The sequence below is a fragment of the Leclercia sp. LTM14 genome, from assembly GCF_023736175.1.
GTDB lineage: Bacteria > Pseudomonadota > Gammaproteobacteria > Enterobacterales > Enterobacteriaceae > Enterobacter > Enterobacter barmai.
Map to the genome: position 1 here is coordinate 57,672 of NZ_JAIKTT010000012.1, position 57,671 is coordinate 115,342.

Sequence of the window (57,671 nt, forward strand, 5' to 3'; positions counted from 1 at the left end):
CGTCCGATGCGCATCGGACAAAGTTAGTTTCTTGTCGGTTACTAATTTGGAAAGAAGGCCAGCTTGTCTGGCCTTTTTTCGTCTGGAGAAAAAAAGCCCCGTCCGAAGACGGGGAAATCTTGCATGTTGATGACTTATTACTGCAGTGGATTGAGGGTTAGCAGTACGTAATCACAAGGCACTTTTGATCGCTCCTGAGAGCTTACTAGCCCCGCCGACGCGGGGCGTTAAGACTTACCAGCCGTAGCTCACGCCTGCGCCAACGACGAAGTTGTGTTGGGTGTCGTTAGAGACAGACGTTTTAACAACGACATTTTCGCCAGCACGTGCAGACATACCCACAGCCAGTGCGCTTTCGCCGTCAGTGTTACCCACGCCTGCGCCAACAGAGAAGGTTTGACCCTGAATAACCTGCGGGATATTCGCCATTGCTGCGACGCCAGCAATACCTGCGGATGCGCGTTTGCGGTTGTCATCAACCTGTTTGTTCAGATCGGCGAATTTGCTGTTAGTGGACTGCTCCAGGCCTTCGATACGCTCTTCGTGGTTAGCAATAGCAGCGGAGTTCAGAGAAGCGCGGTCATTTGCGACTTTAGCAGCAGCTTTGTTCGCAGCGATGTTCTGATCAGCAGAATCAATGCGAGCGCTGTTCGCAGCGATGGCCTGGTCATCGGAATCAATGCGAGCGCTATTGTTGCGCACATTCAGCGTGTTCTGGCCGATTGCATCTTCATCTTTAGCCACGCGAGCATCAGTAGCGCGCTGGGTTAATGCAGTCTGAGCAACAGCATCCTGGGTTTTAGTGATTTTCTGAGCGTTAGCCTTAATGTTCAGCTCATTCTGACCGATTGCTGATTGGTTCTGGGCAATGGCAGAAGTGTTAGTGCTGATATCAGCAGTATTGTGGTCGGTAACGTTGGTCAGATGGCTAACGGCGTTCTGGTTTGCCATTGCAATAGAGTTAACGCCGCTCAACACACGACCCTGATCGGTAGTGGTTGCGTTCAGGCTATCAATAGAGGATTTGTTCGCCTCGATACTATCGGTATTGCCTTTCACCTGTTTGCCAACAGCCTGGATGTTCTGGCTATTGATGTTGATGAAATCTTTCTGGTCTTTCAGCGCCTGAGTATTGTTTGTAACGGCTGGTTTAAGCTGCGCAATAGCTGCTTCGTTATCAGCCGCTTTAGTGCCAATTGTGCTGGTGCGCTGGTTAAGCGTACCGATATCGGCAGTATTGTGATCGGTAACGTTGGTCAGATGACTAACCGCATTCTGGTTGTTAGTAGCGATAGTGTTCAAACCGCTAATTACGCGACCTTGATCGGTAGTCACGCCATTCAGCGTGTCGATGCTGTTTTTGTTGATGGTAATCTGATCTTGCTGGTCATTAATCAGCGCAAGGTTGGTATCAACGGTTGCAGCGGATGCCATGGCGGAAACGCCAAACATTGCGCAAATAGTTACTGCCAGAATACTTTTCTTCATGGTCTTTCCTGTTTCTTGTCGGTTTTGTCGGTTACTACTGTTTTGTCGGTTACTACTAATTTGTCGGTTACTTATTGAAGCCGTTCGCCGCCATCCACATCTCAACAGCCTGAGCAACAATCTCTTGCTGCTTCTGGCCGCATTCAGCGGCTGCAATCTTTAATTTCTTCTTTAATGCCTGGGGCAATTTCGCGGTAAACACGACCCATTCACTGTTCGCATTTGCCGATACTCCCGCCCGAACGCCACGTGTTGCGGCCATTTGTCATGCTCCGTTTTGCAGGGGGCTGACTGGGTGTTCCAGAAGCGGAACGGAGACTACTCGTAATTTTGTAGGGCGGCAATATCCTTTTTAATGATTTTTTACTTTTGAAAATAGCCTTTCAACTAACTTAATAATTTCTCAAAACATTTTATTTTATTTGTATGACTTAATCTTAAGGCCTTGTCATTGCTGGCTGTAGAGAATCTTCGAATGAAATGATTAAAAAGAGCTTGCGTGATTTTCGGCAGGGGACTGGCAATAACATATCTGTTATAGAAACATTTCTTTATTTAACATCTATTGTTAAAGTTCCATTTTGGGAACTTTATGTTTATCTTTTATGATTAATTAAAATGTGACGATTACAAATATATACAATTAAGATATGAAAGGTTGTGCCACGTTGGCACAGCGGTTTGCCAGGATGGCAAGCCAGGAGCAGGGCCCGTGCGGAGAACAGAAATCAGAAGAGTGGTGAGAGCAGGCAGAGAGCGATAAAGAGAGTTACAGCGAAGGAGTCATGCGCGCGGTAGTGCGGCTGGTTAACGTTTAATAGAAGACGACTTTATCTTCCAGGTAGAGCGCAGCCTTAACCGACTGATCGAGACGAAAAGCGATCACATCATCGAGACCCGTCTCTTTTTGATAGTCCTCGAAGGTCAGATAATACGGAACGGCCTGTCTGCCTTCCCCTTTCTGACGATATTCGTCCGCTTCTTTCGACATGCGATCTTTCATAACAGTATGATACTGGAGAAGTTTTTCAATTTTCTCAGCAAGATGGCCAGGAATTTGGGTGCGACCAGACTCATAGTAACGCCAGGTGCGCTGAGAGACTTCGGCAATGTGGGTCGCCGCCTCCTCAACCTCAAGGAAAAGTATGCGCCTGCACGCAATGAGAGCGAGTCTATTCATTTATTAATCCACTTCTGATAATAAGTCGCAGCTATGTGCCGGCAATATTGCGGCATCTGAATATAAAGTCAGATGATAAATGAGGGCTCTCATCAGTAGCAAATATTACAAGTAACTTTATAGCGTGGCCGCAACCTGCGTACTTGCTGGGCTATCCACAAGATAAGCCTGCGTCGCCCTTAGTCTTGCTGCGCGTTTTTCAGTCGCGCGCGGCTTTCCCTGCGCGCCTCATTGCGCTTTAAACGGCGCTCTTTTTCTTTTTCTCGTTCGAGCTCTTTTCGTTGGGCTTTAAGGCGTTCCTGCTCGCGAAGCGGGAGATTTTTAAACGCCTCTTCCTCCTCTCCTTTGGCTCTTTCGAGATCCAGCAGAGCCTGGAAAACCGAATCAAAAATGGTGATGGACTTCGGAACCCGTTTATTCCACCGCTCGGGCGTAGTGCGGCTGACGCCAGCTATGCGGCACAGTTCGCTGACGTTGGTACCGGCTGCTTTCGCGCGCTCGCTAAGCTGCTTAACACGGCGGTTAAACTCATCTTCTAATGTGGATTCTTCCATCACATCAACACCTTTTTAGCCATTTCGCGGGATTCACGTTGGCTATTATGAACAAGCATCCTCTTTGACAGATACCTTTTCTTCAGTTTTTGGCACTTTGCTGCTGGAGTAGATAAACCACAGCGCAAGTCCCAGACAGACCACGGCCCCCAGGCGGCTCATCGAAAAAGGGATAGCCGCATTGCCCAGCCAGCCAAAATTGTCGATCAGCATGCTCATGGTCAGCTGGCCGAAGATCACCGCCACCGTGGCGACGGCGGTCCCGATCCGCTGCACGGCCAGCACCATAATCACGATATAGGGCACGCCGAGCAGGGCGCCAAGCAACTGCCATTTCGGCACGTCCATCAGCGTGACGGCATGCGGGGTTTCAAAGAAGACGATCAGCAGGGCGGTGATAAGCGCGCCGACGGAAAAGGTCAGGAATGCGCTTTTGAACACGCCCACTTTGCTGCCCAGCTGTCCGTTGATGGCGGCCTGAACGCTCAGCGTGGCACCGCCGATCACCGCCAGAATAATCATGATAAATGTCATAGTGTTACCCCTGTGCAACCAGAACCAGCGCAGCAATAATAAATATCAGCGCGATGATGCGTCTGGTGTCAATTTTTCGGTGTGGCGTGCCCAGCAGGCCATAGTGGTCGATGATCAGGCTTTTAAACACCTGGCCTGCCAGGATGCCAATCATGGTCATGGCGATCCCGATCGCAGGCGTCGCCACGGTGAGAATAACCACGTAGATTGGCCCGAGGACGCCACCCAGCAGCTGCCATGCAGGCTGTGCGAAAAACGATGGGCTGTTGCGGGGGCTGAAAAACAGCATCAGCAGAAACGTCAGGGCGGCACCGACGCCGAAAATGCTGAACGTTGCCCACAGATCGCCCACTTCACTTCCCAGTGGCCCCAGTAAGCCCGCCTCGACGGACAGGCCCATCCCGCCAGCAATAACCAGTAAAATCAATAGATGTCGCATAGTGACTCTTCTCTTGTATCCAGGCCGGGAAGCGTACCCCTGAACATCCGTGAGAAAAATGCCATAATGCACTAAACACTTGTGCAGGAAATGCATCAATGCGCGACACCGCCAATATCAGCATCCGCTGGCTGCTTATCTTTAAAGAGGTCTATGAATCCCTGAATTTTTCAGTGGTGGCGCGCCGGGAGGGGATGGCCGCGTCGCAGGTTTCGCGGGTTATCCATCAGCTTGAGGACGCGCTCGGCCAGCAGCTTTTCTACCGCAACACGCGGGCGATCATCCCCACCGAAAACGGCCATCTCTTTATCCGCTATGCCCGCCTGATGCTCGGCAATCTTGAAGACGCGCGGCGGGAGCTGGATGAGCGCAAGCAGGAGCCGTCCGGTTTGCTGCGCATCAACGCCCCGGTATTTTTCGGCCAGCGGCATATTGCCCCCGGGCTGGCGGGCCTGGCGGAGCGTTATCCCCGGCTCAGCATTGAGCTGACGCTGACGGATGACTATATCGATCCCCACCGGGATGCCGCCGACCTGATCTTTCGCATCGGCATGCTGACCGACTCCTCTTTTCACGCCCGGGTGTTCGGGCCGCAGTTTTATCACCTCGCCGCCGCGCCTGCGTACCTGCGCAAATACGGTGCGCCTGAGGCGCCGGATGACATTACCCGTCATAAATGCCTTGTCTATCGCGGTTCGTCCGGTCCAAACCGCTGGCTGCTGCGCGAGCCCGGCGGGGAGTGGGTTCACTATCCCGTGTCGCCGCTGTTGTCATCGAATAACGCGGAAACCCTGCTGACCTCGGCGCTGGGCGGGATGGGGATGGTGCTGTTCCCGGACTGGCTCATCGGCGACCGGTTCAGGAGCGGGGAACTGGTGAAACTGTTGCCGGGCCACGAGGCCGCTATCAACACCGAGCCGCAGAACATCTCGGCGATCTACCCCAATGCGCGGCACCCGCCGTTAAATGTGCGGGCGGTGATTGATTACTACGTGGAATTTTTCGGCACGCCGCTGTACTGGCAATCTGCGGTGAAGAAGTAAAGGCGCGCAGGCGCTTCTAATGAATTCCTATTATTGCTCTAAATCACCCTGCTAATAAGACTGTAACTACGCTAATTATCTTTCAGGGTGATTCACATGTTTGTGTCATGGTGGTTAATCGTTCCGGTCCTTGCAGGCGTCGCCATCCTCTTCCTGATGGTTTCCCGACTCACCAATGAGGTTGATAAGCTTGAAACGGCGCTGGAAGAGAGCCGGGGACAGCTGAAGTCAGCCGGTCAGCACGCCGAGGAGTGCAAGCTGGCGAACCTGCGCATGACGGAAAATTTGATACAGGTGAAAGGGTATACGCAGAACCTGGCGGGCAGCAGCGCCTCTGAACAGGAAAGGCTGCTGTATGAGATGAACTGCGCGCTTAATCTGGCGACGAATCATATTGTTCATCACCCTGATTTTATCGAACCATCCTTTAAAGCAGGGGCGCCCCGAGCGCAGAAGCCTGGCGAAACCTTGCCGTTGATGTTTCGGTGATATCCCAGGCGGGATGCTCTCTCCCGGGGGTAAATATTGGCACGGTCGGCGCCCTCTCCTCTTTGGGGAGAGGGCGGGGGTGAGGGGAACATGCTGCACTGGAGGTTATTCCGTGCCGGATGCGTCAACGCCCGGCGGCGCTGCGCGGTGTGGCCTGATGCCCTCCCGTGGGTAAATATTGGCACGGTCGGCTCCCTCTCCTCTTTGGGGAGAGGGCTGGGGGTGAGGGGAACATGCTGCACTGGAGGTTATTCCGTGCCGGATGCGTCAACGCCCGGCGGCGCTGCGCTTGCCGGGCCTACCAGGTCAAAGGCGGGGTTTCGTAGGCCGGGTAAGGCGAAGCCGCCACCCGGCGATACCGCGGTCGCCACGGCGCGGCCTGATGCCCTCACCCCGGCCCTCTCCCACGGGGAGAGGGAGCAAACACCAAAAACGGCAACCTGTGTTGCCGTTTTGCATTTACCTCCACATTGTACAAATGGTTACTTGCGCTTCGTTTACTGCTTATTCATGGCCGTGATACGTTATACGGTAACAATAAGCCACGGTGACGCACACCTTTTGCGTCCGAAAGTAAAACCTCATGCACTCCTCTGCTCGATATTCATTAGCGTCCTCGCAGGCCAGGCTTGCCGCCCGGGTAGTTTTTGGGCTCGGTACAATCATTTTCCTCATGCTCCTCGCCGCGCTGATGGTGCAATTCTTTGCCCCATCTTCGCGATGGCCTTCGCTGTTGAGCAGCAACGCCGCCGCGCTGACGCTGTTAGCCATCGCGTGGCATCACACCCAGCGAATTTGCCAGTGGCGCGCGGATATTGTCGACCCGCCGAACCCTGAGAACGCGCTGGAAGACACACCCCCGCCGTCGTGGCTTTATCAGCGCCTCGGTGTCCTGCTAACCAGCGACGGGCCTGGACTCGTCATGATGGCCGCCATTGTGATGTTTATCGTGCTGGCAGGGTGGGGCAGCCATTACGTCGCGCTGGATGACGGCAGGCTGCGCTGGATTGCGGTGGGGGTGATTGCCGCTGCGATATTCATCACCCTGGTCGCTGAACGTCATCTGGCAGCCACATCCCGCGAGGCCTGGCCGGAAGCACAGGCTATCGCGCCGGTGCTGCGCCTGGTGATGGCGGTACAGTGCCTCTCGTTACCGGCGTTCGTTTTCCCGACGCTCAACACGGCGCTGCTGATTAATCTGCCCGCGGTTCTGGTGCTGCTGGTGGCCCTGGAGTTTTTGCTGCGCGGCCTGTTCTCGCTGTTTATGCCCCCCAGAGCCGAAGGGGCTGAACGCGTTTATCTGGCTAAAAGCCAGCTGGCCGCACAGCTTGTCTGGCCCCCGCGCCCGCTGCTGTTTTTACAGCACGAGATCCATCAGCGTTTCGGCATCGATCTGCGCCAGCTCTGGGCGCTCAGGGTGCTGAAGCGGGCGTTTATTCCGGTGATGACGATAATGGCGATCTGCGGCTGGCTGCTGACCGGCTTCCAGCAGGTTGCCACGACCCAACGCGGGATCTACGAACGCTTTGGGAAACCGGTGGCCGTGTTACCCGCTGGGTTGCACTACGGCCTGCCGTGGCCTTTTGGCCGGGTGATGCTGACCGAGAACGGTCAGGTGCATGAGCTGGCCGCCGGAGAAGAGCCGGATACCGCCGCCGAGCCGCTGACCAGCGCCGAAGGTAACGCCCCGCAAAGCGCGGACCGGCTCTGGGACGCGATCCACAGCTTTGATAAAGCCCAGATCATCGCCAGTCAGAGTGATGATCAGCAAAGCCTGCAGATTATCAACAGCGACGTGCGGTTTATGTGGCGCATCGGCTTAAGCGATGACGCCGCGCTGGCCGCCACCTACCGCAGCAACGATCTGCCCGCGCTTATCCGCAGCACCGCCAGCCAGGTGCTGGTGCATCAGTTTTCCTCCATGACGCTGGAACAGCTCCTTGGCGAGCAGCGCAACCTGCTGGCCAGCCAGATTAACCGGGCGGTGCAGCAAAAACTCAACGCCCTGCACAGCGGCGTGGAGCTGCTCTCCACCGTGGTCGAAGCCATTCACCCGCCGGCCGGGGCCGCCGATGCGTTTCACGGCGTGCAGGCGGCACAAATTTCCGCTCAGGCGCTGGTGTCACGCGAGCGCGGGCACGCCGCAGACCTGGCGGCCAGCGCGCAAATCGAGGCGACCACCCGCCAGAATCAGGCGCAGATGAACGCCGCCGATGCCGTCAGCACGGCGCAGGCCACGGCGGTGCGCTTTGCGGCGCAAAAGCAGGCCGCCGCGCAATCCGGACAGGTTTTTATCGACGAATTATGGTTTAGCCAGCTGCGCCAGACGCTCGGCCACAGCCCGCTGCTGATTATCGACAGCCGCATTGGTGCGGTCACGCCACCGACCATCGACCTGCGCGACTTTCCCACATTGAACGATGCAGCCCGCCGCGATGCGCCTGCAAAACCGACCCAGGAGCCTTCCCGTTGAGTCATTCACATCATCACGGTTGCAGCCACGGCTGTAGCCACAGCCATCACGCTGATACGCCTGCAACGGGCGGCTGGAAGCGCCTTGCCGGAGCCGGTTTGCTGGTGCTGCTGCTTATTGCGGCGGCCAGTCTGGTCCAGGTCCGCTCCGGAGAGTCGCTGATTATCACCCGCTTTGGCAACCCGGTGCGCGTGCTGCTCAACCCGGGCCTGGCGTGGCGTCTGCCCGCGCCGTTTGAAATGGCCACAGCCGTGGATTTACGCATGCGCACCACCTCGAGCGGCCTGCAGGATGTCGGCACGCGCGACGGGCTGCGCATTATCGTCCAGTCTTACGCTATCTGGCAGGTTGATAACACGCCGGAACACGTGCAGCGCTTCCTGCGGGCAGTACAGAACCAGCCCGACGAGGCGGCGCGGCAGATCCGGGCTTATTTAGGATCGGCCCTGGAGACCACCGCCAGCGGTTTTTCCCTGTCGCAGCTGGTGAATACCGACGGTAAACAGGTGCAGCTCGGCCAGTTTGAATCCCATCTGCAGGAGCAGATCGGCCAGCCGCTGCTGGAAAGCTACGGGATTCGCCTGATGCAGGTAGGTACCGAACGCCTGACGCTCCCGGCGGTTACGCTGAGCGCCACCGTCGACCGGATGCGCGCCGAGCGTGAAACCATCGCCACCGAGCGCACCGCCGAAGGCAAACGTGCCGCGGCAGAGATCCGCTCGGCGGCAGAGCGCGATGCGCGCATTCTGCAGGCCCAGGCCCAGGTTCAGGCCGCCGGGATTGAAGCGCAGTCTCAGGCGCAGGCGGCAGACATTTACGGCAAGGCTTACGCCAGCTCGCCAGAGCTTTACAGCCTGTTACGCCAGCTCGATGCCCTGAGCGGAGTGGTGAACTCCAGTACCCGGCTGGTGTTGCGCACCGATGCCGCGCCGTTCCATCTGTTAGTGGATGGCCCGAAGCTGGATAAAACCCATGAGTGAGATGCCAACGCCTGCCGGGCCCTGGACGCAATCCATCCGGCTCGCCTTTTATGCCCTGCTCGGGTTGACCCTCCTGGCCGCCGCAAGCTGGCTGTTTTCGAATATCCGCCAGGTGCCCGCTGACAGCCGCGCCGTGGTGCTGCATTTTGGCGCTCTGCAGCGTGTCGCCGAACCCGGCTTACTGCTGAGCTGGCCGAAGCCGGTTGATGAGGTGGTGATGGTTCCGGCACCGGATCGCGTGATTGAGCATCGCGTTACCGCCCTGTTGCGCTCTCCTGAGGCGCTGCATGCGGATATGCGCGATGACAACAACAGCGATGCGTTAGCCGGTTCGGGCTATTTGCTGACCGGGGATGCGGGGGTGGTGCAGCTGGATATCAGCGTGTTCTACCGCGTCAACGACCCTGAGCAGTATGTGTTGCAGGGGGAACATGCGATCCCCGCCCTCGACCGGCTGGTGGAGCGCGCGGCGGTGGCGGTCTGCGCCGGGCGCGATCTCGATACCATTCTGGTGGCACGCCCGGAAATGGTCAGCAACGAGAGCAACCTCGCCGGGCAGCGTGAACGTCTGCGTAGCGACGTGCAGCGTAATATCGAGCAAAATCTGCAGCGCCTCACCCAGGCGGGCAGTTCACCCGGCATTACCCTGGAGCGCGTCACCGTGCAGTCAACGCTGCCTGCCACCACGGTCGCCGCGTTTAATGCGGTACTCACCGCCAGCCAGAAGGCGTCTCAGGCGATAGCCACCGCCAGTACCGATGCGTCCGTCATCCGGCAAAAAGCCACGCAGCAGGCCGACCAGACGCGCCAGGCCGCCCAGGCGCAGGCGCGAGAAAAGGTCGCCAAAGCCGAGGCCGACACCGCGATGATCACCCGATTAGCCAACGCGCCGCACGACCCGGACCTGCTGGCGCGCGTGTACCGTGAACGCATGGCGGCGATCCTCGCCCAGGCCGCCTCCGTCATTACCGTTTCACCGCAGGATGATGCAAACCTGATCCTGCAGGCGGCCGGGCAAAAGGAACCCTCTTCAAAATGAGCATTGATTCTCTCACGCCGGGAAGTGCGTTAAGCCATCAGGAACAGCGCAACATCGCCCGTCAGCTGGTTCTGGCCCTGTTTGCCAGCGGCACCTTAATTCTCGGCCTGCTGTGGCGCGGGCTGGCGCCGGAACAGGTTGCCGTCGCGGATGTGCTGCTGGGGGTCGCCTCGTTGATGGTCGGCATTCCGCTGCTGCGCCACGCCTTTTACAGCCTGCGTCATCCCAGCCTGCACGGCATCACCGATCAGCTGGTGGCGCTGGCCCTGTTGGGCTCGTGGGCGACCGGCGATCTGCTCACCGCCGCGGTGCTGCCGCTGATCATGACCGTCGGGCATATTCTTGAAGAGCGCAGCGTGATGGGTTCGCAGGAGGCGATTGAGGCGCTCAGCAAGCTCACCCGCAGCCGCGCCAGGCGCGTGGATGCCGACGGCAATTTGCAGGATATCGACAATCAGGAGCTGGTGGCGGGGGATGTTGTTGAGGTGCGGGCGGGGGACCGTTTGCCCGCCGATGGCCGGGTGCTGGACGGGCAGGCGAGCCTCGACACCGCGCCGATCACCGGGGAATCCGTGCCGCTGGAGGTGAAACCCGGTATGGAGGTCTACGGCGGGGCGATCAGCCTCGACGGGCGGTTGCGCATCGAAGTGACGCGCACCGGCGAAACCTCCACCCTCGGGCGCGTTATTGCCCTGATGCAGAGCGCGGAGCAGGCCAGCCCGCCGATCACTCGCCTGCTGGAACGTCACGCAGCGCGCTACCTGCTGCTGGTGTTGCTGATCGCCGCCAGCACCTGGTTTTTGACCCAGGATAACCAGGCGATGCTCGCCGTGCTGGTTGCCGCCTGCCCGTGCGCGCTGGTGCTCTCGGCGCCTGCGACCTCTGTCGCCGGTCTGACCGTCGCCGCGCGCCACGGTATTTTGATTCGCGGCGCGGCGTTCCTCGAAGAGCTCGCCGAACTCAACGCGGTGATTATCGACAAAACCGGCACGCTCACCCACGGCAAACTGCAGCTTCATGCCCTGCGCCCGCAGGCGGGTGAGTCGCCGGAAGTGCTGGCGGCGCTGGCGGCCAGTCTCGGTGCCACCAGCAGCCACCCGGTCAGCCGGGCGCTGGTCAGCATCGCGCCACAAAGCGCCTGGCCGCCGCTTGAAAACGTGCGCGAGCATCAGGGGCTGGGCGTCTCCGCCACGACAGCGGCGGGGGAGGCCTGTCTCGGCAGGCCTGAATTATTAACCATCCGGGTCGCGGATATCCCGCCGGAACCGCTCCACGACGGGCCAATCGTGGGCCTGACGCTGGCGGGGCGTTTTCTGGGCTGGATTTTGCTTGCCGACAGCCTGCGCGACGAGGCGCCCGACGCGATGGCGCAGCTGCGCGACCTGGGGCTTCAGCAGCAGCTGTTACTCACCGGTGACCGCGAGACGGTGGCGCAGCGCATCGCCAGCAGCGTTGGCATTGAGCAGGTGATTGCAGGGGCGTTGCCCGCTGACAAGCTGCATCAGGTGAGAGTGCAGATCGACAACGGCTTTCGCCCGATGGTGGTCGGGGATGGCATCAACGATTCGCTGGCGATAAAAGCGGGCGTGGTCGGCGTGGCGATGGGGGCGGGCGGGTCGGATATCGCCATGGCATCGGCGGATATCGTGCTGATTGGCGGCGACCTGCGTCGCCTCGGCACCTGCGTGCGCTTAAGCCGCCGCTGTCGCCGCACCCTGCAAATCAACGTGATGATAGGCCTCGGCTGGACGCTGGTTATCGTCGCCGCCGCCTTTGGCTGGTTAGGCGCCTCCGGCGCGGTGATCGCCGCGATTTTGCATAATATGAGTACGCTGCTGGTGCTGGGGAATGCGGGACGTTTGTTACGGTTTGAGGAAAGGATCTAGCTTGGGTGCGGTCTGTTTGCCGGGCGGCGCTTCGCTTGCCCGGCCTGGAAGGGCTGATGCCCTCTCGGGGGTAAAATATTGGCACGGTCGGCTCCCTCTCCTCTTTGGGGAGAGGGCTGGGGTGAGGGGAAACATGCTGCACAGGTGGTTATTCCGTGCCGGATGCGGCAACGCCCGGCGGCGCTGCGCTTGCCGGGCCTACCAGGTCAAAGGCGGGGTTTCGTAGGCCGGGTAAGGCGTAGCCGCCACCCGGCGGTGCTGCTACCGCTCCCTTAACGCCTCTTTCGCACGGTTAAACGGCTTGATCATATAATCCATCACCGATTTCTCGCCGGTCTTGATATCCACCGTGGCGATCATCCCCGGCACAATAGAAAAGTGCCTGCCCGCCTTGTTCACCAGATAATCCTGGCTGGTGCGGATAAACACCCGGTAGTAGAACACTTCCGGTTTGGCTTCATCCTGAATGGTGTCCGGGGAGATGGTCTCCACCACGCCGTCCAGCCCGCCGTAGATGGCGTAGTCGTAGGCGGTGATCTTCACCAGCGCCTTCTGGCCGGGGTGGATAAAGGCGATATCGCGCGGCGACAGGCGGGTTTCGATCAGCAGGTGGTCGTCCACCGGCACTATCTCCATCACCTCGCCGTTCGGCGGGATCACGCCGCCGATGGTGGTCACCTTGATGTTCTTCACGATGCCGCGCACCGGGGAGGTCATCGTCAGGCGGGTCACCGAGTCTTCACGGCCTTTCAGCACCGCCGAGAGCATGTCCACTTCGGCGTTCGATTTGGACAGCGCCTCCCGGGCCTGAACGTAATACTGCGAGCGCAGGTCGGTGAGCTTCAGCTCCAGGTCACTCTTCTGGCGCTGCAGACGCAGGGCCTCGACGTGGCTGGCAGCACCGGTTTTCACTAAACGCTGGGTGATAGCCAGCTCGGCATTCACCAGCTCCAGCGCCTGGCGCAGTTCGCTACGGGAGTCCTCAAGCTGCTCGCGGCGGGAGTTGTAGAGCCGGGTTTCAGCCGCGATCAGATCGGGCCATTTCTTCAGCTCCGGCGGGAAGGTCAGGGGGAGATCGTTCACCTCCGCATGCAGACGGGCGCTGGAGGCCAGCGACGCGCGGTAGCGGGCGGCGCTTTCGCCGACGTTGGATTCAGAGCGGGTCGGGTCGAGGCGCGCCAGCACCTGACCGGCCTGCACCTGATCCCCTTCGTGCACCTTCAGCTCGGCGAGGATCCCGCCGTCGAGGGACTGCAGCACCTGCTCGCGGGAGCTGGGGATCACCTTGCCGGTGCCGGTGGAGACCTCATCCAGAATGCTGAACCACGCCCACACCCCGGCGGCGACAAACAGCAGCAGGCTGAATAACACAATGCTTCTTGCCCCGGTATAGCCGCTCTCGGAGCCGAGGGCGTTATCCAGGTCGTCCATCGCCGCAACGTCACGCTGATTGGTTTTCATTTTTCCACTCCCGGCCATTCGCCTGCTGTTGCTGCTGCATCCGGCTGTTGCTCAGCGCCTGCGCCTTCGGCGCGTCCATCACCAGCATTCCCTCTTTCAGCACCACCACGCGATCCACCAGCTCCAGCATCGGCACGCGGTGGGTGGCGACGATCAGGGTGCGGTTGCCCAGCCACTGGCCCAGACGCTGGATAAATTCCCGTTCGGTGTGTTCATCCAGCGAGGCGGTCGGTTCGTCGAGCAGGACGACGTTGGGATCGCGCAGGAACATACGCGCCAGCAAAATCGACTGGCGCTGGCCGCCGGAGAGCCCGACGCCGTTCTCCATAATCGGGTGATCCAGCCCCTTCGCCAGCTTCTGCACAAAGCTCGCCGCGCCGCACATCTCCAGCACGGCAAAGATCTCCTCGTCGGTGGCGCGCGGCATCCCGAGGGTAATGTTCTCCCGCAGGGTGCCATAAAACAGCCGCGCGTTCTGGCTCATCAGGCCGACGTTGCGGCGCACGTCCGCCATGTCGAGATGGGGCAGGCTGAGGTTGTCGAGCCGCAGCTCGCCGCCGATCAGATCCATCCCGCCGACCATCGCCTGCAGCAGGGTTGATTTGCCCGCGCCGTTACGGCCAAGGATCGCCACGTGCTCGCCGGGTTTGATCTCCAGGCGGTTGATGCGCAGCGCCGGGGTTTGCACCTCACCGGCGTAGGCAAACTGCGCCTGATCGAAGAAGTAGTGGCCGCGCAGCACGTCCTGGCGGATCGGCGTCTCTTCGCGCTGGTTCTCGGTGGGGAGCTGCATAATGTTGTCCAGCCCCTCTTTGGCAGCCTTCACCTGCTGCCAGCGGGCCAGCACGCCGCAGAGGGTCGCCATCGGGGCGATCATCCGCGAGGCCAGCATCGAGGCGGCCACCACCGCACCGGTGGTCATTTCGCCTTCGATCACCATCGGGGCACCCACCACAATCACCGCGGTGTAGACCAGGCTCTGAATGGTCATCCCCCAGCTGATTAAGCCCTGGGTCAGCTCGCGGGTCTTGAGGCCCGACTCGGCGGTGATCTGAATGTAGCTGTTCCACTGTTGCAGGAAGCGGTTCTCCGCCTGCATCAGCTTGATGTCCTCCAGCCCCTGCACGCTCTCCACCAGCACGGCGTTGCGCAGGGTCGATTCATGGCCGACTGCTTCGCCAGCGCCGCCAGCTTTTTCTGCAGCAGCAGGCCCGGAAGCACCATCAGCACCGCCGCCACCGGGGCGATCCACGCCAGGGACGGGGCGATGATCGCCAGCACAATCACGAACAGGAAGAAGAAGGGCAGGTCGACAATGGTGGAGATGGTCGAGGAGGTGACCATCTCGCGGATCTGCTCCAGCTCGCGCAGCTGGGAGATAAAGCTGCCGGTGGAGCGGGGCACCGCGCTGTTGCGCAGGCGCAGGGCGTGGCCGAACACCCGGTCAGAGACGCGCATGTCGGCGCGTTTGCCCAGCAGATCCATAATGTGGGAGCGGGCAATACGCAAAATAAAACCGAACAGGGTGGCGATCAGCACCCCGATGGTCAGCACGTACAGGGTGGGGTAGGACTGGGCCGGGATCACCCGGTCATAGACCTGCATCGAAAACAGAATACCCGCCAGCGACAGCAGGTTGATGAACAGCGCCGCCAGCATCACGTAGGTGTACGGGCGCAGGTCGCGCATCACCAGCCGGTAGAGCCAGTCCGGGCGGTACTTTGAGATATAGGCATCCACGCGGCTGTCTTTCAGCGCCGCCAGCGGACGCAGGGCCACCACCTGATGAATGGCCGGTAACATCTTCGCCAGCGAGATGCGGTTGGTCTGCGCCTTGCCGTCGAAGAAGCAGACATCCAGCATATCTTCGCCGTCGAAGTGCTCAATGACGCCGATCTTGCCGTCATCCAGCTCCACCACCACCGGCAGACGCCAGCTGTTGATCGACTCCTGGCCGTTGGTCAGCAGCTGAAAGGAGAGCCCTGCCTCGCGAGCCAGCCCGGTCAGCGCCGGGATTTTGCTTTTACCCTGCAGCCAGGGGGCACCGGCCACCAGCGCGCCGGGGGAGCAGGCCACCCGGTAGCGGGTGGCGACATAGCCAAACGCCTGCGCCCAGTGCTCCAGCGCCTCTTGCGTCAGTGTGTCCTCGTAAAGGATATCGTCTCGGATCATGGCTGGATCTCCACTGACTGAATGGTGTGGTTTTCAAGGCCGAACGCATTGCGCATCCGCCCGGTGTTATACAGGCAGTTGATCTGCAGCTGGCGAAGCTGCCCGGCGGTTTGCCACTGGGTAAAGCGGGCCTGGTAGACCTCCTGCTCGGCGTTCAGCACGTCCAGCAGGGGGCGGGAGCCCAGATCCAGATACTGCTGCTGATAGAGCTCGCGGGTGCGCTGGCTGAGCGTCTCCTGGCGGGACTGGATCTGCAGGGTGCTCATCAGGCTCATCACCTGGCTTTTGGACTCCAGCAGCTTTTGCCGCACGTCCAGCCGGGTGCGCTGAATATTGGACTGCGCCGCCTCCACCGCGTGGCTGGCGGCATTACGCCGCGCGTTCAGGCCGCCGCCCTGGTAGATAGGCATCTCGACGTTCACCGAGACGTTGTACTGGGTTTTGTCCAGCGTGTCGTGGCCGGGGTAGCGGTTGTTCATGTAGTGACGCACCTGCGGCTCAAGGGAGACGGTGGGGGTCATCTGGGCGTTGGCGTAATCGAGGTTCGCCTGCGCCACGTTGGCCTGCGCCCAGGAGGCGAGCACCGCAGGCACCAGCCGGTCGTCCGGCTCTTTGATGTCGCAGCTGCGGGTGAGCTTTTCCGGGAAGGCGTTGCTGACCCCGTTCAGGTTGCTCCAGCCGAGGTTGCTCATCAGCGTCGCGCGGGCGCTGTCGAGGTTGGCCTGATACTGCATCAGCTGCGAGCGCGCCCCTTCGATACGGGCGTCGGTCTGCACCACGTCCGAGAGCGAGGTTGCCCCTTCGTCGTTACGCTGGCGGGTCAGGCTGCCAATGGCGCCCAGCGCCTCAAGCTGCTCCTGGGCGGTCTCCACCATCTGCTGCCACATCTGCACCTGCACCAGCGCGGTGGCGGTGTCCCGGGCGATGGTGTCGATGCTCAGCAGAACGTTGGCCTGCTGCTGGACCACGCCCGCGTCTTCGGCGCGCACCTGGCTTGCGACCTTGCCGAAGTCATAGAGCATCTGGGAGAGGGAGACCACAACGGAAGGAGTAAAGCCGGTATCGCTGGAGTTGTTGCTGTAGCCGTTGTCTAACCCGGCGCTGATCTGCGGGTAATATTTCGATTTGGCGACATCCACCTGCTGGATCTGTTCGTAAAGTTTGCCCACCGCTTCGCGAATGGTGGGATGCCAGTTAACGGCGCGGGTCACCGCATCGCCCAGCGTTAAGGTACCGGGTGCGGCCTGGCTGGTCGGCAGGGCGACCCGTCCGTCCAGGGCGGGTAGCTCCCGATCTTCATTTAATTGCCCAAAGCTGATGACCGCAGGCGAGTCGGCGGCCAGGACCTGCGCAGACAACAGGCAGCACCCAAGCCACCAGCAAGGTACTTTGTTCATGGCATTATCCCTAAAAAAACTGAACAACTTTATAATGTTAAGCCCGGGCGACGCGCCCGGGTCTTGTTATTAGCGCTATCCGGTGATGATATGATTCTGGTTAACCAGCTCCTCGTAGGTTGTCTGAACGTTATCCAGTGTTACAAGTGTAGTATTCGTGTAAGTATTTGCCGCTCCGTCTCTGTCGACGGAGATCACGGTATTGCCATTGCTGTTGGTGACGTGCAAATAGTTACCCAGCGTCGCGTTATCACCGTTCCAGCCCACCAGCAGATCGCTGATATCGATCTTGTCTCCCTGCGCCAGTGAGAAGTTGGTCCAGTGGTCGTTGCCGCCGTTGCCTGCCGTACCGTTCCCCGCCGTGTTGTTCAGCACTTCGTAAATCAGCGTGTCGCCATAGGCGCTACCGGTGAAGGTATCGTTATGCTCAGAGCTGACAAATTTCGGTGCCATGTTGATGGTCAGGGTGGCGGTATCGGAGGTGCCGTTATCGCCGGTCAGTTTGTAGGTAAAGGTCTCCTTGCTCGTCATTGATGCCAGCGACACGCCGCTGTTCAGGGCGTAGGTGTAGTGGCCGTCCACCCCGATGGTCAGCACGCCGTAATGCCCCTGAACGGTGGCGGTGGCGGTGGCCGTGGTGTACGGATCCAGCGTTGTGGTGGTGCCGTTATAGCCGGTAATGCTCAGACGGCTGTCCACCGAATGCACCTGATCCAGCACGCCCAGCGAATCGGTACCGTCGAAGATATTGCCGGTGACGGTGTGGCCCGCGGTGGTGAGCTCATTGTTCAGGTACAGGGTGGTACCGGTGACGTAAGGGGTGATGGAAATCTGGCCAACCCCCAGCGGACCCATAGACCCGGTAAAGCTCAGGGTGTAGGTCCCGGCGTTCAGATCCAGATCCGGGAGGTTGATGGTGGCTGTGCCCCCCAGCAGCAGACCGCCGTTGAAGGAACCGCTTCGGGTCACCCCTGCCCCGGTAATGGTCCAGGTCACATTCAGGCCGCCCAGCGACAACAGGGAGGCGACGTTAAAGTGGAGGACGACGTCATGCAGGGCGGTGTTGGCCGCCACCTCAAACGTGCCGCTGCCCCGGCCTGAAGTAGAGGCCAGCAGGGCCGCGTTCCAGGTGGCAACACCCACCGTATCATCACGATAGGCGGCGACCTGCGGCGTGGCATCCACCACCATCTCACGGCTGACGTCGTTGACCGCATCCAGCGCCACCGGCGTCGGGGTGATGTTGAGTGAAGCGGTGTCCTTATCGCCGTTCGGTGCCGTCACGGTATAGACGAAGGTGTCCGGCGTGCTGATAAGGTCCGCGCCCACCCCGGCACGCAGGGTGTAGGTATATTTCCCGTCGGCGTCGATCAGCAGGGTGCCGTACTGTCCGTCAATGCGGGTGGTGCCGGTGGCGTTCACGTCCACGCCGTTCACCTGGGTCACATGGGTGCCTGCCGGAACAATGTCACTCTGCAACACGTCCCCGGTGGTGGCGGCAGTGGTGCTGGTCACGGCATAAACGTGGTCCTCAAGCACGTTCAGACGATAGCCGGTCAGGGCGGTGATCCCCGAGACGGTGTTCAACAGGAAGATGTAATCCCCGGCCGGCAGGGTCAGGGTCAGCGGCGCGGAGGAGCCGCCCAGCAGCGGCGCGCGCAGCCAGCCTGCTTCGGTACGCATCCGCTCGTAGCTCTGGGTCGCCGGGTTGAACTTGTAGATATAGAGGTCAAACACCGAGGCCAGAGCAACCCCACCTACCGTACTCTGAATGGTCATGGTGCGGGTGGTGCCCTCCGCCACGCTGTACTTCACGCTCTCGCTGCGATCGTCCAGCAGGTTGAGGTTCAGCACGTTACCCAGGTTGACGCCCACTACGGTAAAGCCGCCCTGGCTCGATGGACCGTAGTCGATGGCGTGGACTTCGGTGCCAAAGGTCAGGGAGGCGGTATCGTCCACCGCCGTCACGCTGTTGCGCACGGTGTTTTCACCCAGGGTGATCACCAGGCGGGCGTCGTCCGTCGCTCCTTTCCCGGCGATGTTGTAGGTGAAGGTGTCGGTCCGGCCCAGCACCGAGGCGCTGGTGTTGGTCAGGGTGTAGGTGTAGCTCCCGTCAGCGTGCAGGGTCAGGGTGCCGTAGAGCCCGTTGATGGTGGTGCCCGCCGCGCCCGCCGCCACGTTGACGGTGACGCCGCTGGCGTTGGTGATGCTGGTGACCACCGTGCCGTTCGGCGCGCTGTCGCTGCCGCTGACCGGATCGGTATCGGTGATGACGTTACCGCTTGTCACCAGCGAGCCGCTCAGGGTGCCCGCGGTGGTCTGAACCACGTCCACGTCGAGGCTGGTGTAGGACCCGGTCGCCAGCAGGTTGGAGTTGTAGCTCAGGACGCGGTACTGCCCGCCCTGCATCCCGGTGAGGTTCAGCGTGACGCCGCTGGCCCCGAGCGTCAGCAGGTTAGCGAACTGCGGCAGGCCGGTATCCACTTCGGTGGTCCAGGTGGTGCCGTTCCAGCGCTGGACAATGATCTCCAGGGTGTTGAGCAGGGAGAGCACGATGCCGGTGGCGCTCGCGTTGATCTCCATATCCGCGCTACCGCCGGTTGGCACGGTGAAGGTCACCTGGGCGGAGTTATCTCCCAGCAGCGACAGTACGTTGCCGACGCCGCCCACCAGCTGCACGCCGTAGTCGCTGTACTGGGCGGTGCTGGTGGTGGCGTTGGTGGTCAGGGCCAGACCCACCACGTTGTCACTGGCCGACAGCGGCAGGTTTGGCGCAATCACCGTCCCGGTCGCGGAGGTGTTGCCCGCCGCATCGGTGGCGGAAAGGGTGATCCGCTCCCCTTCGGACTGCTTGTCGAGGAAGGTGTAGCTCCAGCCGCCCTGGGCGTTGGCGGTGGTGGTGACCACGCTGTTATCGCTCAGCAGCAGGGTGATGGTGCTGCCCGCTTCGGCAGTCCCGCTCAGAACGCTGCCGTCGGCGTTGAAGGTTCCCTGCGGCGTGCCCGGCGCAACGGTATCCACAATCACCGTGCTCAGCGGCGTGACCGGACTGGTGCCGACCGCATTGCCCGCGGTGGCGGTAAAGGCGTGGGAGCCGTTACCCAGCGGCACGGTTGGGGTGTAGGTCCAGACCCCGGCCGCGTTGGTGGTCACCGTGGCTAACAGCACGTTGTTGTCGTACAGAGTGATGGTGGAGAGCGGCTGCGCGGTCCCGGTCAGCGTTGGGGTGGTGTCGTCGGTGCTCTGGCCGTTAAGCAGATTGCCGATGATGCTGCCGACGTTGTCGTTGACGCTGGTGATAACCGGTGCCGTTGGGATCACCGAGTACGGCATCCGCAGATCCACCGTCAGGCCCGCGTTACCGGCCCGGTCGGTGGCGAAGACGTGCAGCAGCTCGGCGTTAACCTGCGGCGTGGTAAGCGCGATGCTGAAGCGCCCGCTCGCGTCGGCCACGCCGCTTCCCAGCACGGTGACGTTCTCGGTGCCGAGAATGGTGACGGTGCTACCCGCCTCGGCGGTGCCGTTAACCCGGCCACCGCTCTCCAGCACGCTGAAGCCGCCCGGTGCACCCGGGGCGATGGTGTCGACGGTGATCGCGGTCACCGGTGACGCCGCGCTCAGGTTGCCCGCCGCGTCGGTGGCGGTGGCGGTGAAGTTATGCACCCCGTCGGTGAGGGTGGTGGTGGTCTGCGCCAGGGTCCACTGACCCTGGGCGTTGGCCGTCACCTCGCCCACCAGGGTGGTGCCATCGTAAATGCGCACCACGCTGTTCGCTTCGGCGGTGCCGTTGAGGGTCAGACGGGTGTCGTTGGTCGGATTGCCGTTGAGCACCGGCCCCTGGATGGTGCCCACGTCGTCCACCACCGAGGTGATGACCGGCGCGGTCGGGGCGGTGGCATCGACGTTAACCGTAAAGCCTGCGGTCGCCAGGCTGACGTTGCCCACCGCGTCGGTGGCGGTCACCGTCAGGCTGTGCAGGCCGTCGGCCAGCGGATTCGCCGGAGTAAAGCTCCAGGCGCTGTTGGCGTCGGCCACCACGCTGCCGAGCAGCAGGGCCCCGTCGTAAATGCTCACCGTCGAGCCCGCTTCCGCCGTGCCGCTGAGGGTCGGTTTCGCGTCGTTGGTCAACTGGCCGCTGGTGAGCGTGGTTACGGTGCCCACATCATCCACGACCGATACCAGCACCGGCACCGCTGGCGGCAGGGTATCCACCGTCAGGCTGAAGGGGCTGGACGGATCGCTGACGTTGCCCGCCGCATCCGTCGCCACCGCCGTGAAGTTGTGCGTGGCGTTGGTGAGCGGCGTGGTCAGCGGGATGCTCCAGTTGCCGCTGGCATCGGCGGTAGCGGTGCCCAACAGTATATCGCCTTCAAAGACCTGCACCCGGGCATTCGCTTCGCTGGTCCCGGTGAGCACCGGCAGGGTGTCGTCGGTGCGCTGGCCGCTAATCAGCGATCCGGTCACGGTGCCGACGTCATCCTGCGCCAGGGTAATGACCGGCGCGAGCGGTTTGACGGTATCGACAATCAGGGTGAAGCCCGCCGAGGCTTCGCTCAGGTTACCTGCCGCGTCGGTGGCGCTGGCGGTGAAGGTGTGGCTGCCGTTGCCGAGGGCGTTCTCAGGGGTAAAGGTCCAGTCCCCTGCGGCGCTGGCCTGGACGGTGCCAAGCAATACGCCGTTGTCATAGAGGGTCACCGTGGCGCTGGCGGCCGCGCGGCCCGTCAGGGTTGGGGTGGCATCGTCCGTCACCTGGCCGGAGACGGTGATTGGCGTCTGGATGCTGCCCACGTTATCGGCCGCCGCCACGATGGTCGGAGCCGTCGGGGCGGTGGTATCCACCGTCAGGGTGAAGGCCGCGCTGGCAGGCCCGGTGTTGCCCGCCGGATCGGTGGCGGTCAGGGTGACGCTGCGCAGCCCCTCGGCGAGGGCGGTGTCCGGGGTGAAGGTCCAGCTTCCCGAGGCGTTAACCACCGCGGTGCCGATCGCCTGGCCGTCAACCAGAATGCTCACGATGGAGCCCGCTTCGCCGGTGCCGTTGAAGGTTGGGCGGGTGTCGTTAGTGACGCCGCCGTTGTTCACCGGGCCGGTGACGGTCCCGACGTCATCCACTACGGTAGCCAGAACCGGTGCCAGCGGGGCGACGGTGTCCACGGTCAGGGAGAAGGCCGGGGAGGTGCCCGACAGGTTGCCTGCGGCATCGGTGGCGCTGATGCGCAGCTCGTGCGGCCCCTGGGCCAGATCGCTGGTCGGGGTAAAGCGCCAGTTGCCGGTGCCGTCCACCAGCACGGTGCCGATCTCCTGGCCGTTATCCAGAATGTGCACGGTGCTGCCCGCCACGCCGGTACCGATCAGCTCCGGACGGGCGTCGTTGGTGAGCTGGCCGCTGACCAGCACCCCGGTGTTGCCCGCCACGTCGTCGTTAACGCTCACCAGCACAGGCGTTGCCGGTGGCGTCATGTCGACGGTCAGGGTGTAGGCCCCGGACGCGGTGCTGACGTTGCCCGCCACGTCGGTGGCGATAGCGGTGAAGCTGTGCAAGCCTTCGGCCAGCACCACCGTTGGGGTGAAGCTCCAGATCCCGCTGTCGTTGGCGACCACGGTGCCGAGCAGACGGGTGCCTTCATAAATGGACACGCTGCTGCCCGCTTCCGCGCTGCCGGAGAGGGTTGGGGTGTTGTCGTTGGTGACGCCGCCGCTGGCCACGTTGCCGGTCACCGGCCCGACGTCATCGTTAGCCCCGGTGATGACCGGGGTCGCCGTCACGGTATCCACCACCAGCGAGAACGGTGCAGAAGGCGGGCTCTGGTTGCCCGCCGGATCGGTGGCGGTGATGAGCAGGGTATAGGTGCCATCGTCCAGCGCTGCTGGCGGCGTAAAGCTCCACGCCCCGGTGGCGCTCACCGGTACGGTGCCAAGGACGGTGTCACCAGAGTAGATGGTGATCACGTCGCCCGGCGTCGCGGTGCCGTTCAGGGTTGGCTGGTTGTCGTTGGTCGGCGTGCCGCTGACCACCGATCCGGTCACGGTGCCGACGTTATCCACCAGGCTGCCGAGAGTCGGTGCCGCAGGCGGGGTGAGGTCGATATTCACCGTCGCCCCCGGCGACTGGCCGCTGGTTTCTGCGCCCACGGTGGCGGTGACGCTGAAGCTGTGATTGCCTTCAGCCAGGGCCGTGGTAATCGGGAACGACCAGGCCCCGGTGGTGGCGTCGGCGGTGACGGTCCCCAGCGGCGTGGTGCTGCCGTCAAGATAGACGCTGACCAGGCTGCCCGGGATCGCCGTACCGGTTACGGTTGGCGTAGCGTCGTTGGAGCTGAGCCCCTTCACGTTAACCCCGCCGCCGGTGCCGTTGTCATCCACAATGGCGTCGATAACCGGCACGTCCGGCAGGGCTGGCGTGGCCGGAACGTCATAGGAGCCCGGCAGGCTGGTGTTGCCCGCCACGTCGCTGGCGGTCAGGCTCAGGGTGACCGCGTCGCTTTGCGGTGGGGTCAGGGCGATGGAGAACTGCCCCTGATCGTTGGTGACGCCGGTGCCCAGCACCGCACCGCCCGGGCCGGTCACCGTGATGGTGGAGCCCGCTTCGGCGGTACCGTTCAGCGGCGTACCGCCGGAGACAATCCCGGTCACCACCGGCACGCCCGGTGCCTGGGTATCAATAATCACGTTCACCGGCGTGCTTTGGCTGGTGTTGCCCGCCGCATCGCTCGCCACCAGGGTCAAGGTGTGCGGGTTATCGGTGAGCGGCGTCCCGGCCGGAACCGGCAGCGTCCACTGGCCCTGGGCGTTGGTCTGTACCTCGCCGATCAGGGTGTTGTCGGCATAGACGCTGATGGTGCTGAGCGGCTCGCCGGTACCGCTCAGGGTTGGCGTGCTGCTGTTGGCGTAGAGCTGCCCGCCCGCCAGGGTGCTGTCAGAGATATCGAGCAGCTGCGGGATAGCCGGCGGTACGGTGTCGAGGGTAAAGGCGAAGTCACTCCCCGCCTCGCTGCGGTTCCCGGCGGCATCCAGCGCCGCCACGGTCAGGGTGGTTGGGCCATCTCTCAGCGCCGTCGAGGTGATGGTCCAGGTGCCGCCGCTCACCAGGCCGCGTCCCACCTCGATGCCGTTGCTGTAAAGAATGACCGTGGTGCCGTTCTCGCCGGTGCCGGTCACGGTCGGGGTGTTGTCGTTGCTGCTGCCGTTCGCCGTGACGTTGCCGGTGACCGGACCGACGTTGTCATTGACGCTGCTGATAACCGGAATATCCGGCACCTGGCTGTCGACGGTGACGGTCATGGCGCCCGACACCGGCGATTCGTTGCCTGCCGGATCGGTGGCGGTGAGGGTGAAGCTGTGGCTGCCCTCGCTCAGCGGCAGATCCGGACGCCATGTCCAGTTGCCGTTAATGTCGACCACCACTTCGCCCACCGCGAGGTTACCGGTTGTGGTCTGGTCATAGATGGTGATGACGTCGTCCGGCGTGCCGGTGCCGCTCAGCACCGGACGGGTGTCGTTGGTGGCACCGTTGTTATCAACCGGGCCGGTAATATCGCTGACGTTATCCGTGACCACCGGCAGTTCCGGCGCATCCGGGGCCTCGGTATCGATGGTGATACTTATCGGCTGGGATGGCGCACTCTGGTTGCCCGCGCCGTCGCTGTTGGTGACGGTCAGGCTGAGATCGTAGGTGCCGTTCGGCAGCCCCGCCGGCGGCGTCCAGGTCCAGGTCCCGCCCGGCTGGACGGTGGTTTCGCCGATAGGATCGGTGCCGTTGTAAATGGTAACGATATCGCCCTCGTTCCCGGTGCCGCTCAGGGTTGGGGTGGTATCGCGGGTGCTGCCTCCGCCGGTGAGGGTGGTTTCGCCGCCGCCGTCAGGGTTGACGGTGATCGCCGGGATGTCCGGCGTGGCAGGTGGCACGTTATCAATCACCAGGTTAAAGGTGCCGGAGGTGGCGGTGTTGCCCGCCGCATCGGTCACCGTCGCGGTCAGGGCGTGGGTGCCGTTCCCCAGCGGGGTGGCGAGCTGTATGCTCCATGCCCCGGTGGCGCTGGTGGTGGCGGTGCCGAGCAGCGTGGTGCCTTCGTAGAGGTTAATCTGCGAATTCGCAGGGCCGGTACCGCGGATCAGCGGCTGGGTTTCGTCGGTCGGCTGATCGCTGACTACGTCGCCGGTCACGGTGCCGGTGGTGTCTTCCGCCAGGGTGATAACCGGGGCGACAGGCGGCACGGTATCGATGGTGATGTTAAAGGCCACGGACGGCTCACCGGTGTTGCCAGCGGCGTCCTTCGCCACCACGGTGATGACCCGCAGTCCCTCACCGAGAGGATCCTCAGGCGTAAAGGTCCATTCGCCTCCCGCCCCCACCTGGGTGGTGCCTACTTCCACGCCATCCACCCGGATGCTGAGGGTGGTGCCCGCCTCCCCGGTACCGCTCAGGGTTGGCTGGGTGTCGTTGGTGGCGGTGTTGTTACCGATCGCCACCGGGGTGCCGGAGAGATCGTTGATCGCCTGGGTGATGACCGGCGCGTCCGGGGCGGTGGCGTCAACCACAATGCTCCAGCTGTTGGACGGCGCGCTGTTGTTGCCCGCGGCGTCCGCCGATTGCGCGGTCAGGACGTGGCCGCCATCAGGCAGCGGTGCCGTAAGCTGGATCTCCCAGGTACCGCCCGCGCTGACCTGGGTGGTGCCAATCAGTTCCGTGCCGCTGTAGAGCAGGATGGTGGCGTTGGCAACGCCGGTCCCGCGCACCAGCGGCGTGTTGTCGTTGGTGGTCTGCCCGTCGTTAACGGTGCCGGTGAAGTCGGTCACGTTGTCCACCACGTCGGTAATCACCGGAACGGCCGGCGGCGTGGTGTCCGGCGCGGTTACCTGACCTTCCGCGCCGGTATTCCCGGCGATATCGGTGGCCGTCACCGTCAGCAGTTCGCCGTTCAGTTTCGGCGTGGTGAGAGTGAGGGAGAAGCTACCGTCGTCATTGACTACCCCGGTACCCACTACGGTGTCGCCATCACGCACGGTGATGGTGCTGCCCGCTTCGCCCCGGCCGGTAAGGGTGTTGCCGTTATTGAGGATAGTGAAGCTGTCCGGTGCCCCCGGGGCGATGGTATCCACGGTGATGGAGATCACCGGCGACGCCGGGCTGATGTTGCCCGCCGGGTCGGTGGCGGTGGCGGTGAAGTTATGCACCCCGTCGGTGAGGGTGGTGGTGGTCTGGGTCAGGGTCCACTGGCCCTCGCCGTTGGCGATGGTCTCGCCCACCAGCGTGTCGCCGTCGTAAATGCGCACGATGGCACCCGCTTCGGCGGTGCCGTTGAGGGTCGGACGGGTATCGTTGGTCGGAGCGCCGCTGAGGACTGGCCCCTGTACCGAGCCGGTGTCATCCACAATCGAGACGATGGCAGGGGCAACCGGGGCGGTGGCATCCACGTTGATTACAAATCCGCCGGTCGGCGGGCTGACGTTGCCTGCCGCATCGGTGGTGGTCACCGTCAGGGTATGCTCCCCGTCGCCCAGCGGGCTGAGCGGGGTAAAGATCCAGGCGTTGTCGGCCCCGACAAGGGCGGTGCCCAGCAGGGTGGTGCCGTCATACACGCTCACCGTCGACCCGGCTTCCGCCGTGCCGCGCAGGGTCGGGTTAGCGTCGTTGGTCAGCTGGCCGTTATCGAGCAGTACCGTGGTGCCGACATCGTCGGTGACCGACACCAGAACAGGGGCCTCTGGCGTCGCGGTATCCACCGTCAGGGTGAAGGTGGCAGACGGATCGCTGGCGTTGCCTGCCGCATCGATCGCCACCGCCGTGAAGGTATGCTGGTCATCGCTGAGCGCTTCGGTGAGCGGGATGGACCAGTTGCCGCTGGCATCGGCCACGCCTTCGGCGAGCAGGGTATCGCCTTCAAAGATCTGCACCCGGGCGTTCGGTTCGCTGGTGCCGGTGAGCACCGGCAGGTTGTCGTTGGTGCTGCTGCCGCTGGTCAGGGACCCGGTCACCGGGGCGACGTCGTCCTGGGCCAGCGCGATGGTTGGCGCAACCGGCTTCAGGGTATCGACAATCAGGGTGAAGCCCGGCGAGAGCTCGCTGAGGTTGCCCGCCGCGTCGGCGGCGCGGGTGGTAAAGGTGTGGCTGCCGCTGCTGAGGGCCTCGGTTGGGGTGTACGTCCAGTCGCCCGCTTCGTTAGCCTGCACGGTATCAAGCGCAACGCCATTGTCGTAGATCGTGACGGTGGCGTTGGCTTCGGCGCGGCCGGTCAGGGTCGGCGTGGTGTCGTCGGTGGCCTGGCCGGAGGTGGCGATCGGCGTCTGGATGGGGCCGACGTTATCGCTGATAGAGGTCAGGGTCGGTGCCGCAGGGGCAACGGTGTCCACCGTCAGGATAAACGGCTCGCTGGCCTCACCGGTGTTCCCGGCGGTGTCGGTGGCGGTGAAGCGGATGCTGCGGGTGCCTTCCCCGAGCGGCGCTTCAGGGGTGAAGGTCCAGCTGCCCGCGGCGTTCACCACCGCGGTGCCGATCTCCTGCTCGTCGACAATGATATGGATAGTGGCACCCACTTCGCCGCTGCCGGTGAAGGTTGGGCGGGCGTCGTTAGTGGTATCGCCACTTGCCAGGGGGCTGGTGGTGGCGCCGACATCATCCACGGCGGTGAGCAGCACCGGTGCCAGCGGGGCGGCGGTATCGATGTTTATGCTAAAGACCGGCGAGGTGCCCGAGACGTTGCCAGCCGCATCGGTGGCGCTGACGCGCAGGTCGTGTGGCCCCGGCGCCAGATCGCTGGCAGGGGTAAAGCTCCAGTTGCCGGTAGAGCTCACCAGCGCGGTGCCGATCTCCAGACCGTTATCCAGGATATGCACGGTGCTGCCCGCCACGCCGGTACCGGTCAGTTCCGGGCGGGTGTCGTTGGTGACCTGGCCGTTGGTCAGCAGGCCGGTACTGCCCTCCACGTCATCGCTAATGCTGACGATCGCCGGGGTGGCCGGTGGGGTCATGTCGACGGTGAGGGTGTAGGTTCCTGATACCGGGGTGACATTGCCCGCGCTGTCGGTGGCGACCGCGGTAAAGACGTGCTGACCTTCCGCCAGCACGCTGGTAGGGGTGAAGGTCCAGGTGCCCTGGGCGCTGGCGGTGACGGTGCCAAGCAGCTTAATGCCATCGTAGATCGCCACGCTGCTGCCCGCCTCTGCGGTGCCGGTCAGGGTTGGGGTGTTGTCGTTGGTGCTGCCGCCGTCGGCCACGTTGCCGCTGACCGGATCGACGTTGTCGTTCGCGCCGGTGATCAGCACTTCGCCCGCGGTGGTGTCCACGACCAGGGTGAACGGCGCCGAGCGCGGGCTCTCGTTACCCGCCGGATCGGTGGCGGTGAGGGTCAGGCTGTAGGTGTCGTCGTCCAGCGGCTGGGCGAGGGTGATGCTCCAGGCCCCGGTGTTGCCCACCGTTGCCGTACCGAGCACGGTATCCCCCGAGTAGAGGGTGATGACATCCCCCGGGGTCGCCGTGCCGTTGAAGGTCGGCAGGTCATCGTCAGTCGCTTTGCCGCTGACGATAGCGCCCGAAACGGTGCCGACGTCGTCAATGACGGTGCCAAACGCCGGAGCGGTTGGCGCAGTAAGATCGATATTGACCGTCGCCCCCGGCGACTGGCCGCTGGTTTCCGCACCAACGGTAGCGGTGACGGTGAAGCTGTGGTTGCCTGCGCTCAGGGCGGTTTCAATCGGGAATGTCCAGGCCCCGGTTTCGGCGTCGGCGGTGACGGTGCCCAGTGGCGTGGTGCTGCCGTCGAGGTAGATGGTCACCAGGCTGCCCGCGATGGCGGTACCGGTGAGGGTTGGGGTGGTGTCGTTGGAGCTGCCGCCTTTGACGTTCACGTCGCCGGCGGTGCCGTTGTCATCCAGGATCTCGTTGATGACCGGTACCGCAGGCAGTGCCGGTGTGGCAGGCACATCAAAGTCCACCGGAGCGCTGGCGTTGCCCGCCGGATCGCTGGCGGTCACGCTCAGGGTCACCGCGTCGCTTTGCGGCGGGGTCAGGGCGACAGAGAATTCCCCCTGTTGGTTAGCGACGCCGGTGCCCAGCACCACGCCGCCCGGGCCGGTTACCGTCACGGTGGAGCCCGCTTCGGCGGTGCCGTTCAGCGGGGTGCCGCCGGAGACAATGCCGGTCACCACCGGATCGGCCGGTGGCAGCGTATCCACCACCACGCTGACCGGGGTACTTTCGCTGGTGTTGCCCGCCGCGTCGCTCGCTACCACGGTGATGGTGTGGTTGTCATTCGCCAGCACGGTGCCCTCAGGCAGCGGCAGCGTCCACTGACCCTCGGCGTTGGCCTGGACCTGGCCCACGGAATTGCCGTCGATAAAGACGGTGATGGTGCTCAGAGGTTCACCGCTGCCGCTCAGGGTTGGGGTGGCGTTGTTCACGTACAGGGTGCCGTCGGCGAGGGTGCTGTTGGAGATCTCCAGCAGCTGCGGGATGCCCGGCGGTACGGTGTCGACGGTGAAGGCAAAATCACTGCCCTGACCGCTGACGTTCCCGGCGGCATCCACCGCCGCCACCGTCAGGGTGGTCGGTCCATCTTTCAGTACCGGGGTGGTGATGCTCCAGCTGCCGTTGGTGACCAGGCCACGCCCGACTTCCACGCCGTTGCTGTAAAGGATCACGGTGGTGCCGTTTTCGCCGGTGCCGGTCACGGTCGGGGTATTGCCGTTACTGCTGCTCCCCGCCGGGATGTTGCCGGTGACAGGGCCTGCGTTGTCATCCACGCTGCCGATGCTCGGGATAGCCGGGATCTGGCTGTCGACGGTCACGGTGACGGTATTAGAGACCACCGAGACGTTACCCGCCTCGTCGGTGGCGGTGACGGTAAAGCTGTGCTGCCCCTGGGCCAGTTCATCGGCAGGACGCCAGCTCCAGTTGCCGTTAACGTCCACCACCGCTTCGCCCACCTTGACGTTGCCCGCCGCGGTCTGGTCATAGATGCTGATGATGTCGTCCGGGGTGCCGGTGCCGCTGATCACCGGGCGGGTGTCGTTGGTCGCGCCGTTGTTGCCCACCGGGCCGGTGATTTCGCTGACGTTATCGGTGATGACCGGAGCGGCAGGCTGGTCCGGGGCCTCGGTATCAATGGTGATGCTCACCGACTGCGACGGGGCGCTCTCGTTGCCCGCGCCGTCTTTGTTGGTCACGGTCAGGCTGAGATCGTAGGTGCCATTCGGCAGCCCGTCCGGCGGGGTCCAGGTCCAGGTGCCGTCCGGCTGCACGGTGGTTTCGCCGATAGGGGTGGTGCCGTTGTAGATGGTGACGACATCCCCTTCAGTGCCGGTACCGCTCAGGGTTGGGGTGGTGTCGCGGGTGCTGCCGCCGGGGGAGAGAGGCTGCTGCTCGCCGCCGTCAGGGTTGACGGTGATCGTCGGCAACGCCGGGGTGCCCGGGGCCAGGGTATCCACCACCAGGTTAAAGCTCTCCGAGGTGGAGGTGTTGCCCACCGCGTCGGTGACGGTGGCGACGATCGCGTGGGTGCCATTTACCAGCGGGGTGGCCAGCTGCAGGCTCCAGAGGCCGTCGCCATTGGTGGTAACGGTGCCGAGCAGGGTGGTGCCTTCATAGAGGCTGATCTGCGAGTTTGCCGGGCCGGTGCCGTGGATCACCGGACGGGTTTCGTCGGTCGGCACGTTGTTGGCCACATCGCCCTGCACGCTGCCGGTGTTATCTTCCACCCGGGTAATGACCGGCACCTCAGGGGCGGTGGTATCCACGGTTAACGTAAAGGCACCGGATTCGGCGCTGCTGTTACCGGCGGCATCTTTCGCCACCACCCTGATGTCGTGCGGACCATCCTCAAGGGCGGTGGCGGGGGTGAAGCTCCACTCGCCGCCGTTGCCTACCTGCGCGGTGCCGACCTCCACGCCGTCCACGCGAATGCTGATGGTTGACCCGGCCTCACCGGTGCCGTAGAGGGTTGGGCGGTTGTCGTTGGTGGTGCTGTTGTTGGTAATTACGCCAGCGGAGTCAGGCAGATCGTTAATCACCTGGGTAATGGCCGGGGCGTCCGGCGCGGTGGCATCGAGAATAAAACTCCAGGTATTAGACGGGGCGCTGCGGTTGCCTTCACTATCAACCACCTCAGCCCGCAGGACGTAACCGCCATCCGCGCCCAGCTCTGTTAATACTGACCAGCTGCCGTCGGCATTCACTTCGGCAGAACCGACCACAATGTCCCCGCTTAAGATGTAAACGGTGCTCCCGGGTTCCCCGGTGCCGGTGATAACCGGAGTGGCGTCGTTGGTGACCTGGCCGTCGAGAACCACGCCGGTGATGTCGTCCTCGTTATCCACCACGCTTGTGATAACCGGGGCCTCTGGCGGGGTAACGTCCGGGGCGGTCACGGTGTTTTCCGGCCCGGTATTGCCCGCCGCATCGGTGGCGGTGGCCGCCAGGATTTCACCATTCAACTGCGGGGTTGCAAGAATAATCGAGAAGTTACCGTCAGCGTCGGCCACCCCTCCGCCGATCACGACGTCACCGTCGCGAATGGTGACGGTGCTGCCTGCTTCCGCCTTACCGGTGACGGTGGTGCCGTCTTCGGAGATCGCCAGATCGGTCGGTGCGAGAGGTGGGGTAATATCACTCACTACGGCGGTGGCGGGCTGGCTCGCGTTGCCGGCGGCATCGGTGGCCACCACGGTGAATGTGTCTCCCACGGCCTGCGCTTCGTCGAGGGTAATGCTGAACTGGCCGCGAGCGTTGGCTGTGCCGGTGCCAATCTTCGTGCCATCCGCGTTAAAGATGGTGATAGTGCTGCCAGCCTCGGCGGTGCCGATGACCTGGGTGCCGTAAGGGATCTGGTCAATAGTCGGCAGGGCCGGAGGCGTGCGGTCGATGGTGAAGGCGAACGGCTCGGAGGCGGCGCTGGTGTTGCCCGCCAGATCGGTCTCGGTCAGGGTGATGGCGTGCGGCCCGTCGGCAAGCGGGTTATCCGGCGTGAAGCTCCATTTGCCGTCCTCGCCCACGGTGGCCTGGCCTACCAGTTGACCGTTGTCATAAATCCTGATGGTGCTGCCCGCCTCGCCGGTGCCGTTGAGGGAAGGGCGGTTGGCGTCGGTACTCTGCCCGGCGGTAAGTTGCCCCTGCACGCTGCCGGTGGTGTCATTCACCGTCACGCCAGATGGCGCATTCGGCGCGACGGTATCAACGGTAAGGCTGAAGGCCGGGGAGGCCGGTCCGGTATTGCCCGCGCTGTCGGTGGCCCGGGTGGTAATCTGATGCGCCCCGTCGCCAAGTGCGGTGGCCGGGGTAAAGGTCCAGCTGCCGTCGGTGTTCACCTGCGCGGTGCCGATGGCGTTGCCGTTGTCGTAAATCGTGATGGAGGAACCCGGTTCGCCGCTGCCGCTAAAGGTCGGGCGGGCGTCATCGGTGGTCTGGCCGCTGGTGAGCGATCCGGTTACGCTGCCCACGTCATCCGTCACGCTCGCAACGACCGGCGCGACAGGAGGGGTGGTGTCTGCGGCGGTCACCGGGGTGCCCGGGCCGACGTTGCCTGCCCCGTCGGTCGGCGTGACGGTGACGGTCTCGCCGTTGGTGTAAGGCTTGCCGAGATCGACGGTGAATTCACCGTTGCCGTTGGTCTGGCCACGGCCGATGACGTTGCCGTTGGCATCGGTCACGGTGATGATGCTGTTGGCTTCGGCACTCCCGCTAAGTTTAGTGCCGTCTGCTGAGAATCTGAGGTTGCCTGCCGCGCCCGGCGGCGTGGTGTCGTTCGGGTCGGTGCCCGGCAGGGTTGGGTTACCGCCATTGCCGTTGCCGTTGTCACCGCCACCACCGTTGTTATTGCCGCCGTCGCTGTCGCTCCCACCGCCGCCACCACCGCCGCCACCACCTGCGGCCAGGGCAATACCCCCTGCAACCGCCACCCCGCCCAGCGCCCACGGCCAGATCGCCGCGCCTTCGCTTGTTGATGCGGTAGTGCCTGCCAGCAGGGCGTCAATGGAAGCAATCGACTGGTAACTTTCCCCTGCCATCGGGTCTGCAATCCACCACAGCGCGCCGTTATTCTCTTCCAGCACCAGCTGGCTGATGCCCTGATCGCCGCTGACATAGAAATTTTTGACGGTAATGGTTTCGCCATCGACCAGCTTAATAATCAGGTCGTTACCGTTGCGGTTGTACTCGAGAATGTCGGCCCGTTCGGCGTTAATTTTCACGATGGAGGAGTCGTTCAGTGTCACCTGAGACCCGTCGGTTACCGTCTCCACGTGCGTCAGTTTGGAGATGACAGTGATTTTACTCATGTGTGTTACTCCCGGCAGTGTGCAGTGAAATGGCGCGCATTTTTAGCCATTTCTTTTCAGCAGATTGAGCTCCACCCGAAGGGAAAGTGTTTATTTAAAACAGTGACCCAGGGTAATTATTTAAAAGTGATTACGGGCTGCCGATATAGCGATGGTGGCAGCGGTATATAGCCCTAGCTTCTTAATGGGTAATTCGGTTGGGTATATATTTTTGGCGGTAAAATCCTTGTCTTAAATAATAGCGAGAATTCGTGATTGACTAACTTTGATATAGCCAGAAAGTACCAGAAGCGCAAATTAAGCCGGGATGAATAAGTGTTTAGCAGGATTGAAAATGTTATTTTTTCACAAAGGGGTAAAGAAGGGGTCAGGCGCGGTGCGGGTTCGCTGGGCGTCTGAACCAAGGCGTGACGGCGGTTTTATTCTGGAAATTTAATAAGATGGGAATGTTATGCATGATGAAATAACCTTGGTGAATATTTCATCGCGGCTGAATTAATAATTAAGCGGTAATGAACTTGATAGTCAGTATGATATATTTTGGAGGGGTGAATTACAGGGGTTGAAATAATAAAGTGTTGTGCTATATAGATGAGGGTATAAGTTAAGGCAACCAGGGTATTTAGTAGCAATGATATTATTGTGATAAATGTCAGGATATTTATTGATTTGAGGGGAGTTATTTTTATACCTTGCCCGTTATTTTGCCCGACGGCGCTGTAGTGCGGCCTGACGCCCCTCACCCTAACCCTCTCCCCGCAGGGAGAGGGGATCGTCCGTACTAGCCGGTAATAATGTGATTCTGGTTCACCAGTTCCTCATAGGTGGTCTGGACGTCGTCCAGCGTCACCAGCGTGGCCGGAGCATAGCTGGTGCCCGTCCCATCCCGGTCGATGCTGATCACCGTGTTGCCATCGCTGCTGTTGACCTGGAGATATTCCCCCAGCGTGCCGCGATCGCCATTCCACCCCACCAGCAGCTGGCTGATGTCGATTTTATCGCCCTCCGCCAGCGAGAAGTTGCTGACGTGATCGCCGCCGTTGTCGCTGAGCACGTTGTAAATCAGCGTTTCACCCGTGGGCTCTGCGTTCAGGGCAAACGCCGTGGCGGTCGTCGTGGTGGTCGGCGGATTTGGGGCCGCCGGATCAACGTCTATCGTCCAGGTCTCGGAGATCAGGCTGTGATTGCCCCGGCGGTCAACGGCATCGGCGGTCAGGGAGTGGATCCCATCGGTCAGACTGGCGGGCACCTGGAACGACCAGTTGCCCGACGAATCCACCTCCGTCATCCCGATCTGAATGGCCTCGCTGTAGACAAAAATTTTGGTGCCGATCTCACCTGTGCCGGAGATCAGCGGCGTGCGGTCGTCGGTTAAGGTCCCGCTCACCACGGTACCGGTTATGTCCGGCACGTTATCCGCCACGTTGGTGATGATTGGTGTGGCCGGTGGCGTGATGTCATCGGCTTCAACCGTGCTCGGATCGCTTGTGTTGCCCGCGTGATCGGTGGCGGTCAGGCTCATGATCTCGCCGTTCAGCTTGGCGACAGGCAGCGTGAAGGAGAAGCTCCCCGTTTCGCTAACCACCACTTCGCCGAGTTTATTGGTGCCTTCCATGATCACCACGGTGCTGCCCGCTTCCGCAGTGCCGGTGAGCGCCAGGCCATCGTCGGAAACATCCAGTCCGGCAGGCGGGGCCGGCGGCGTGGAGTCATTAGCCGTGGCCTGAGCAGGTGGACTCTGGTTATTGGCGGTGTCGAAGGCGTAGACCGTCAGCACTTCGCCGTTGAGCTGGTTAGGGGAGATGTTGACGCTGAACTTGCCGTCGGCCTCCACGGTGCCGGTACCAATCTCCTGGCCGGTGGCGTCGCGAATCGAGATGCGGGCGTTGGCTTCCGCTTCACCGCTCACGCTGTCCCCCGTCTCGGCGACGACAAGGGCGGTCGGCGCCGCCGGGGCGGTGGTATCCGGTACGATCAGCGGGGCCTCAGGGCCTTCGTTACCCGCCCGGTCGGTGGCAACGGCGCTCAGCGTTTCGCCGTTGGTCTGCGGGGTAGTCAGGGTCAGCGTGAACGCTCCGTTGACGTCGGCGGTGGCGGTGCCGAGGCTTTCGCCCAGGTTATTGGTGACCGTGACCGTCGAGTTGGGCTCGGCGCTGCCGGTGAGGATGGTGCCGGTGGCATTGATCGCGAGGCCACTCGGCGCGGCCGGTGGCGTGCGGTCAACGGTAAATTCAAACGGCGCGGAGGTGGGGCTCAGGTTGCCCGCGACATCCGTCTCCGTCAGGGTGAAGCTGTGCTCCCCTTCAATCAGCGGCTCAACAGGGGTGTAGCTCCAGGAGCCGTTGTCCGGGACGATGATCTCCGCCAGCAGCAGCTCGTTATGGTAGAGGGTAATGGTACTGCCGGGATCGCCCGTGCCGCTCAGCACCGGCTGGGTGGCATCGGTAAAGCCGCCGGAGGTGACGAACCCCTGGATGTTGCCCACGCTGTCCATCACCTGCAGCACCGGCGCATCTGGCGCAATGGTATCGATGGTGAGGATAAAGTCTTCGGAGTCCGGTCCAGTATTGCCTGCCGGGTCGGTGGCGCTGGCGGTGATCTGATGCAGACCTTCAGCCAGATCGGAGGCGGGCGTGAACGTCCAGCTGCCGTCGCTGTTCACCACCGTACTGCCGATGTTTTTGCCGTTGTCATAGAGTGTGATGGTCGAACCGGCCTCGCCGCTGCCGCTAAAGACCGGGCGCGGATCGTCGGTGGTCCCGCCGCTGTTCAGCGCCCCGGTGATGCTGCCGACGTCATCGTCAGCAATGATGATCATTGGCGCATCCGGGGCAGTGGTGTCCGCCGCGGTAATGCTGGTTGGCGGGCTGACGTTGCCGGAGCCGTCGGTGGCTTTCGCCGTCAGGGTTTCGCCGTTGGTGTAAGGCGTACCCAGCTCGACGGTGAACTCGCCGTTGCCGTTGGTTTTGGCTTTACCCACCACGTTACCGCTGGCATCGGTGATGGTCACCGTGCTGTTGGCTTCGGCGCTGCCGAGAAGCTGGGTGTTACCGTTGGCGAAGTGCAGGTTGGTCGGCGCGCCGGGTGGCGTGGTATCCAGCACGGCCGGACCCGGATCGATTCGATCGCTGCCACCGCCGCCACCACCGCCGCCACCTCCGCCTGCTGCCAGGGCAATACCGCCCGCTGCGGCCACGCCGCCCAGCACCCACGGCCAGATTGGCGTATCACTTGATGAGTTGCTGACGTTACCCGCAATCAGCGCATCGGTGGAGGGGATCGACTGGTAACGCTCCACCGCCAGCGGATCGTCAATCCACCATAGCGCGCCGTTTTCATCCAGCACCAGCTTGTGGTTGTTGACGTAATAGTTCTTCAGGGTCACGGTTTCGCCGTTGGTCATTCTGACCAGAAGATCGTTATTGCTGCGGGAATAACTGGCAATATCACCCCTGCCAGCCTGGAGCTTAATGACGGAATCTTCGCCCAGAACGATCTGGTTGCCTTCTGCCACGGTTTCTTGATGCGTCAGTCTGGAGATGACAGTGAATTTACTCATTTGTATTACTCCCACCAGAGTGTAATGACATGCTGTGTGTATAAATTCGTTTTTGGTCAGCAGAATTTAAGCGTCCCGAAGGAGACACTATTTGTTAGAAATAGTGACCTGCTGTAATGTTTTTTGTGCTGCCGGACAGGTTTGTCATCCCTGTTATTAATATTGTTAGCGTCTCATTATTGCTTTAAAAGGATATAGACAGAAAGGACTAAAAGCGCAAATGACGAAGCGGTGAAATAAAGGATAGCCGATCGTTCACCTTTTATGTAGCACAGTTAAGAAGGCGATTTACAGAGGGTGATAAGTCCGCAGGCCTTGCCGGGCGTGGCTTTGCGGTGATTATCTCATAGAGATTTCAGGTTGTGGAGATTGCGGTCGATCACAATTTATCGCGATAAAATTGCCGTTTTTATTAATTAAATGCGGAGCAGGGCAGTATTATGTGCATTATATTTATAAAGGCCGGGTGATTCTTAATTGCGGTGTTGACATCTTTTTCAGGTTAGCTAATAGAGTTGCCGATGAGATTTGTAATAATACAAAAGTATGATTTTTATTCCTGTAAATAACGTATTTTGTGGGGCGCCCTACGACGTTCGTATTATTTTATCTCTTGTCGCACTTTGTGGTCAGGCAGTATAGAGTAAATATACGGTTTTTGCCGGGTCAATTATTAATAAATATTATCGAATAAAGTGAATATCAGGCCGCGCTGTCATAAGGCGCGGGACGGTTTCGCCTGGATATCAATGGCAATGGCGATGCGATCGTCAACCACCAGCGCAAAGCGATCCATCTTATAGGCCGAACGTGAGATAGCGGTGGTGGCGTGCAGGGCGATCGCCTCACCCGGCAGGGGATCGAGCGTGGCTTCCAGGATCACCGGACGGCTAAGATCCCGCACGGTCAGCGTGCCGAACGCGCGGTAGTGATCTTCTTTGAGCTTCACCACCCGGGTGCTGGAAAAGGTGATGGTCGGATAACGCGCGGCGTCAAAAAACATGTTGCTCTTCAGCTGCCAGGTGAGCAGGTTGTTGGAGGCCTTAAGCGTGGCGACCGGAACCGTCACCTGGATACGATCGTCAAATTCGTTGTCCGGGTTCAGCGTCACCGTCCCCGTCACGCCATTGAGATTCGCCCACGACGGATCCCGCCGAACGCGCGCCACGACAGTTTGATGGCGGTCTTCTGGGTGTCGATGGTGTATACCAGGGGAGCCGCGTAGAGCGACGGGCAAACGAGCGTGACGACCAGCAGAAGAACGAGGCGCAGCATAGGGGCTCTCCCTTTCACAGATAAAAGTTAACGCATCAGGTGGCAGGTTTATTCGGTGTAAGGGGTTGCCCTGCGTGAGATAAGCGTAGAAAGGCGCAAGCGCGTCGGCAAGGGTTTTCAGGGCATTGTCATTTATGCGTTTGTGGTGAGGTCACAGTTCTGGAAAGTTTTTGGGGCGGAGGTAAATGCAAAACGGCAACGACGTTGCCGTTTTTAATGTTTGCTCCCTCTCCCTATGGGAGAGGGCTGGGGTGAGGGGATCAGGCCGCACCGGTAAGACATCGCCGGGTGGCGGCTACGCCTTACCCGGCCTACGAAACCAGATCTGTAGGCCGGGCAAGCGAAGCGCCCCCGGCGTTAGGCATCATCCTCAGACCTTCCAGGCCGGGCAAGCGAAGCGCCCCCGGCATTTCACCGCGTCAAATCTCCTTAAACGCCAGCTCCAGCCTTGCCATCAGCGGTTTAAACAGGTAGCTCAGGAAAGTGCGCTCTCCGGTTTTTATCGTCACGCTGGCGGGCATCCCGGCTTTGATCTTGTGATCGCGCAGCAGGCGCACCCCTTCCGGGGAGACCTGCACTTCGGCCAGATAATAGGGTTGCTGTGTCACTTTATCGGTCAGGCGGTCGGCCGAGACCGTCAGCACCCGGGCCGGCACCGTCGGCAGCAGGGCGTGGTTCAGGGCCGGGAACATCACGTCGACGGTCAGCCCGGGGGCCATTTTATCAATCGCCTGCACCGGGATTTTGGCGTCAATCTGCAGCGGCTGTCCGGCGGCGACGATATCCATCAGGTGTTCGCCCGGCTGGATCACCCCGCCCACGGTGCTGACTTTGACGTCGAGCACCACCCCGTCAATCGGGGAGCGGATCACCGTGTTATCCAGCTCGTGACGGGTAGACTGCAGCTCGTCCTCCAGCATCGCCACCTCTTTTTGTTTCAGGGTTAATTCAGACTCCACCTCCCGCAGGTACTGGTGCTGCACCTGGTAGGCTTTGATCCGCAGTTCGTTCTGCTGGGATTTCAGTTTGGCGATGTTGAGAATATCCTCCGACACGGTACTGGAGATCTCCGCCGCCTCGCGCTCCAGCACCATCAGCTGCGCTTTCGGGTAGTAGTTTTTCTCGCTGAGCGCCCGGATGGCCCCCAGCTCTTTGTTGATAAGATTGAACTGATGCTCGCGGTAGCCTTTAATTTTATTGAGGTTCTCCGTCTGCCCGACCAGACCGTCAAGGGACTCGTCGATCATCGACAGCTCGTCCTGAATGTTCTTGCGCCGCGTCTCGAAAAGTTTGGCCTGCAGCTGCTGGCTCTCGGCCAGGCGTTTATTCCCGGCAAAGTTTTTCAGCAGCCCGTCGCTGAAGGTAATGGTGTCGTCGCCGTTGCGCTCCGCCAGCAGACGGTCCTCGCTGGTTTTCGCCGAAATATACTGGGCGCTTAACGCGCTGTAGCGCATGTCCAGTTGCAGGGTGTCGAGGCGCATCAGAACCTGGTTCTTTTTCACCACTTCGCCCTCTTTCATATAGATGTCGGTCACCCGACCGCCGCTGAGATGCTGAATGGTTTTGCGGTTGCTGGAGACCGTCACCGTGCCGTCGGCCACCACCCCGGCATCGAGCGGGGCTTTTACCGCCCAGAGCAGAAAGCCGCCGACCGCAATGATTATTACCGCAAGACCGCGAATCAACGGCGGCCAGATATTGATATCGACAATCTCGGCGTCTGGCATTGCTGAGCTCTTGTTATCGTTTTTCATGATAATGCCTCACGGGGTGGTTGTTGGGTCTCTGGCTGGCCTTCCGCGGCGGGGGCGACAGGAACCGATTTGAGCATGTTGGCCTGGCGCAGGTTGGCAAACACCTGTTCGCGCGGGCCGAATGCCTGGACGGCACCTTCATTAATCAGCAGCACTTTATTCACCACCCCGAGCAGGGTCGGGCGATGGGAGATCAGCACCACCGTTTGCCCGCGCTCGCGCAGGACGGTAATCGCTTTGATTAAGGCCATCTCCCCGGCGTCATCGAGGTTGGCGTTGGGCTCATCAAGAACGATAAAGGCCGGGTTGTTGTACACCGCCCGCGCCAGACCGATGCGCTGGCGCTGCCCGCCGGAGAGCTGATGGCCGCTGGCGCCAAGCGGGGTGTCGTAGCCCTGCGGCAGACGTAAAATCATCTCGTGGACCCCGGCAAGCTGGGCGGCGGCGACAATCAGTTCGCTGTCGGCGGGCCCAAAGCGGGCGATGTTCTGGGCGATGCTGCCGTCAAACAGCTCCACGTCCTGCGGCAGATAGCCCATCGATGGGCCAAGCAGGTTTTTATCCCACTGGCAGATGTCGGCCCCGTCGAGCCGCACTTTGCCGCTTAGCGGGTGCCACACGCCTACCAGCAGTTTCGCCAGCGAGCTTTTGCCGGAGGCGGACGGCCCGATGATCCCCAGCACTTCGCCCTGTTCCAGCTGGAACGAGACGTTGCGCAGGGTGGCGATTTTCTGCCCCGGAGGGGCGGCAAAGATCCCTTCGACGCTGATGATGCCTTTCGGCGTCGGCAGGGTGAGGTTCGCTTTGGGGGCCGGGTACTCCTCCAGCAGCTTCGTCAGCTGTTTCCACGCGCTGCGAAACTGCACAAACTGCTTCCAGCTGCCGATGATCTGCTCCACCGGGCTCAGCACGCGACCGAGGATAATCGAGGCGGCAATCATCAGCCCGGGGGTGATCTCGCCTGCGATGACCAGCAGGGCACCCGCGCCCAGCGAGATGGACTGCAGCAGCACGCGGACAAACCGGCTCAGGCTGCTGTAAACCGCAGATTTATCGGCGATGCGCGTCTGGAGCACCATCACTTTGCTGTGTCCCTCCAGCCAGTGGTTTTTCAGGGTGGCGAGCATCCCCATGGCTTCGATGGTGTCGGAGTTCTGCAGCTGCTTATTGAGGATGATCGAATTGCTGACGCTTAACATATGCGCCTGCTGAATCGGCGTTTTGGTGGAGAGTTCCGTTAAGACAGTCAGGCAGAGCAAAATAAGGATCCCGCCCAGCGATAAATAGCCCAGCAGCGGATGCACCAGGAACGCCACCAGTAAATAGAACGGCGTCCAGGGAATATCGAGCAGGGCAAATAAGCTGTTGCCGGAGAGGATCTGGCGAATCTGGGCCAGCTCGTTCAGCGCCTGCGCCGGGTTATTATCCCCCGTCGCAATTTTGCGCTTAAAGGCGGCATTAAAGACCAGCTGGTTTAATTTGACGTCCAGCCGGTTGCCGAGCCGGGTCATTACGCTGGAACGGGCGAACTCAATCATCCCGATAACCACGTATAACCCGACGATTAGCAGGGTTAACATCAGCAGGGTGGTGGTGTTCTGGCTGGCCAGAACCCGGTCGTACACCTGGAGCATATAAATTGCCGGCGCCAGCATAAGCATATTTATGACGCTGCCAAAAAACAGCAGGGTAATAAATGCAGGCCTGGTTCCCCTCAGGGCATTTTTCAGTTCTGTTGACTTATACTGGCGCGGCATAGGGCACTCCTTATTACATCAATGAGGTCTTGTTATGGGTTTACGCTGTGCGTTAACTGAACTGGAAGTCCGTTGCCGTTATCGCACTCACCGTGGTGTTCATTAAGGTGATCCGCTCCCCGCTGGCGAAGTTCAGGACCGTCGACGTACCGCTGGCCGTTACCGAGATGCTGTTCAGGTAATTGCCCGCCGTCAGGCCTCTTCCCGCCAGGTTAATGAAGTCCTGGCCCCCTGCGGCGTTGCTGTCGAAGTCGGTGATCACGTCCTGCCCGAAGCTGGCGCCGAAGGCAAAGACGTCGTTGCCGCCGTTACCGGTCAGGGTGTCGTTCCCGCCTCCACCGTTGATCCGGTCTACGCCGGTGCCGCCGGTGATGGTGTTCGCCTGGGCGTTACCGGTGGCGTTGAAGCCGCCGATGCCGGTAAAGGAGAGCACTTCCACGTTTTCCGCCAGGGTGTAGGTCGTCAGGGTGGTTCTCACGGCATCGTTGCCGCCGTTTGCCCCCTCAACGACCGTATCGCCCGCGTTGTCCACGGTGTAGGTGTCGTTCCCCAGACCGCCGGTCATGGCGTCGGCACCCTGGCCGCCATCAATGCCGTCGTTACCGTTGCCGCCAATCAGGATGTCGTTCCCGGCAAGGCCGAACAGCGTGTCGTCGCCATCCATCCCGTTCAGGGTGTCGTTCCCTCTGCCGCCCGTCATGGTGTTAGCCAGTGCGTTACCGGTGCCGTTGAAGTTGCCTGTCCCGGTGTAGGTCAGGTTTTCCAGGTTATTGCCCATCACGTAGCTGGCGGCGGTCACGTTGACGCTGTCGGTCCCTTCGTTGACGCCCTCGATAATCACGTCACCCGCATCATCCACGTAGTAGGTGTCGTTCCCGACGCCGCCCGTCATCTGGTCGGCACCCGCGCCGCCGTCCAGGGCGTCGTTGCCGGTGCCGCCGATCAGCACGTCGTCGCCCGCCAGCCCGAACAGGGTGTCGTTGCCCGCGCCGCCGTCGATGTAGTCGCTGCCCGCGGTACCAAACAGGGTGTTCGCGCCGTTGGTGCCGACCAGCATGTTGCCGACCGCCTGGGTTGGGGCGGAGGTGAGGGTGACGGACGGGTTGCCTTCATCGTCGGTGACGGTGACGATCACCCGCAGCCGCTGCTCCACCATCGCCTGGGTTGGGGTGTAGGTGGCGGCCGTTGCCCCGGCAATGTTGACGAAGCCCAGACCGAGACTCACCTGCCACTGGTAGCGGAAGTTGTTGCCGTTGGTCAGGCCGTCGCCATCGGTAATGCCCGACACGTCAGCCGTCAGGGCCAGGGTGCGGGTTGGGGTCAGGTCGCTGATCACCGGCACGCCCTGGGTCGGTTGATCGCGAGGGCCTACTGCGCTTGTCACCGCCGATACCAGGGATTCCGCATCGCCCATCCGGTCGGTGAAGCTGGCGGTGACCCGCAGCTGCCGTCCGGCCAGACCGTTGCCCACCCGGAACTCGGTGCCGGTGGCCTGGTCGCGCCACTCTCCGTTAATCAGCGCCTGCCAGGTGTAGGTGATGGGGAGGTTGTCCGCCAGACCGTTGGCATCCAGCAGGTCCACGGTGTTGACCCGCAGCAGATCGCCCACGCCCGGCGCCTGGCTGCTGATGTTGACGTTACCGGTGGCATTTTCCGCGGCCACTTTCAGCTTCACGCCATCGCCAAACTCCAGCTGCTCGATATTGAGCAGGCGGTCGGTGCCGTCACCCAGCGGCAGGTTTGCAGAGACGGTGGCATGGTTGACCGTCAGGCTGCCGTCGACGTTGCGGGTAAAGTTGTAGTTACCGTTTACGTCGCGGTAGAGCGCCACGTCGGTTTCGCCCTTGTTACCGTCATAGAGGATCTCGCGCACGATGTGCAGCTGGCCCGGATTAAGGGTGCCATTCAGCATCTCGGCTTTGAGCTCGTTCATGCTGTCGACGCTCTTAATCACTTTGGTCGGATCCAGTTTGTCTCTGACTTCGATCCGCACGTTCAGCCAGGCGTCGCCATCAATGATGTCATCACCCGCTTTACCCATGATGCGGTCGCTGCCGCCGCCGCCAAGCAGGATGTCCGCCCCGTTGTCCGGGTTCAGCACCACGCCATCCACGGCCCCGTTGATGAGAGTGCTGCCGACCACCTTATCCAGCCCGTTGATGCGGGCGACACCTTCCAGGGTGAGGTTGTTGGAGAGCGGGGTACCCTGCACCGGCGCGGTACCCACAGGCTGGTCGGTGCCGGTGAGCACGTCGTCAAACTTCCAGCCGGAGAGGCCTTCCACCAGGTCGAAGCGATCGCGCAGGATAAACTCCTGCTGGTTAACGAAGATCGGGATGCCAAGGTCAGAGTTGGCCCCCACCACGTCGCCCTTGTGGATCGCCCAGTCGAAGCCCGCCATGCCGTTGTTACGCTGGATGCCAGCGCCCTGCACCATGATGTCGTCGCCCGCTTCGCCGTCGTAGTCGGTGTCGTTGCCCTGACCGTTCAGCACGTCGTGGCCGACGATGGTGCTGTTAAAGAACAGCTCGGAGTTTTCGCCCGTCAGGGAGTCAAAGCCGTCGCCGCCTTCAATCCAGTCATCGCCTTCGTTGCCCAGCAGCGCGTCGCCGCCGGAGCCGCCGAGGATGAAGTCATTATCCAGCCCGCCGAACACCTCCTGCGCGTCTTCGCCGACGACAATAAAGTCCTGACCGCTGCCGCCGAAGCTCAGGTCGTTACCGTTGCCCGAGAAGATGACGTCGTTCCCGGCATCGCCGTGCAGGAAGTCAGCGCCGCCCACCGGTGTCCCGGTGTCGGTGATGATGTCGTCCCCGTCGCCGCCGTGAACGGTATCGGCTTCGTCGCCGCCGTCGAGACGGTCATTACCGCCGTCACCCCACAGGCTGTCGATGCCCAGGCCGCCGATTAAGGTGTCATTCCCGGCGGAGCCGCCGAGCACCACGTGGCCGGGACCGGAGTATTTGAGGTAGGCCCCGTCCGCTTTGCCGTCGCCGTCAACATCCGCCCCGGCCGCTTTACGTATCACCAGCGGGGTGAGCAGGTCCTTGAGCGCGTTACCCCATTTTGGATCGGCCCCCAGTTGCACTCCGGTGTTCACCTCCAGGACATGGTCCGGGGTCATGAACAGTCTGGCGTGAACGTGGGACGAGCCTTCGTCGCCGAGGTCGCTGTTACGCATCACCAGCGCGGCAAACGAGTTAGCCTCCAGCTGGTTAAGCATGTTCAGCCCCTGAGTACGGCTCAGGTAGTAGAAGCGGTCGCCGTCCTGCAGCATCTCCATCTGCGTCTCAAAGACGAAGTTGAAGGTGGAGCCGAGCATGCCGCCGAACTCCATTTTCCGTTCCGCCAGGCCGCCAATCCAGAAGTCGACCATGTTCAGGCCGGACTCTTTGGTCGCCCACGCCCCGGTGCTGTTGAAGAAATCAAAGGCATCGGCGCGGGTGGCGTCATCGGCCGGGCCAAACAGCAGGAACTCAACCGCAGCCCGTTTTTCGGCGATGGTCGTGGCATTGAGGATCAGCTGATGCTGGCCGTAGGCGGCCATAAAGTTGAGGATCGAGGCGGTATTTTTCAGGTTCGCGGCGAAATCTGCCCAGCTCTCATAGGGTTTCAGCTCGCTGTTGCCGGTGAGGGTGAAGAACTGTTCCCGGGCCTGGTTGAGGGTCGGCATGAAGGTGTCGCGGCCGCGGGCGATGTTAAGTGCCCCCAGATCCAGCGGCAGGCCGACCAGGTTGTTACGCAGCGCCCCGGTCAGGAACTCGTCGATCTCGTTCCCCACCTGACGGGTCATGCCGCGCACGATGGCCCCGATGGCCGCCTGATTATCCAGCGATCCGTTGTTATCGAAGGCCAGCGGATTGAGGAAGGCCTGGATCAGCCCGAGGTCGTCGCTCTGCATGTCAAAGGTGGTGCGATCCACGGTCTCGGTGAGCATCGAGTGGCCGAAGCGGTACACCACGTGGGCGAACTCCGCGAAGATCGCCGGGTTGATGTCGGCGGTGTTCGAGAAGACGAACGGGTCGACCGCCGGCTGGACGGTACGGGCGAACTCTTCGAAGACCAGGTGCTGGTATTCCATCTCGGTGGTGAAGCGACCGGCCTGGAACAGGTATTCGCCGTTCCACACCAGGGTGCTGGTATCCGCCGGGATCTCGGTGATCTGATGGTTCGGCATCAGCCACTGGTTGATCACGCTGATATCGCCTGACCCGAGAATAGTGGCTTTGTACTGCTCCACCAGGCGGTTATGTTCGTCGTGGAACACCGAGTGGACGGCGGTCAGGCCGATGTTCTCGTTGCCGCGACCGTCGCCGGTGATGAAGTGGCGATCGAGCAGCTCGTTATCGTAGGTGCCCGCTTCCGGTGCGCCGCCGATCACATCATTGGTATCGGCCAGCAGATTGCCGTTGGCGTCCAGTTTTGGCACCGCGGTATGGGCAATATCATCGAGGAAGGCGTGGCCGGTACGCAGCGTGTCCGGCGGCAGGCGTCCGCCGTCGGCCTCCACCAGCCCGTGAGCGGTAACGATCTGCACCTTGCCGCTGGCGCTGAGCATCAGGTTGCCGTAGCGGTCGGTAGCCAGCAGCGGCACGTTGAAGATATCCGCATCGGTCAGCTGAATGCCGAGGAACTGCAGGGCATGCGCTTTGACTTCACCCCAGGTAGCCATCCCGTGTACGCCATCCAGCAGATGACCGGTTGGCCCCGGTTTGCCATCGATGAAGGTGTATTCGCGCAGGAAGATCTGGTGCGACGGATGGGAGGTGTAGGTCTGGTTCTGGTCGATCCACGGGGTGGTGGTGTTCACGGTGTTGTGGGTGGCGTCCACCTTCGCCCGGGTGAGGAGCATGAAGTTGGTCGGGGAGCCGGGGACATACAGCGGATCGTCAGGCATCAGCGGGATAAACACGATCCCGTTGCCCTCTTTGGGGATCAGATCCAGACCGTGGTCGAAGAACTGGCCGAAGAAGGTCATCCAGCCGTTAAAGGCCGGAGAGAGGCCAACGTCCGGGGAGAGGTTAGGGATCGACAGGCTGCCGTTCTCGCTGGTGCCGCCGCCGGGGGCGTCTTTCAGCCCTTCCGCCGCCTCGACCGCCGCCGGGTTACTGGCGGTCTGGTCGGAGATAATATTACTGATGGTACGCGGGTCGGCGTCCGTCACCATGCTGTTCGGGCCGGAGGCGGTCAGGTATTTAGCCAGCTCGGGGTCGTTTTTTATCGCCTCCAGATCCAGCGGTACCAGCCTTGGCATATTCTGGTCGGCTGAGCCGTACATCTCCTGGCCGGGGATCAGGTTGTTCCACGAGCCGTCGACGGTACGTATGCCGTAGGGGAGAAGCGGGTCGCCCACCGCATCACGCAGCGCGTCGCCGTCGATCGTCCCGTCGGCTTTGGTGGCCGATTCGGAGATCTTGATCTGCTTCAGAATAAATTCGAGGTCATGCAGCGTGACAGTAAAATCATATTGTTCGGCCATAAATAATTACCTCAAGCTTGGATCGCTATCATCATTCGTTTTCGCTGTTTAAAAATTGTGCGAAAAGAATGCGCCGGGTCGTACGGGATTGATTTTTATGTTTGCGATGGCATTAATGTGCTCCGTGTTAAGTCGTTAATGACAATACGCTTTCGCCCAATATTTCTGGGTGGTCGGGAAAGAATTTTGGGTAAGTTTATTTATCCCTCCCGCGGAGAGATAAATAAAATCACTAACGGACTCGGCGCTTCGAATATGCAGAGATATTCAAAGGGTTAGGGTCACAGAGATGACAATGTTTTAGCGTGGCTTAACGGATGTGTAAAAGTGTTATCACATGTTACAGTCCCGCTATGGAGATAACTATGGAATGTCTTTATCTTCCGACAATAATACTTTTTTATGAGCGCCTGAAAGTTTATTTATTATTTTTCTACCCCGTTGTTGCCGTTGTTAAATTTATTTAAGAGGCGGCACAGGGGCATTTACATTGCTTCGCCTGCTTATTAAAAAAGCTGTCATGCCCGGCGCGACAACGGGCGTGCGGGTGCGCACCGTTGAAACCGGTTGCGCGGAGTTGTACATCTTTATTCTTGCTGTCTATATTTCAGAAATTCTTTTTTTATTCAGCTTTAAAAAATTTGGGGTTATTTAGCGTGAAAATTTATTTTAAATTTTCCGGTTGGGAAACAATATTACTCTGCGAAGTAATATTTGAACGCCTGGTCAAGTTTAATAATCTTTAAATGGCGAGGGCGATATTTAAAAAGAGTAATATCTGCAATTGAGAATTATTCCGATATTATACCATTGGCAATATTCCTGGGCCCAGCGCTATATAAGTCGATGTCTGCACTACAGTTATCCCCGCCGCCTGCGTAACCCATAACACCTGGCACAAACGCCTGTGGTATGATAAAGAACTCCTTAACTCAACTTCTTACGATGTAACGTCTATGACTCTTTCCAGCGAAAAACAGACAGAAATCTCCTCTGAGACCATTGGGCGCACCTTGCGTCGCCGCCCGCTGGCGCGCAAAAAATTGTCCGAGATGGTGGAAGAAGAGCTGGAGCAGATGATCCGCCGCCGGGAGTTCGCCGAAGGGGAGCAGCTGCCTTCCGAACGCGAGCTGATGGCCTTTTTCAACGTCGGGCGGCCTTCGGTGCGCGAGGCGCTGGCGGCGTTAAAGCGTAAAGGGCTGGTGCAGATCCAGAACGGCGAGCGCGCCCGTATTTCGCGTCCGTCTGCGGATACCATCATCAGCGAACTCTCCGGTATGGCGAAAGATTTTCTCGCCCATCCGGGCGGGATTGCCCATTTTGAGCAGCTGCGCCTGTTTTTTGAATCAAGCCTTGTGCGCCACGCCGCCCAGCATGCCAGCGATGAACAGATTGCCCTGCTGGAAAAAGCGCTGGAGCTGAACAGCCAGTCGCTGGATGACAATGCCCTGTTTATCCGCTCCGACGTGGAGTTTCACCGCGTGCTGGCGGAGATCCCCAACAATCCTATTTTTATGTCGATCCACGTGGCGCTGATCGACTGGCTGATCGCCGCCCGTCCTGCCGTACCTGAGCAGGCGCTGCACGAGCACAATAACACCAGCTATCAACAACATATCGCCATCTTTAACGCCATCCGCAGCCGCGACCCCGATGCCGCTGAACAGGCGTTACAGGCCCACCTCACCAGCGTTTTCGCCACCTGGCACGCCTTCGAACAGGGCAAAAAGCGCCGCAAATAACCTCGATCGTTTAGTGAAGTAGATCGCGTTCCGCGCATTTCGATCGCGCTGTTTTTAATCTGTCTGGTATAACAGGTATAAAGGTCTACCGTTAAAACGTCATCACAACACATTCGAGGTATCTATGTCCGTCACGCTTAAAGGGGTTATGCCCGCACTGCTTACCCCCTTCGATCGCCAGCAGAAGCTGGATACGCAAAGCCTGCGCCAGCTGGTGCGGTTCAACATCGCTCAGGGGATTGACGGCCTGTATATCGGGGGCTCCACCGGCGAAGCCTTTGTGCAGAACAGCGCCGAACGTCAGGAAGTGCTGGAGATCGTCGCCGAAGAGGCCAAAGGCAAAGTGACCCTGATTGCCCATGTCGGCACCGTCAGCACCCATGAGAGCCAGCAGCTGGCCCAGGCCGCCAGCCGTTTTGGCTATGACGCCGTCTCTGCCGTCACGCCGTTCTACTATCCGTTCAGCTTTGAAGAGCATTGCGATCACTACCGGGGAATTATTGATTCGGCGGATGGATTGCCGATGGTGGTGTACAACATTCCGGCCCTGAGCGGGGTCAAACTCTCGCTCGATCAGATCAACACCCTGGTGACCCTGCCGGGCGTCGGCGCGCTGAAACAGACTTCCGGCGATCTTTTCCAGATGGAGCAGATCCGCCGGGCGCATCCGGATCTGGTGCTGTACAACGGTTACGATGAGATCTTCGCCTCCGGCCTGCTGGCAGGCGCGGATGGCGGCATCGGCAGCACCTATAACATCATGGGCTGGCGCTATCAGGGGATTGTCAAAGCGCTGAAGGAGGGGGATATCGCCACCGCCAGCGCACTACAGACAAAATGTAACGAGGTCATCGACCTGCTGATCAAAGTGGGCGTGTTCCGTGGCCTGAAAACGGTGCTGCACTATATGGACGTGATTGATGTTCCGCTGTGCCGCAAGCCGTTTGCCCCTGTGGATGAGAAGTATCTGCCTGAGCTGCGGGCGTTAGCGAAGCTGCTCCAGCAGGAACAAGAACAACAATAAGACAACGCCGGATGCCGGGCATACCCGGCATCACTGAAGCTGTATCCTACAAACAGCGTATGGGTTTACCCATTGCGGAGACTGACATGAATACAATGACACAAAATGTCCCGTGGTATCGTTGCCTTAACCGTCAGCAGTGGCGCGCGTTTTCTGCCGCCTGGGTCGGTTATGTTCTTGATGGTTTTGATTTTGTCCTCATCGCCCTTGTTTTAACCGATATAAAAACCGAATTCGGCCTGACCACCCTGCACGCCGCGAGTCTGATCTCCGCCGCCTTTATCTCCCGCTGGTTCGGCGGCCTGGTACTGGGCGCGATGGGGGATCGCTACGGTCGTCGTCTGGCGATGGTCAGCAGCATTGTTCTCTTTTCCGTCGGGACGCTGGCCTGCGGTCTGGCCCAGGGCTACACCACCATGTTTATCGCCCGTCTGGTGATCGGCATGGGGATGGCGGGGGAGTATGGCTCCAGCGCCACCTATGTCATTGAAAGCTGGCCTAAACACCTGCGTAATAAAGCCAGCGGTTTCCTGATCTCGGGCTTCTCCGTCGGCGCGGTAGTGGCGGCGCAGGTTTACAGCCTGGTGGTGCCGGAGTGGGGCTGGCGGGCGCTGTTCTTCATCGGCATTCTGCCAATCGTGTTTGCCCTCTGGCTGCGAAAAAATATCCCGGAAGCGGAAGACTGGAAAGAGAAGCAGCAGGGCAATACGCCGGTCAAAACCATGGTGGATATTCTCTATCGCGGCGAACACCGGTTTATCAACATCGCCATGACCCTGGTGGCCGCCGTTTCGCTGTGGTTCTGCTTCGCAGGCCAGCTGGAGAGCGCCGCGATTGTGGCCATTCTCGGCCTGCTGTGCGCGGGGATCTTTATCAGCTTTATGGTGCAAAGCAGCGGCAAGCGCTGGCCGACCGGCGTCACCCTGATGGTGGTGGTACTGTTTGCCTTCTTATACTCCTGGCCGATTCAGGCCCTGCTGCCGACGTATCTGAAAACCGATCTGGCTTACGACCCCGCAACCGTTGCCCAGGTGCTGTTCTTCAGCGGCTTTGGCGCGGCGGCTGGCTGCTGCGCCGGGGGGTTCCTTGGCGACTGGCTGGGCACGCGCAAAGCCTATGTCTGTAGCCTGCTGGCCTCCCAGCTGCTGATCGTTCCGGTCTTCACCATTGGCGGCAGCAGCGTCTGGGTGCTGGGCCTGCTGCTCTTCTTCCAGCAGATGCTTGGCCAGGGTATCTCCGGGATCCTGCCTAAACTGATCGGTGGCTATTTTGATACTGAACAGCGCGCGGCCGGGCTCGGGTTTACCTATAACGTCGGCGCGCTCGGTGGCGCACTGGCCCCGGTTCTGGGGGCGTTTATCGCCCAGCGTCTGGATCTGGGTACCGCGCTCTGCTCGCTGTCGTTTGGCCTGACGTTCGTCGTCATCCTGCTGATTGGCTTTGATATGCCGTCCCGGGTTCAGCGCTGGCTGCACCCTGAAGCCCTGCGTACCCACGATGCCGTCGACGGGAAACCGTTCAGCGGCGCCATTATCGCAGGCGACAAAGCCAGCCAGCTCGCCAGACACAAAGGCTGAATTTTTAACGGAGGAGTTATGTCGTTTCTTGATGAACTGGATGCAAACGTTAAGGCCCGGGGCGGGCTGATCGTCTCGTGTCAGCCGGTACCGCACAGCCCGCTGGATAAGCCGGAGATTGTTGCGGCGATGGCGCTGGCGGCGGAGCAGGCGGGTGCCGTGGCGCTGCGCATCGAAGGGATTGAAAACCTGCGGGCGGTACGTGCCGTGGTGAGCGTGCCGGTTATCGGCATCGTGAAGCGCGATCTGCCCGACACCCCGGTGCGCATTACGCCGTGGCTGGAGGATGTGGATGCGCTGGCCGAGGCGGGGGCCAGCATTATTGCCTTTGACGGTACGCAGCGCCCGCGCCCTGTACCGGTTGAGGCCCTGCTGGCGCGCATCCGGCACCATCAGCTGATCGCGATGGCCGACTGCGCCTCAGAGCAGGACGGGCTGTATTGCCGCCAGTTGGGGGTTGAGCTGATTGGGACTACGCTTTCGGGCTACACCTCAGACGTCACCCCCGTCGAGCCGGATCTGGCGCTGGTTTCAACCCTGAGCCAGGCCGGTTGCCGGGTGGTGGCCGAAGGGCGCTACAACTCACCGGCGCTGGCGGCGCAGGCCATTGAGCACGGGGCATGGGCCGTGACGGTCGGCTCTGCCATCACCCGGCTGGAGCATATCTGCCAGTGGTATCGCGATGCCCTGCAGGGAGCGACAAAATGATTACGCTGGCTATGGATATCGGCGGGACCAAACTCGCCGCGGCGCTGGTGGACAGCGAGCTGAAGATTATTGAGCGCCGGGAGATCCCCACTCCCGCCAGCAAAGCGCCGGATGCGCTGGAAGCGGCGCTGAGTGAACTGGTGACGCCGCTTTACCCGCGGGCGCAGCATTTCGCTATCGCCTCGACCGGGATTATTCAGGAGGGCGTGCTCACCTCGATTAACCCGGCAAACCTCGGCGGGCTGTCGCATTTCCCGCTGGTGAAATATCTGTCGGCTCTGACCGGGCTTCCCGGCGTAGCCCTGAACGATGCCCAGGCCGCGGCGCTGGCGGAGTATCAGCACATGCCGCACGCCGTCCGCGATATGGTGTTTATCACCGTGTCGACCGGCGTGGGGGGCGGGGTTGTCCATAACGGCAAACTGGTGACCGGCTCCGGCGGGCTGACCGGGCACTGCGGCCACATCCTGGCCGACCCGAACGGGCCGCGCTGCGGCTGCGGGCGGATCGGCTGCGTGGAAGCCATCGCCTCGGGCCGGGGCATCGCCGCGGCGGCAGAAGGAGAGCTTTGCGGGCTGGATGCGAAAGCCATTTTTGCCCAAGCCGCAGAGGGGCATGCCCAGGCGGTGGCGCTGATTGCGCGCTCTGCCCGCACGCTGGCGCGGTTAATTGCCGATCTGAAAGCCCTGACCGACTGCCAGCGGGTGGTGATTGGCGGCAGTATTGGCCTCGCCGACGGCTATCTGTCGCAGGTGCAGCACTACCTGGCGCAGGAGCCAGGCGTTTATCAGACCGAACTCTGTTCAGCCCGCCATCGCGGCGACGCGGGGCTGCTGGGCGCGGCATTGTGGGCAAAAGGAGCGTGGCAATGATTTTGGGGGATATCAACCGCATGCAGGCTGCCGGTCTGTCGGCGGTGTTCTGTCAGGCGATCGACCAGGCGCTGAGCGCGGGGCTGTCGCAGCTGGCACCGGGCAGCTATCCGCTGCAGGGTGAAGAGATGTGGGTGAATGTGATGCAGTTTGCGACCCAGCATGAAGAGGAAAAACGCGCGGAGCTGCACCGCGCCTACATCGATATCCAGATCCTGCTGGAGGGGGAAGAGCACATCTATTTCGGCCTGGCGGAGAGCGCCCGGGACTGTGATGAGTGGCACGAGGAGGAGGACTATCAGCTCTGCGACCGCATTGAAAATCAGCAGTCCGTGACGTTGAAGCCGGGGATGTTTGCCATTTTTATGCCGGGCGAACCCCATAAGCCGGGCTGTTTTACCACCCGCCCCGGGACGGTTAAAAAAGCGGTGATCAAATTACATCATCGTGCGCTGACTGACCTTCACAGCACGCTTTAACCGCTTCATACAATAATCTGACGCCCGCAGACAGCTGTTTGCGGTGCGGACAGATCATATTCAGCGGCACGCTTTCCCCCTCATACCCCTTCATCAAGATCTGCAGCCGACCGGCGCGGAGATCTTCTGCGACGTCCAGCCTGGATTTATAGGCCACGCCCGCCCCGGTGACCGCCAGGCGACGGATGACCTCGGCATCATCACTCATCATGGTGCCGCTGACGCTCACGCTGTGGGTTTCGCCGTCGCGGAAAAAGGTCCAGCGATCGTGAAGGCGACCGCGCAGGACAAAGGTAAGGGCGTTGACCCGGCTTAACTCATCGGGGTGCGAGGGCTCACCGTGGCGGGCGACCCACTCGGGAGAGGCCACCAGCACGCGGCGGTTATCCGGCGCGACCGGGAGCGAAATGTACGATGCATCTTCCGGCGTGCCGTAGCGAAAGGCGATATCAACCGGATCTTTAAACACGTCGGCCACCTGGTCGGAGAAAAAGATGCGCAGCCGCAATGCCGGGTAGCGCTGGTCAAACGCCTGAAACACCGGGAGCAGAAGATGGCGGCCCAGATCCGACGGGACGGCAATCTGCAGCGTGCCGGAGATCTCCTCTTCGGGCGCGCGTATTTTTTGCATTCCGGCGTACATCGCATCCAGCATCTGGCGCGCGTAGGGAAGCCAGGCTTCGCCCTCCGGCGTCAGGCGCAGGCTGCGGGTGGAGCGCGCAAAGAGCCGGATGCCGAGAGACGACTCCAGCCGTTTGATGGCGGAACTGACCTGCGCCGGCTGGACGCCCGCTTCACGCGCCGCATCGCTGAAGCTGCTCAGGGCCGAGACCCGCACGAACAGTAACAAATCTTCAAGCCGAAACATTTTCATCTCCCGAGTATAAGTCTTGTCTCCGCGAGGCTATTTTTCCCGTCACAGCTTCGCTTTACCATCAAATTATTGCGACTCACACGATAAAACGCCGGAGAGATTATGAAAGCCATTGCCATTACCCGTTCCGCCCCTGACAACATCGCCTACCTGCAGGATATCGAAGTGCCGCAGCCGGTGGCGACAGGTCACGATCTGCTGATTGAAGTAAAAGCCATCTCCGTTAACCCGGTGGATACCAAGGTCCGCGCCGGGTTTAGCGGCGATACCCCACGGGTGCTCGGCTGGGATGCGGTAGGGGTTGTTGCCGCGGTGGGCGAGGCGGTGACGCTTTTCGCGCCGGGGGATGAAGTCTGGTACGCCGGTGCGCTGGGACGGCCGGGCAGCAACAGCGAGTTCCAGCTGGTGGACGAGCGTATTGTGGCTCTCAAGCCCAAAACCCTGGATAACGCTGCTGCCGCGGCGATGCCGTTAACCGCCATCACCGCGTGGGAGATGCTCTTCGATCGCCTGGGCGTCAGGAGCAGGGTAAAGAAGGCGATACCCTGCTGATCGTCGGTGCCGCAGGCGGGGTGGGTTCGATCCTGGTCCAGCTGGCGCGTAAGCTGACGAAAATGACCGTTGTGGGTACGGCGTCACGTCCCGAAAGCCAGAAATGGGTGCAGGAGGCGGGGGCGCATCATGTTATCGATCACAGCAAACCGCTGTCGGAAGCCCTCGCCGCCGCAGGGATCAAAGAGGTGACCCACGTCGCCAGCCTGAACCACACCGCAGCGCACTACGCGGAGATCATTAAGGCCCTGGCACCGCAGGGGAAAATGGCGCTGATTGACGATCCCGAGACGCTTGACGCCCGCCCGCTGAAGGCAAAAAGCATCTCCCTGCACTGGGAATTTATGTTCACCCGCTCCATGTTTGAGACCGCCGATATGATTGCGCAGCACCAGCTGCTGACCCGGGTTGCCGGGCTGATTGACGATAAAATTATCACCACGACGCTGGGTGAACACTACGGGGCGATTTCGGCGGAAAATCTGCAGAAAGCCCATGCTCAGTTAGAGACCGGGCGTGCGGTCGGGAAGATTGTGCTGGAAGGGTTCTGACGCAGACGCCGCCGGAACACTTACATATCCAGACGCAGATCCGCTGACCGGCTGCGCGAGCAGCAAAGGGCAATCTGCTGTGTGCTGGCCGATTTTTCAGCCGCCGACTGAACGGTGTCGCGGTGGTCAATAATCCCCTCCAGCACCGGGGTCAGGCAGGCCCCGCAAATCCCCATCTCGCAGGAGAGGGGAACGTCGATGCCGTTCTCCTGAAGGACCTGGGCGATGGTTTGATGCGGGGGCACTGGCCACCGTTCACCGGATGACGCGAGGGTCACCCAGAAGGTCTCTCCCGCCTGCGCGTCGGCAGGCGTTGCGAGGGGCTGGAAGGCTTCGCTGTGGATCAGCGTCTCCGGCCAGCCCTGTTCCAGCGCGGCGTGACGTGCATGCGCCATAAAGCCAGCGGGTCCACAGAGGTAAATCGGGGTCCCGGATGTTGATTCTGCCAGCGCGGCGGACAGGTGATGGCGGGCGCTGCTCCCCTCACTCGAACAGTGAATCACTACACTCCCGATGTTGAACGCCTGCTGCAGCTCCCTGACAAACGCCCCGTGATGACGGGTTTTCAGATAATAGTGCAGGGTAAAGGGCACCCCCTGCGCCTCCAGCTGCAATGCCATGGCATACAGCGGCGTTATGCCAATCCCGGCCGCCAGCAGCATCACCCGTTCTGCCGACAGTAAAGGGAACAGATTTCGCGGGCGGGAGATAGCCAGCCTCTGGCCGGGGCGCAACTGCTGGTGAATATAGCGGGACCCGCCGCGGGAGCCGCTCTCCAGCGCCACGCAAATCAGATACCCGTCCTGCTCGCGCTGCGCTCCGGTGAGGGAATACTGGCGGATAAGCCCGCAGGGCAGATGCACATCGATATGCGCGCCGGGCTGCCAGACGGGGAGCGGCAAACCGTTTTCGGCCACCAGCCTGACGGCGAGGCTGTGGCTCCCCTGGCGCCAGAGGCCGTCCACAACAACATCGAGTAGTTCGCTCATGATGGTGCTCCTTCAGACAAGGAAAAAGTCGCCGAAACCCATTTTCTTAAGACCACGGCGGTAGGCGATGGAGCTGCGGTCGGCGGGAATGTGGGCCTCAAGGGTTAAATCCAGCGGCAATCTTTCCGGACGCTGCGTCTCCACCATCAGGCGATCCTCCTCAAAGATGCGCAGATTGAAGGCGTGCACCTCTTCCACCGGCACGTGCAGATCGAAATTACGCGCGATGGGCGCAAACATGCGGGTGATCCGCGAGGAGACCGGCGAGGCGGCGTTCATGATCACCAGCCGATCATCGCCGGGGAAATGGATGGTCAGGGTGGCGGTGAAGGGCAGATGCATTTCAAAATGGCGTAACCACTGGAACCCCTCCGGCGCCCGAAAACCGGCGCTCGGGGGATAATTGCTCACCGAACTCCAGTAATCGGCACTGAAGCCTGACGGTGTCTCCTGGGTGCTGTAGGTCGGCACGACCTGATTATCCGGATCGGCAAAGGTGTCGGTATGGATCCACGCGAAGTGGGCCACATCAAGAAACCCTTCGACCTGACGACCGGCAAAACCCTTGACCTCAAACCCCGGGCAGTTGATTTGCTGAAAGCCCTCATCGTGCCAGTGCGGCATGACCGGCAGCGGCACAGGATCCTGCGGATCGAAGTCCAGACAGGTCCAGATCAGGCCGTAGCGCTCCTCCACCGCAAATGCGGTGAGATGAAGCTTAGCCGGAACCGGCTGGTCAGGGCTGGAGGGGATGCGGTTGCAGCGGCCCTCTTCGCCGAAGCGCAGCCCGTGATAGGGGCAGACGATCCCCTCTTCATCGTGAAAACCGAGCGTCAGCGGTACGCCGCGATGGGGACAGACATCGCGGGCTACCACCACCTGGCCTTTAATGCGGTAGATCACCAGCTGCTCATCCAGCAGGGTGGCTTTTACCGGCGCCGGGCCGATATCGCAGGCGCGGGCGACCGGGTGCCAGCATTTCGCCAGACGCAGCCAGTCGTCAGGCTCAAAGGTGCAATGGGCGGGGGGCGTGGGTTGCGTTCTGTTCATGGCGTCTTTTCCTGCTCACACAAATATTTGT

General features: G+C 61.2%; 29 protein-coding genes and 3 pseudogenes. 14 read left to right on the plus strand and 18 right to left on the minus strand.

Annotated features, from left to right (window positions below; translation table 11 throughout):
• Nucleotides 1-234: 234 nt before the first annotated feature.
• The 6 genes from K5I40_RS20225 to K5I40_RS20250 all read right to left on the minus strand — a co-directional run bounded on the left by K5I40_RS20225 (nt 235) and on the right by K5I40_RS20250 (nt 4,195).
• Entirely contained in the window at nt 235-1,488 is a 1,254-nt protein-coding gene (locus tag K5I40_RS20225) for a YadA-like family protein (RefSeq protein ID WP_223074798.1), read from the minus strand.
• A 67-nt stretch (nt 1,489-1,555) separates the two neighbouring features.
• Nucleotides 1,556-1,750 (minus strand): hypothetical protein, encoded by a 195-nt coding sequence (locus K5I40_RS20230; RefSeq protein WP_138371047.1) that lies wholly within the window; start codon nt 1,748-1,750, stop codon nt 1,556-1,558.
• Between the two features lie 552 nt (nt 1,751-2,302).
• Nucleotides 2,303-2,668 (minus strand): DUF1870 family protein, encoded by a 366-nt coding sequence (locus K5I40_RS20235; RefSeq protein ID WP_223074799.1) that lies wholly within the window; start codon nt 2,666-2,668, stop codon nt 2,303-2,305.
• Between the two features lie 179 nt (nt 2,669-2,847).
• A complete protein-coding gene (locus tag K5I40_RS20240; protein ID WP_039030037.1) occupies nt 2,848-3,222 on the minus strand; it encodes a hypothetical protein in 375 nt (124 codons plus the stop codon).
• 45 nt (nt 3,223-3,267) lie between these two features.
• On the minus strand, nt 3,268-3,756 hold the full coding sequence (locus K5I40_RS20245) for a DMT family transporter (RefSeq protein ID WP_139563479.1): 489 nt from the start codon (nt 3,754-3,756) through the stop codon (nt 3,268-3,270).
• Nucleotides 3,757-3,760: 4 nt separating this feature from the next.
• A complete protein-coding gene (locus K5I40_RS20250) occupies nt 3,761-4,195 on the minus strand; it encodes a DMT family transporter (protein WP_138371043.1) in 435 nt (144 codons plus the stop codon).
• Nucleotides 4,196-4,293: 98 nt separating this feature from the next.
• Between K5I40_RS20250 and K5I40_RS20255 the strand changes: the two genes are divergently transcribed.
• From K5I40_RS20255 to K5I40_RS20280, 6 genes are all read left to right on the plus strand, one after another.
• Nucleotides 4,294-5,238 carry a LysR family transcriptional regulator gene (locus K5I40_RS20255; RefSeq protein ID WP_223074800.1) on the plus strand — a complete coding sequence of 315 codons (945 nt, stop codon included), beginning with the start codon at nt 4,294-4,296 and terminating at the stop codon, nt 5,236-5,238.
• 96 nt (nt 5,239-5,334) lie between these two features.
• Nucleotides 5,335-5,727 (plus strand): hypothetical protein, encoded by a 393-nt coding sequence (locus K5I40_RS20260; RefSeq protein ID WP_039030041.1) that lies wholly within the window; start codon nt 5,335-5,337, stop codon nt 5,725-5,727.
• A gap of 733 nt (nt 5,728-6,460) precedes the next feature.
• Nucleotides 6,461-8,200: a protease modulator HflK gene (hflK, locus tag K5I40_RS20265; protein WP_251929630.1), complete on the plus strand. Its 1,740-nt coding sequence runs from the start codon at nt 6,461-6,463 to the stop codon at nt 8,198-8,200.
• Nucleotides 8,197-9,180 (plus strand): protease modulator HflC, encoded by a 984-nt coding sequence (gene hflC / locus K5I40_RS20270; protein ID WP_223074802.1) that lies wholly within the window; start codon nt 8,197-8,199, stop codon nt 9,178-9,180. Before hflK ends, hflC begins: the two co-directional genes overlap by 4 nt.
• The gene (locus K5I40_RS20275; protein WP_223074803.1) at nt 9,173-10,219 is read left to right on the plus strand and encodes an SPFH domain-containing protein; all 1,047 of its coding nucleotides are present in this window, start codon (nt 9,173-9,175) and stop codon (nt 10,217-10,219) included. The genes hflC and K5I40_RS20275 overlap by 8 nt, the downstream gene beginning before the upstream one ends.
• Entirely contained in the window at nt 10,216-12,105 is a 1,890-nt protein-coding gene (locus K5I40_RS20280; protein WP_223074804.1) for a cation-translocating P-type ATPase, read from the plus strand. Before K5I40_RS20275 ends, K5I40_RS20280 begins: the two co-directional genes overlap by 4 nt.
• A 261-nt stretch (nt 12,106-12,366) precedes the next feature.
• Here K5I40_RS20280 and K5I40_RS20285 read toward each other — a convergent pair whose 3' ends face one another.
• From K5I40_RS20285 to K5I40_RS20325, 9 genes and pseudogenes are all read right to left on the minus strand, one after another.
• On the minus strand, nt 12,367-13,536 hold the full coding sequence (locus K5I40_RS20285; protein ID WP_223074833.1) for an HlyD family efflux transporter periplasmic adaptor subunit: 1,170 nt from the start codon (nt 13,534-13,536) through the stop codon (nt 12,367-12,369).
• Between the two features lie 10 nt (nt 13,537-13,546).
• A pseudogene (locus tag K5I40_RS20290) lies at nt 13,547-15,738 on the minus strand (type I secretion system permease/ATPase).
• Nucleotides 15,735-17,135, minus strand: coding sequence for a TolC family outer membrane protein (locus K5I40_RS20295; protein WP_039030048.1), 1,401 nt, complete (start codon nt 17,133-17,135; stop codon nt 15,735-15,737). The pseudogene K5I40_RS20290 and the gene K5I40_RS20295 overlap by 4 nt, the downstream one beginning before the upstream one ends.
• A gap of 75 nt (nt 17,136-17,210) precedes the next feature.
• The gene (locus tag K5I40_RS20300) at nt 17,211-33,398 is read right to left on the minus strand and encodes a BapA/Bap/LapF family large adhesin (protein WP_223074805.1); all 16,188 of its coding nucleotides are present in this window, start codon (nt 33,396-33,398) and stop codon (nt 17,211-17,213) included.
• A gap of 781 nt (nt 33,399-34,179) precedes the next feature.
• Nucleotides 34,180-36,957, minus strand: coding sequence for an Ig-like domain-containing protein (locus K5I40_RS20305; protein WP_223074806.1), 2,778 nt, complete (start codon nt 36,955-36,957; stop codon nt 34,180-34,182).
• A 715-nt stretch (nt 36,958-37,672) separates the two neighbouring features.
• Nucleotides 37,673-38,232, minus strand: a pseudogene (locus K5I40_RS20310) (YceI family protein).
• A gap of 419 nt (nt 38,233-38,651) precedes the next feature.
• A complete protein-coding gene (locus K5I40_RS20315) occupies nt 38,652-39,986 on the minus strand; it encodes an HlyD family type I secretion periplasmic adaptor subunit (RefSeq protein WP_138371030.1) in 1,335 nt (444 codons plus the stop codon).
• Entirely contained in the window at nt 39,983-41,743 is a 1,761-nt protein-coding gene (locus K5I40_RS20320; protein WP_052246187.1) for a type I secretion system permease/ATPase, read from the minus strand. Before K5I40_RS20320 ends, K5I40_RS20315 begins: the two co-directional genes overlap by 4 nt.
• A 52-nt stretch (nt 41,744-41,795) precedes the next feature.
• On the minus strand, nt 41,796-47,222 hold the full coding sequence (locus K5I40_RS20325; RefSeq protein WP_223074807.1) for a peroxidase family protein: 5,427 nt from the start codon (nt 47,220-47,222) through the stop codon (nt 41,796-41,798).
• 490 nt (nt 47,223-47,712) lie between these two features.
• On the opposite strand from K5I40_RS20325, the gene K5I40_RS20330 reads away from it, so the two are divergent.
• The 7 genes from K5I40_RS20330 to nanQ all read left to right on the plus strand — a co-directional run bounded on the left by K5I40_RS20330 (nt 47,713) and on the right by nanQ (nt 53,624).
• Nucleotides 47,713-47,877: a hypothetical protein gene (locus K5I40_RS20330; RefSeq protein ID WP_251929636.1), complete on the plus strand. Its 165-nt coding sequence runs from the start codon at nt 47,713-47,715 to the stop codon at nt 47,875-47,877.
• A 301-nt stretch (nt 47,878-48,178) separates the two neighbouring features.
• Entirely contained in the window at nt 48,179-48,964 is a 786-nt protein-coding gene (nanR, locus tag K5I40_RS20335; protein ID WP_138371028.1) for a transcriptional regulator NanR, read from the plus strand.
• Nucleotides 48,965-49,088: 124 nt separating this feature from the next.
• Complete coding sequence (nanA, locus tag K5I40_RS20340; protein ID WP_223074808.1) at nt 49,089-49,988, plus strand: N-acetylneuraminate lyase; 900 nt, start codon at nt 49,089-49,091, stop codon at nt 49,986-49,988.
• An 86-nt stretch (nt 49,989-50,074) separates the two neighbouring features.
• On the plus strand, nt 50,075-51,565 hold the full coding sequence (locus tag K5I40_RS20345) for an MFS transporter (RefSeq protein ID WP_223074809.1): 1,491 nt from the start codon (nt 50,075-50,077) through the stop codon (nt 51,563-51,565).
• 18 nt (nt 51,566-51,583) lie between these two features.
• Complete coding sequence (locus K5I40_RS20350; RefSeq protein ID WP_039030057.1) at nt 51,584-52,273, plus strand: N-acetylmannosamine-6-phosphate 2-epimerase; 690 nt, start codon at nt 51,584-51,586, stop codon at nt 52,271-52,273.
• On the plus strand, nt 52,270-53,145 hold the full coding sequence (locus K5I40_RS20355; RefSeq protein WP_223074810.1) for an N-acetylmannosamine kinase: 876 nt from the start codon (nt 52,270-52,272) through the stop codon (nt 53,143-53,145). Before K5I40_RS20350 ends, K5I40_RS20355 begins: the two co-directional genes overlap by 4 nt.
• Nucleotides 53,142-53,624, plus strand: a complete 483-nt coding sequence (nanQ, locus tag K5I40_RS20360; RefSeq protein ID WP_223074811.1) for an N-acetylneuraminate anomerase — start codon at nt 53,142-53,144, stop codon at nt 53,622-53,624. The genes K5I40_RS20355 and nanQ overlap by 4 nt, the downstream gene beginning before the upstream one ends.
• Here the strand turns inward: nanQ and K5I40_RS20365 are convergent.
• Complete coding sequence (locus K5I40_RS20365; RefSeq protein WP_223074812.1) at nt 53,578-54,492, minus strand: LysR family transcriptional regulator; 915 nt, start codon at nt 54,490-54,492, stop codon at nt 53,578-53,580. The genes nanQ and K5I40_RS20365 overlap by 47 nt on opposite strands.
• 108 nt (nt 54,493-54,600) lie before the next feature.
• Between K5I40_RS20365 and K5I40_RS20370 the strand changes: the two are divergent.
• A pseudogene (locus tag K5I40_RS20370) lies at nt 54,601-55,601 on the plus strand (zinc-binding alcohol dehydrogenase family protein).
• A 20-nt stretch (nt 55,602-55,621) separates the two neighbouring features.
• Here K5I40_RS20370 and K5I40_RS20375 read toward each other — a convergent pair.
• Both K5I40_RS20375 and hpxD read right to left on the minus strand, forming a co-directional pair.
• On the minus strand, nt 55,622-56,590 hold the full coding sequence (locus K5I40_RS20375) for a PDR/VanB family oxidoreductase (RefSeq protein WP_139563454.1): 969 nt from the start codon (nt 56,588-56,590) through the stop codon (nt 55,622-55,624).
• Nucleotides 56,591-56,602: 12 nt separating this feature from the next.
• On the minus strand, nt 56,603-57,640 hold the full coding sequence (hpxD, locus tag K5I40_RS20380) for a molybdenum cofactor-independent xanthine hydroxylase subunit HpxD (RefSeq protein ID WP_039030063.1): 1,038 nt from the start codon (nt 57,638-57,640) through the stop codon (nt 56,603-56,605).
• Nucleotides 57,641-57,671 lie beyond the last annotated feature (31 nt).

Coding starts and splice junctions, on each gene's coding strand:
- K5I40_RS20285 (WP_223074833.1), bottom strand. CDS start 13,536: ATGGACGACCTGGATAACGCCCTCGGCTCCGAGAGCGGCTATACCGGG.
- K5I40_RS20250 (WP_138371043.1), bottom strand. CDS start 4,195: ATGCGACATCTATTGATTTTACTGGTTATTGCTGGCGGGATGGGCCTG.
- K5I40_RS20365 (WP_223074812.1), bottom strand. CDS start 54,492: ATGTTTCGGCTTGAAGATTTGTTACTGTTCGTGCGGGTCTCGGCCCTG.
- K5I40_RS20245 (WP_139563479.1), bottom strand. CDS start 3,756: ATGACATTTATCATGATTATTCTGGCGGTGATCGGCGGTGCCACGCTG.
- K5I40_RS20345 (WP_223074809.1), top strand. CDS start 50,075: ATGAATACAATGACACAAAATGTCCCGTGGTATCGTTGCCTTAACCGT.
- K5I40_RS20260 (WP_039030041.1), top strand. CDS start 5,335: ATGTTTGTGTCATGGTGGTTAATCGTTCCGGTCCTTGCAGGCGTCGCC.
- K5I40_RS20305 (WP_223074806.1), bottom strand. CDS start 36,957: ATGAGTAAATTCACTGTCATCTCCAGACTGACGCATCAAGAAACCGTG.
- K5I40_RS20235 (WP_223074799.1), bottom strand. CDS start 2,668: ATGAATAGACTCGCTCTCATTGCGTGCAGGCGCATACTTTTCCTTGAG.
- K5I40_RS20315 (WP_138371030.1), bottom strand. CDS start 39,986: ATGAAAAACGATAACAAGAGCTCAGCAATGCCAGACGCCGAGATTGTC.
- K5I40_RS20230 (WP_138371047.1), bottom strand. CDS start 1,750: ATGGCCGCAACACGTGGCGTTCGGGCGGGAGTATCGGCAAATGCGAAC.
- K5I40_RS20350 (WP_039030057.1), top strand. CDS start 51,584: ATGTCGTTTCTTGATGAACTGGATGCAAACGTTAAGGCCCGGGGCGGG.
- hpxD (WP_039030063.1), bottom strand. CDS start 57,640: ATGAACAGAACGCAACCCACGCCCCCCGCCCATTGCACCTTTGAGCCT.
- K5I40_RS20240 (WP_039030037.1), bottom strand. CDS start 3,222: ATGGAAGAATCCACATTAGAAGATGAGTTTAACCGCCGTGTTAAGCAG.
- K5I40_RS20320 (WP_052246187.1), bottom strand. CDS start 41,743: ATGCCGCGCCAGTATAAGTCAACAGAACTGAAAAATGCCCTGAGGGGA.
- K5I40_RS20295 (WP_039030048.1), bottom strand. CDS start 17,135: ATGAACAAAGTACCTTGCTGGTGGCTTGGGTGCTGCCTGTTGTCTGCG.
- K5I40_RS20280 (WP_223074804.1), top strand. CDS start 10,216: ATGAGCATTGATTCTCTCACGCCGGGAAGTGCGTTAAGCCATCAGGAA.
- nanA (WP_223074808.1), top strand. CDS start 49,089: ATGTCCGTCACGCTTAAAGGGGTTATGCCCGCACTGCTTACCCCCTTC.
- K5I40_RS20375 (WP_139563454.1), bottom strand. CDS start 56,590: ATGAGCGAACTACTCGATGTTGTTGTGGACGGCCTCTGGCGCCAGGGG.
- K5I40_RS20325 (WP_223074807.1), bottom strand. CDS start 47,222: ATGGCCGAACAATATGATTTTACTGTCACGCTGCATGACCTCGAATTT.
- K5I40_RS20225 (WP_223074798.1), bottom strand. CDS start 1,488: ATGAAGAAAAGTATTCTGGCAGTAACTATTTGCGCAATGTTTGGCGTT.
- nanQ (WP_223074811.1), top strand. CDS start 53,142: ATGATTTTGGGGGATATCAACCGCATGCAGGCTGCCGGTCTGTCGGCG.
- K5I40_RS20255 (WP_223074800.1), top strand. CDS start 4,294: ATGCGCGACACCGCCAATATCAGCATCCGCTGGCTGCTTATCTTTAAA.
- nanR (WP_138371028.1), top strand. CDS start 48,179: ATGACTCTTTCCAGCGAAAAACAGACAGAAATCTCCTCTGAGACCATT.
- K5I40_RS20275 (WP_223074803.1), top strand. CDS start 9,173: ATGAGTGAGATGCCAACGCCTGCCGGGCCCTGGACGCAATCCATCCGG.
- K5I40_RS20300 (WP_223074805.1), bottom strand. CDS start 33,398: ATGAGTAAAATCACTGTCATCTCCAAACTGACGCACGTGGAGACGGTA.
- K5I40_RS20355 (WP_223074810.1), top strand. CDS start 52,270: ATGATTACGCTGGCTATGGATATCGGCGGGACCAAACTCGCCGCGGCG.